The sequence below is a fragment of the Methanothrix harundinacea 6Ac genome, assembly GCF_000235565.1.
In the GTDB taxonomy this organism is placed as follows: domain Archaea; phylum Halobacteriota; class Methanosarcinia; order Methanotrichales; family Methanotrichaceae; genus Methanocrinis; species Methanocrinis harundinaceus.
In genome coordinates, this window is record NC_017527.1 from 558033 (window position 1) to 615394 (window position 57362).

Below are 57362 nucleotides of genomic sequence, written 5' to 3' on the forward strand. Positions count from 1 at the left end.
GATCCTCAGGGTGATAAACGCGGCGGAGAAGCCGATCGGCGCGAGGGCCATCTCCGACGAGCTATCCAGCAGGGGCTACGAGGTCGGGGAGCGGGCCGTCCGGTACAACCTGAAGATCATGGATGAGCTGGGGTTCACGAAGAAGGAGGGTTACAGCGGCCGAGTCCTCACCCCCCTGGGGCGCCGGGAGCTCTCCGATGCCCTCGTCGACGACAGGGTCGGCTTCGTAAACGCCAGGATCGAGGAGTACATGTACCGGTCGAGCTTCGATCCCGGCTCTGAGAACAACAGGGTGGTCGTCAACACCAGCCTGCTGGATAAGAGGGACTCGGAGAGGGCCCTGGCAGCGATGAAGGCGGTCTTCGATGCGGGCTTTGCCGTCAGCAGGAGGGTTCTGATCCAGGACGAGGGGGAGGAGATGGGGGGGGCGGCGGTCCCCCGAGGTTTCCTGGGGATCTCGACCGTCTGCAGCATCACCGTCGACGGGATGCTCCTCCGGGGAGGGATCCCGGTGAATACCACCTTTGCGGGGGTCGTGGATGTGAGGGAGGGTTCCCTCTACCAGTTCACCGACCTCCTCGCCTATGCCGGGTCGTCCCTCGATCCCATCAGGGTTCTGATGTCCAGGAAGGCCGCCCGGATCACCGGGGCAGTCAAGACAGGGAACGGCGGCCTTTTGGCCAACCTGAGGGAGATCCCGGTCGCCGCCATCGGACAGGCCCGGGAGTTGCTGGAGATGGCGAAGGGGGCCGGCATCGACGGGGTGATGAGGATCAGCGAGCCGGGGGAGCCGAACATGGGGTGTCCCGTAGGGGCCGGGAAGGTGGGGATCGCCCTATGCGCCGGGGTCAACGCCGTCCTGGCGGCGGAGGAGCTGGGGGCTGAGATCAGGACGACGCCCATCTCCTCCATCCAGGAGTACGGCAGGATGAAAGAGCTCCGCTGAGGCTGACCACAGGGTATAAGATCTGCGGTGACGAGGGGTCTCTTGTGGGGATTTTGATTCGCGAAGCCCGAATTCTGATGGCTCCGCTCCTGATCTCGGCGGCCCTCGTCGCCACTTTTATGGCCGTCGCCACAGGCGACCCGTCCGAAAGCTCCGACGTAGTCCACCTTGGATCAGGCCCCCGTCCCATCTACAGGATCGGATACTCTGGGGATGGCTCCGTCGGCATCGACGAGCTGATCGAGCAGGCCCATATCAGCGTCGCGAAGGGGGCGGGCGATACGGCCCCCTCAGGCCTCTCCTCAGATTCGTTGTCACTTTCGCCGTCCTCACCTCTGGAGGCTCCGGAGTTCGACCCTCCATCAGAGGTGGGCGGAGCAAGTCCGCCGCAGCTCGCATCCGACGGAGGATCTGGCACCACCACCTCCACAGCTGCGGCCAGGATCGGCGATGAGAAGCCCCCCTATGTGAGGGTTCCCGTCGTCTCCGACCCCTCCGGCGCGGAGGTCTACATCGACGGGATCTATAGCGGCATCACCCCCTTCATCGCGACGGTGGAGCCGGAGAGCCACCTGGTGGAGGCCTACCGCGAAGGCTATTGGAACTGGTTCAACGTCATCGAGTTCACCCCCTCTACGGGGACTGTTCCCATCACCCTCACCCCCCGGGAGCCGGCGTCCAAAGGGACGGCGGAGGTGGAGGCGGCCCAAAACCTCTCGTCCCTCGAGGCGGCGAACCCCGCGGCAGGGGAGAACGGCTCCCTGGAGTTGAGGCCGCTGCTCCCCGATGAGGCGGACTTTCTGGAGGCGAACTACAGGAAGCTCCTGATAGTCGTGGCCCTCCTCTCCTTCCTGATCGGATCGGGGAGCATAGCCAGCTGGGCGAGGTCGAGGCTCACCACCTCCATCAGGATCAGCTTCCCCCGCGACGGCGAGGACCGGTGGGCAGGCCTGGTGGAGGGTCAGGCGAGCCGGATCCGCGGCTCCAAGAGGCAGGTCTACGTCCTGGTCAGGTACGACGACGAGCACCTCCAGGTGAGGAGGAGGGTGGAGCCGAACCGCGACGGTCGCTGGTCCACCCGGTGCGACGTCGAGGAGGGGACGGTCTACAGGATATACGCGGTGGTGGTGGACAGGCCCCTCCCCGAGGGGGCTTACCTGGAGGAGATCCCGCCCCACCGGGCCATCTCGGAGGTCGGGCCGGTGACGGGGAAGGGGAAGCCCCAGAAGCCCCCCGATGGTAAAAACCCCTCTCCGGATTCGGACCCCGGATAAGGTTTTATATGTGGATGGGGCGTAGTGGTGGCCTGTTCAGTTGCGAGGAGAAAAAAATGGACTTCAGAGTCGTTATCTGTGATCCCCAGAGCGGGAAAGCTTACCAGGTGGAGGCGAAGGACGCCGCCGCCAACAAGTTTCTCGGCCGAAAGGTCGGCGACGTGATCGATGGAGACGCCGTGGGGATGCCCGGCTATTCGATAGAGATCACCGGCGGAAGCGATCGTGAGGGGTTCCCCCTCCGTCGCGACCTTCCCGGCTCCAAGAGGAGAAAGGTCCTGATCGCCGGCGGCACAGGATACAATCCCTCGGAGAAGGGGCGGAGGAGGAGGAAGTCCGTCCACGGCCGCGACATCTCGGCGGACGTAGGCCAGATCAACGTCAAGATCGCCGAACGGGGCGCAAAGCCGGTGGAAGAGCTCCTGGGCGTCTCCCCCTCGGAATGAGCCGACGAGGCCCTGAAAAGATGCCTTTCTTCCAAAGGACCCCCGGTCCGGTAAGCTGGCGGCCGCGGGGCGATCGGCATCCTTTTGGGGCCGGGGTAACGGCCCACCACGAAGCTAAAGGCTCCCTTTACGGCTTCAGATGGGGATGATGGAGGACTTGATTATGGCAGAAGAGGCCCATCAGCCAGAACCCCCGCCTAAACCTCTGCGAGGTTCGACTCATGGTCGAGGTCGAGGCGAAGGAGGAGGGGTCGCTCCTCTCCAGGGCAGCTCTGGAGAGTTCGGTTTTAGTGGCCATGCCGTCGGATCTGGGGGTCGGCGGCGGCTTGGTTCCGGCCCTGGGTAGGATCTCCAAGATCGTAAAGCAGAGCTTCTTCGCCCTCGTCATCTGCTCCGTCACCTCCATGGTGGCAGGCTTCTCCCTCGCCAAGATGTCCCCTCTTTTGGCCCTCTACCCCGGCCTGATAATTCTGATCCCCGGAGCCATAGACATGCGGGGGACGATCTTTGGGACCTTCGGGGCGAGGCTCGGGACCAGCCTCCACACCGGCGAGATCTCCCCACCCCTCGCGAGGTCCGAGCCCCTCCGCCAGCAGGTGGGGGGGGTTGCGGTCCAGGTCCTCTCGGTCTCCTTGATCCTCGCCCTGGTGGTGAAGGGGTTGGGCCTCGCCGTCGGCCTCGATACCCTGAGCATCTACGACCTCGTCCTCATATCGGTATTGAGCAGCATCTTCTCCGGCCTGATCCTCCTGGGGTTCACCCTCCTCGTGATAGAGAAGAGCTTCAGGAGGGGTTGGGACCCCGACAACATCTCCGTTCCCTTCATCACCGTCGCGGGGGACGTGATAACGATACCCATCCTCTTCGGGACTGCCATCTTCGTCACCTCCCTCGGCCAGCCCTTCACCGGGGCTGGGACCCTCCTCTTCCTCTTCATCTCTACCGCCGCCGCGGTTTACAGCATCGGCTCAAACCATCAGCTGATGGCGAGGATAGTGAGACAGTCGATGCCGGTCCTCATGATCGCGACCCTCTTCAGCACCGTGGCGGGGCTCTTCATGGGGGTCTACGAGGAGATGCTCCTTGCCTTCTCGACGATACTCTTGCTGATACCGGTCTTCAACGCCGTCGGCGGGAACCTCGGGGGCATCCTCTCCTCCCGGCTCACCTCGGCGTATCATCTGGGTCTGATCAAGATGGATGGGAGGCTCGAGGGGGAGACGAAGATAAACTTCGGCTGCACCCTCGTCCTCTCTGCCTTCCTCTTTCCCACCCTCGGCCTCCTCGCCTTCGTCGTATCCAGGGCCTCCGGGATGGACGCCCTCGGCTTCGGGGACCTCCTGATGATCTGCCTCTTGGCCGGGCTCTTCACCACCCTCCTCGCCATCTTCGTCACCTACTACTTTACTTACTTCTTCGTCAAGATCGGTGTCGATCCCGACAACGTGACGATACCCACCATCACGAGCATGATGGACGTCCTCGGGACAGCGTCTCTAATCCTCGTGACCATGGCCGTCGTCTCGACCTGATGGGTCCCGATGTGGAGGAGAAAAAGGACAAGAAAGGACAAAAAGGGCAAGGAGAGGACGAGGAACGGGCAAGGAAAGGGGGTGGAAAGGGCGCCGGAGTTGGGGAGTCTCATCGGCTCGCCATCAGGTCTCCGACCCTCTCCAGGGCTTTCGGTATCTGTCCCCTCATGATCGCCTTCATCTGGTCGGGGGGAAGGATGCCGAAGAGGGCGTCCATCAGCCGGTCGCTCTTCATCATCCCATCGACGACCTCCCGGATCCTGACGGAGTTGGCCAGCTCCCGCCCCATCTCCTCCGCGATCCATTCCGGGTACTCCTGGAGGGCGGCCTCGCCCCCGATGTAGCGGGCCGCCACCTCTCCCGCCGCCCGCCCCCCCACCATCGCCAGGGGGATGCCTCCGCCGGAGGTGGCCATCACCATCCCCGCGGCGTCCCCCGCCAGGAGGACGTTCCCCCTCTGGATCGCGGGGGGCATCCCCCCGGCGGGGACGAGACCCCGCATCACCGCCGTGACGGACCCCTCCTGGAGCTTCTCTTTCGCTATCGGGTGCTCTGAGATGAAGGAGTCGAGGACTTCGCGAAGCCCCCGCCCCAGGAGGTAGGGGGGCCTCGTCCCGACCCCCACGTTTGCGACGTCCTCTCCCAGAGGTATGATCCAGGCGTACCCTCCGGGGGCGGACGCCGTCCCGAAGTACATCTCGGCGGCGGCAGGGTCGATATCCACCCCCGCCATCTCGTACTCGAGGCAGACCCCCACCTCCCCCCGCGCGGCCAACCCCGCGCCCCGGGCGGTGGCGGAGCCGGGGCCGTCGGCTCCGATCACCACCTCCGCGTCCATCGTTCCGGAGGCCCTACCCGAGAGGTGGAGCCTTCCCTCCTGAAGCTCCGCCCTGACGCCGACGAGGACCCGGGCTCCGGCCCTCGCCGCCCGCCACGCCAGGTGGCGATCGAAGGACCTCCGGTCGATCACCCTCCCGAGGACGGAAAACTCCTTCGACCTCCCCGAGGGGGAGCAGATCCTCTGGACCCGGGTCCGGTGGAGGACGAGCCCCTCGGGGAGGTCGGCGAGGGCCTCGGGGATCTTTGCTTTCGGTAGGAGGCCCTCCAGCTCCTCTATCTCGGGGAGGAAGCCGCCGCACTGGACTGGGGATCCTATCTCCCTCTTTCTCTCGATCAGGACGACCTCGGCCCCCAGCCGCGCCGCCGTCTCCGCGGCGACGGAGCCCGCCGGCCCCGCCCCCACCACCGCCACCTCGACCTCATCCAGGCCGCCAGCCATCTCCATCACCCGACGGGGGTCGCCGAGAGGCCGAGCTCCAGGAGGGTCTTCTGGATCTCCTGGTAGGAGAGGTAGATCTCGTCCTTCTGCCTCTCGATCATCTCCCTCTTCGGCTCCGCCGAGAGCCAGATCGAGAGCCGGTCTCCCCGGACCATCTTCACCGAGGCGAGCATGTCCGGCTGGGTGAGCCTGTAGATGGTGTCCTTGCCGGTGAGCTCATGCCAGGCCTGGTGCTCTGCCTCCAGCCGCCCCAGAAACTCGCTCCAATCGAGCCTCTCCTCGATCCTGCCGCCGTCGGCGAGGATCGGCGTGAGATCTAGGCGGAGGTGGAGGTGGGCCCTCTCCCCCGAGACCTTCTCCTCGATCTTCCTTGCGATCTTTCCGTACTCCGGATCGGTCCGGTCGGCGGCGAGGGCTCCGTCGCCGTAGACTTCCCTCCCGACGTCCTCGAAGAACGGCGCAAGCCTCGCCGCCTCGGGCCTCGCCGTCGCGAGGGAGACCCCGACGAAGACGAGGGCGCTGAGGGAGAGGCCTATGAGGACGCCGTGCTCCGCCAGGAAGCCGCTCGCGGCGATATCGGGGAACGCCGCCTCCAGGGGTGCCTTCAGGACGAGCTTCTCGTAGGATATGAGGGCTATTTGGGTTCCTCCACCGACGATCACCGCCGCCAAGGCCCCCCATCGGGTCGCCCGCTTCCAGAAGAGGCCGCCGATGATCGGAAAGAAGTAGGAGGTGGTCCCGATCACCGTCGCGATGATCACCGCCTCGACGATGCTCTCGACGTGGAGGGCCACGGCTGCGGCGATGGCGATCATGACGATGACGAGGGCCCTGTTGATCACCAGCATCTCCTTCATGCTCGCCTGGGGCCTGATGTGCCTCTGGACGATGTCCCGGGAGATGCAGGAGGCACCGGAGGTGGCGAAGGTGTCGGCGCAGGACATGGAGGCGGCGGCAAACCCTATCGCGAAGAGGGCGACGAGGCCGCCAGGGAGGCTCTCCTGGATGAAGGTGAGGTAGAGCATCTCGGCCTCGATCTCGCCGGCGGGGAGGGGATAGATCCCCCGGAGGGCGACGGCGGCGACGAGGCAGGCGAGGTAGACGACTGCGAGAAGGACGGCCCCCAGGATGAGGCCGCGCCTGGCGGCCCTATCGTCCCGGGAGGCCCAGATCTTCTGCCAGGGGTCCTGCTCCGCGACCCAGCCGGGGAGGAGGGCTAGCTGGAGGACGAGGGCTCCGGTGACCCCCCCCAGGATGAAGAGGTTCCACCAGTCGGACCCGAGGGAGGCGGAGGCGGCGGCGAGGGTGATCCCCCCCGCCACCGAAGCCCTCGTCGCGAGGAAGGCGACGCCGACGGCGACCCCCGCCAGGAATAGGAACTGGACGGCGTCGGTCCAGACGACGGCCCGGAAGCCGCCGAGGCTGACGTATATCGATACCGCGACGGCCATCAGCAGGACCGCGTACAGGGGGGGGACCCCGAAGAAGGTCGCGAGGACGAGCTTGAACCCTATGAAGTCGGTCACCGCGAAGAGGACCATGGTGATGGCTATCGCCACCGCCACCGGGGCCCGGACGATGGGGTGGTACCTGATCTCCAGAAGCTCCGGCTGGGTCATGGCGGGGATCCTCCTGACCCTCTTCGCGATCCCTGCGATGATCAGAAGCCCCGCGACGTTGGGGAAGACCCAGACCCAGACTGACCCAACCCCTATGTAAAGAAAGAGGCCGGTCGCCAGGAGGAGGGCGGACGCCGTCAGCCACGAGGCTGCGGCCGATAGGCCGATGTTGGCAGCCCCGATCTCGCGCCCCGCCAGCCAGAAGTCCTCGACGGACCTCTGCCCTCGGGACGACCGGAGGCCGATCGCGATGAGGGCTGCTATGTACAGCCCCAGAAGGAGGAGGAAGAGGTGGTAGGAATCCATTCTGTCACCCCTCGTCCAGAGGGATCGCGAATATATAAGGGATGAGATCTCCGATTTTTCTAGCCGGATTAGCCCCCCCTGGATCTCATATCTCTGGGCCACGGCCGAAGGCACCTCATCTTGGAGGAGGATGGTCTCGCCCCCTTACCGCCCCTCGGCCCGCGGAAGACTTAAGGATGCGGCGCTCAAGTCTCTCCTGAGGTTCTTCTCATGAGAAGCGATATCACCAAGGTCGGGCCGGAGAGGGCGCCCCACCGGGCCCTCCTCAAGGGCACCGGCCTCATAGACGAGGAGATGGACCGCCCCTTCGTCGCGGTCGTCAACTCCTGGAACGAGTTCATACCGGGCCACATCCACCTCGACAAGATCGCCCAGGCGGTCAAGGCCGGGATCAGGATGGCGGGGGGGGTCCCCTTCGAGTTTCACACCATCGGCATCTGCGACGGCATCGCCATGGGCCACCGGGGCATGAAGTACTCCCTCCCCAGCCGGGAGATCATCGAGGACACCATCGAGGTGATGGTGGAAGCCCACCAGCTCGACGGGATGGTCCTCATCTCCTCCTGCGACAAGATCGTCCCCGGCCATCTGATGGCGGCGGGGAGGCTCGACCTTCCGGCGATAGCCGTCACCGGCGGCCCCATGTACCCCGGCTTCGCCTGCGATCAAGAGCTGGACCTGATCGACGTCTTCGAGGGGTGGCAGAAGGGGGGCGAGGTCCTGGAGGTGCTGGAGAACCTGGCCTGTCCGGGGGCCGGCTCCTGCGCCGGCCTCTTCACCGCGAACACCATGGCATGCCTGACGGAGACCCTCGGCCTGAGCCTCCCTGGCTGCGCGACCGCCCACGCCGCGGACGCCAAGAAGATGAGGATAGCGAAAAAATCGGGGCTCAAGATCGTCGAGCTGATCGAGAGGGGGATCACCGCTAGAGAGGTCGTGACCCGAAAGTCGATCGAGAACGCCATCCGGATGGACATGGCCATCGGCGGGTCCACCAACACCGCCCTCCACATACCGGCGGTCGCCTCCGAGTTTGAGATCGATATCGATCTTGAGGACTTCGATCGGTTGAGCCGGGAGACCCCCCACCTCGTCAACCTCCGCCCCGGGGGCCCCCACCACATCATCGACCTGGAGCGGGCCGGGGGGATCCCCGCCGTCATGAAGCGGCTTCAGTCGAAGCTCCACCGGGACGTCCTGACGGTGACGGGGAGGACCCTCGGCGAGGAGATCGCTGCCTTCAGCCCCGCAAACCCCGAGACCTTCGCGAAGGTCGTCAGGACCCTGGAGAGCCCTGTCCACCCCGAGGGCGGCATCGCCATCCTGAAGGGGTCCCTCGCCCCCGAGGGGTCGGTCGTCAAGCAGACGGCGGTCTCCCAGGAGATGAGAAGGCACACCGGGAAAGCCAAGGTCTACGACTCCGAGGAGGACGCCCTGGCGGGGATCGTCGGCGGCGAGGTGGTCGCAGGAAACGTCGTCGTCATCAGGTACGAGGGGCCCAAGGGCGGCCCCGGAATGAGGGAGACGCTCTCGCCGACCTCGGCGATCCAGGGGATCGGCCTCGGAAACTCCGTCGCCCTGATCACCGACGGCAGGTTCTCCGGCGGCACGAGGGGCCCCTGTATCGGCCACGTATGCCCCGAGGCGGCCGTCGGCGGTCCGATCGCCCTCGTCGAAGACGGCGACGAGATCAGAATCGACATCGACGCCCGGAGGATCGACCTTTTGGTCGACGCCGGGACAATCGAGGGGAGGAGGGGCGCCTGGAGGCCACCGGAGCCGAAGGTGGCGAAGGGGATGCTGGCGAGGTACAGCAGGTCCGTCACCTCCGCGAGCCGGGGCGGAGTTCTCAGGTAGGTGAGAGATGGCTCCTAAGGGCGCAAGGCCTCAGGAGGCGGGGAGCTCCCCGAGGGGGATCCGGTCTTTCGTCGCCGTCGACCTCCCCGGACCGATCCGCGACGGTATGGCCCGGGTCCAGGCGGAGATCGCCCTCCCCGGGGTGAGGCTCGTCAACCCCGGCCTCATCCACATCACCCTCAAGTTCCTGGGGGACGTCCCACCGTCGAAGGTGGGGAGGGTGGACGAGGCCCTCCGAAGGGTGAGGCGCTCCTCCTTCACCGCCCGGGTGCGGGGCGTGGGGGCCTTCCCCGGCCGGTCCATCCGGGTCGTCTGGATCGGCGCCGAGGGCGAGTTCGAGGGGCTCTTCTCCGCCGTAGAGGAGGCCCTGGTCCCCCTCGGTTTTCCCCGGGAGGGGCGGAGGTTCACATCCCACGCCACCATCGCCCGGGTCGCGAGGCCCGGCCCCGAGACGACCGCCCTCCTCGCCGAGAGGCTCGCCCCCTTCAGGGAGATCGACCTCGGCGAGTTCCGAGTCGAGGAGTTTTCCCTCAAGAAGAGCACCCTCACCCCCGGAGGGCCCATCTACGAGGATCTCGGATCCTTTCCTCTCTCCTCTGACTGAGGAGGTCCTCGCCAGGGTGAGGCCCTCCCCTGAGGAGCGGGAGAGGCTGGCGGCCGTCGCGGGGAGGATCATATCCTGGATCGAGGAGCTGATGAGGGCCGCCGGGATCGGGGGCGAGGCGGTCCTGGTGGGGTCCGCGGCTCGGGGGACCTGGCTCTCAGGGGACCACGACCTCGACGTCTTCATCGGCGTCCCCGAGGGGTCCTCCCTCCTCCCGGCCCTGGAGGTGGCGAGGCTCGTCGCCCCGGAGTTCGAGGAGCGGTACGCCGAGCACGCCTACGTCCACGCCCTCTTCGAGGGGTTTGAGGTGGACATCGTGCCGTGCTATCTGGTGGAGGACGCCTCAGAGATCATATCCGCCGTCGACAGGACCCCCTTCCACAGCCGGTACGTCTCGGCGAGGATACGGGGGCTGGAGGACGAGGTCCTCCTCTTGAAGCAGTTCATGAAGGGGGTCGGGGTCTACGGGTCGGAGCTGAGGATCGGCGGCTTCTCCGGATACCTGGCGGAGCTTCTGGTGATCCGGTACGGTTCGTTCGTCGGCGTCCTGGAGGGGTCCTCCCTCTGGCGGCCGGGGGAGGCGATCGATCTGGAGGACCACTCCAGCCGGTCCCACGAGGATCCTCTGGTGGTGGTCGACCCCGTCGACCCCGGAAGGAACGTCGCCGCCGCCCTCACCCTCGACAGGATGTTCGCCTTCGCCGCCGCGTCCCGTCTATTTCTGAGGGAGCCCTCCTTGGAGTTCTTCTTCCCGCCAGACCTTCCGCCCCTCCCTGACGAAGAGCTCCGCGAGGCCCTCGCGGAGCGGAGGAGCACCCTCATCCTCCTGGAGTTCGCCGCCCCGGACCTGGTGGAGGACGTCGTCTTCCCGCAGCTGAGAAAGGCGGAGCAGTCGGTCCGCGCCCTCCTGGAGAGGGGCGGCTTCTCCCTCCTCAGGTCCGACGCCGACTGGCACCGGGCCGTCCCGGTTCGCGATGATGGGGTGGGGGCGACCGGTCCGTCCGATGACGTCGGCGTCCTCCGGATCCTCCTCGAGCTGGAGGTCGCCCTCCTCCCCCGGGTCGAGAGGAGGGTCGGCCCCCCAGCCTGGGAGGCGGAGCACGCGAAGAGGTTCGTCGCAAGCCACCCCGCCCCTCTATCGGGCCCTTACATCGAGGGCGGGAGGGTGGTGGTGGAGGTGGCCCGGAAGTTCCTCAGAGCCGAGGACATCCTCCGGTCCCAGGTGGCGGGCCTCTCCTTGGGGCGCCACCTCGGCCCCTCCCTGAGGCGTGGCTACAAGATATACGTCGGCCAGGAGATCCTGGAGGTGAGGGACCCCGAGTTTCGGATCTTCATCGCCAGGTACTTCTCGGCGCGAGAGAAGGTCGGCTGATGACCATCCGCCCTCATCGGAAGCAGTTCCAGTAGGGGCTCATCGCCCTCTTCACCTCTTCTATCCTCTCCGCCGCCCTCGGGTCCTCCTCGCCGTCGATCCGGCCCGGGTCCTCCCCCGAGAAGCCCCTCAGGACGGCGACGATCGACTCGGCGAGGGCGGAGAGGTTGTAGCCTCCCTCGAGGGCGGCGACGAGCCTGCCGCCGCAGCATCGGTCGGCGACCTCCTTCACCGCCGCCGCCATGTATCCGAAGGCTCCGCAGGTGAGGTTCATGCCGCTGAGGGGGTCTGCCTGGTGGGGGTCCTGCCCCGCCGAGACGAGGACGATGTCGGGGTCGAACTCCAGCGCCAACGGCTTTAAGATCTCCTCGAAGGCGGCGAAGTAGCCCGAGTCCCCCGTTCCCCAGGGGAGGGGGACGTTCACGGTGAACCCCTCGGCGCCGTCCATCCCCAGCTCTTTTACCCGGCCTGTGCCGGGATAGTGGGGGAACTGGTGGGTGGAGAAGTACATCACCGACCTGTCGTCGTAGAAGATGGCGCTCGTCCCGTTCCCGTGGTGGACGTCCCAGTCTACGATCAGGACCCTCTCCATCCCCATCCTCTGGGCGAACCTAGCCCCTATCGCGACGTTGTTGAATATGCAGAACCCCATCCCCCGGTTGGGGAGGGCGTGATGCCCCGGCGGCCTCACCAGGGCGAAGGCGTTCTCCAGGCCGTCGTTCACCCGTTCTATGCCGGTGATCACCCCTCCCGCCGCCATGAGGGCCGCCTCATAAGATCGGCGCGAGACGACAGTGTCCAGGTCCAGGTATCCTCCTCCTCTCTCGGAGATGGTCCTGACCTGATCTATGTATCCGGGGGAGTGGACCGCTCTCACCTCCTCCAGGGTGGCGGGCCTCGGGGTGACGAGCTCCAGCTCCAGCCCCGAGGATCTTATCATCTCGAGGGCGGAGATGAGCCGCTCCTTCCTCTCGGGATGGCCGTCGGTCTCGTGCTCCAGGTAGATGGGGTGGTATATAAGGCCAGTTCGCGCCATAGAGCCACCTTTGTCGTCTCGGACGTAAAAACAATTCTCCCCGATCTTAAGGGGGCGTGGGGTTTCTGAAACTGAAATAATGGGCATATTTCCATTATTGTTCGATTATTACGGGATATTATCACGAATAAAACTATAATGGTGTATTATGGGCTTAAAAAGTACAAAATATAACTTTTTTACGTAAAATAAGCTTCATAATAATGGTATAATGAAAGATCAAGCCTTAAAATAGTTTTTTATGTTGTTTTTTCCATCTAGCCCGTTCATACGGCCAATAATCCCTCGGAACTGCGGCATAAGTGTATTTTATATTTTTCTCTGGCATTAATCTTGGAGAGTCATCGGGTTCCCTCCCGGCCCATCTCTATATAAACCGCCGACCTACGAATCATAATTTCAGGTGCAGGGAGATGGGGTCTCGCTGGAGAGACCACAAAAGATATATGGTGATATCCTCTATCATATCCCCATAGTCCCAAAGGGATCGGGAGGGTGATGCAGCTATACAGTGTCATATTGATGCCAAACAGCAACTGATGGCGCTCTTTGGCCGCGCCACAGAGGCGGGGAGATCAGTGTGGGCAATAGTTTTAAGAATCATCATACTGTATGCTGTATGAACCTTGCCCCATAGGGGATATGTAGGAGGTTATCGAAATAATGACGAAAGTGACCGCGATTACGCTTACCGCTCTTGTATTGCTGCTAGCGTCAGCTATGGCAGTAAGCGCAGTCGATAAGGTGGAGATCCGCGGTCCTGTGGCCACCGTCGAGGACGGGAAAGTTGTAACTTGGGGCCCGCAGGAGTTCGCCGGTTTCTACTATGACATCGACGACAACATCGGAACCGAGAGCATCACCCTGACCGTCACCGGTGACGCCCTCGAGAAGGACACCGGCGTGATCTACGAGACCGCAGCCCAGAATAAGGAGTTCGACTTCGATGACTGGGGCGAGTACAAGACGATCGGCTTCTTGGCCGACGAGTACTTCGCTGCCTATAACGAAGGAACCCACCTGGCGACCGAGTCCACCGACGCCAACCTGATGAAGGACGAGCAGCTCTCCAAGGTCCTGATGGACGACGACGAGGACCGGACCTTCACCTCTGGCACGCCCCTGAAGCTCGCTGAGGACTACGAGCTCGCCATCCAGGCGATCGACCTCGACGGGAACAAGGTCTACGTCCAGCTGATGAAGAGCGGCGCAGTCGTCGACTCCGCAGTGGTTGAGCCCTCCAAGACGGGCGCTACCCTCAAGGACATGACCTACGTCTACAAGAAGGACCTAGGCGACACCAAGAAGATCGTCGTCATCGCTGTCCACTTCAAGAACGCCTTCCGCGGAGCTGAGGTCGACCTGGCCACCATCGACGGCATCTGGCAGATCTCTGACGCCATCACCGACGTCTCTCAGGACACCGAGTACGACAAGATGACGATCCAGTCCGTCAACGCTGCCGCGATGACGATCACGATGAACAACGACGACGAGAAGATCACCCTCACCAAGAAGAAGGACATCCTTCTGATGGAGAACCTCAGGATCAAGACCGCCGACCAGGATGAGATCACCCCAGAGGAGCCCCTCAGGTTCTACCTCTACAAGGAGATCACCGAGCCCGGCACCTACGAGATCAGAGGGAACGTCCAGGACCTCGGCATGGGGACCGTCGAGTGGGACGCCACCACCTTTGCTGGCTTCTACTATGACATCGACGACAACCTCGGCAGAGAGAAGTTGACGATGACCATCACCGGCGACGCCCTCGAGAAGGACACCGGCGTGATCTACGAGACCTCTGCCGAGCTGAACGACTTCGAGCTCGAGGACTGGGGCCAGTACCGCACCATCGGCTTCCTGGCTGACGAGTACTTCGCCGCCTACGCCGAGGGAAGCTTCCTCGCGACTGAGTCCACCGACGCCAACCTGATGAAGGACGAGCAGCTCTCCAAGGTCCTGATGGACGACGACGAGGACATGACCTTCTACTCTGGCACGCCCCTTAAGCTCGCTGAGGACTACGAGCTCGCCATCCAGGCGATCGACCTCGACGGGAACAAGGTCTACGTCCAGCTGATGAAGAATGGCGCAGTCGTCGACTCCGCTGTGGTGGAGCCCTCCAAGGACGGAGCTGTAACCAAGGACAAGACCTACATCTACAAGAAGGACCTGGGCGACACCAAGAAGATCGTCGTCATCGCTGTCCACTTCAAGAACGCCTTCCGCGGCGCTAACCAGGACCTCGCCACCGTCAACGGCATCTGGCAGATCTCGGACACCGTCACCGACGTCTCTCAGGACACTGAGTACGACAAGATGACGATCCAGACCGTCAACGGCGCCACGATGACGATCACGATGAACAACGACGACGAGAAGATCACCCTCTCCAAGGACAAGGACATCCTCCTGATGGAGAAGATCAGGATCAAGACCGCGGACCAGGATGAGATCACCCCAGAGGAGCCCCTCAGGTTCTACATCTACAAGGAGATGACCATCGAGGGCGAAGAGGCTGAGGAGGCCGCACCGGCCCCCGTCGAGGCCCCTGCCCCCGCAGTCGAGGAGCCTGTAGCTGAGGAGCCCGTCGCTGAGGAGCCCGCCGCTGAGGCGCCTGCAGTCGAGGAGCCCGTCGCTGAGGAGCCCGCCGCTGAAGAGCACGCCGAGGAGCCCGCTGCAGAGCCCGCTGGCGGAATCCCCGGATTCGAGGCGGTCTTCGCCCTGACTGGCCTGTTGGCAGTCTCCTACCTCGTCCTGAGGAAGAGAGAGTAATAAAGTATCTGGAAGAGCATAAAGCTCTTCCATCTTTCCTTTTTATATAATCGTTTTTATCCGCTCTCCGCTATTTTGCTACTCCCATTTCGTAGGGTGGAAGCTTTCTCGACCTTGCATCGGGGGCATAGGCGGTCGGTGGTCCGACTCGCGGAGAAGAATAATTATATGGGATTACATCTCATATAATTTGGGGCGATCTTTATCCCGAATATGGATGGTGCTCTTCATGACTGAAGCCCTATTCTACGATAAGCTGGATGGCGGAGCCGTCCGGTGCGGCCTATGCAACCACTTCTGCAGGATTAAGCCGGAGAAGAGGGGGATCTGCGGCGTCAGGGAGAACTATGGCGGCGTCCTCAAGACCCTCGTCTACGGCCGGCTGATCGCCATGCACGTCGACCCTATAGAGAAGAAGCCCCTCTACCACTTCATGCCGGGCCATCTCAGCTACTCCATCGCCACCGTCGGCTGCAACTTCCGGTGCCTCCACTGCCAGAACGCCGACATATCCCAGATCCCCGCCGAGGGGGGGGCCATCCGAGGGGAGCGGGTCGAGCCGGAACGGGTGGTGGCGGAGGCCCTCAGCGCCGGTTGCAGGTCGGTGGCCTATACCTATACTGAGCCGACGATCTTCTTTGAGTACGCCCTGGACGTATCGAGGCTGGCGGCAGATAGGGGGCTCAAAAACGTCTTCGTCAGCAACGGCTACATGAGCGAGGAGGCGACGAGGACGATCGAGCCGTACCTCGACGCGATAAACGTCGACCTGAAGGGAAATGACGGCTTCTACAGGAAGGTCTGCGGCGCGAGGCTCGACCCCGTTAAGAGGACGATAGAGCTGATGTGGGGGCTCGGGATCTGGGTGGAGGTGACGACCCTGGTGATCCCCGGATACAACGACTCCGACGAGGACCTCCGGGAGATCGCGGAGTTCCTATCGTCGGTGAGCCCTGAGATCCCGTGGCACGTCACGGCCTTCTATCCCACCTACAGACTCAAGGATGCCCCGCCCACGCCAGCGAAGACGATCCGGAGGGCGGAGGAGATCGGAAGGGGAGCAGGGCTAAATTTCGTCTACGCCGGAAACATACCCGGCGAGGGCGAGAATACGACCTGTCCGGCTTGCGGCGAGACCCTGGTGGAGCGGTTCGGCTTTCGGGTGGCGAGAAACGGGATCGTCGACGGCAGATGCCCATCATGCGGCGAGGGGATCCCGGGGGTATGGTGATATCCCGTTCTAGGTCGGCCTGGGGGATAAGAATAGATACTTCCCAGAGCGATATTTGGGTGCCATGATCAGGAAAGTCAGGATGACAAAGACATGAGTATTCAGTCGAGGGAGAACCTTCTTCAGGCCGCCATCAGAGGCATAGAGCCTCCGGCCGTCAGGATGGTGGCCGGGGCTGAAGGGTTAAGCCCAGCCGTTCTTCTGAAGCTGGTGGCCGCTGGACGCGCCGTCATAATGCAGAGAGACGGCAAACCGCCCCTGGGGATAGGGGAGGGGCTGAGGACCAAGGTCAACGCCAACGTCGGGACCTCCGCCGATCTCATCGATCCCGATGGGGAGGTAGAGAAGGCGATGGCAGCAGAGAAGTACGGCGCCGACACCGTCACCGACCTCTCCATGGGTGGTCCCATCGACGAGATATTCAGGAGGATAAAAGAGGCGACTAGCGTTCCCCTGACGACGGTGCCCATCTATCAGGCCGTCGCCGAGAAGGGCTCCTTCAGCTCCATAACCGGGGGCGAGATCCTCCGGACCATCAGAAAGCAGATCGGAGCGGGGGCGTCGTCCGTCGTCGTCCATGCGGCCATCACCCTCGAGATGCTGGTGGATCTGAAGAGGTCGAAGAGGATCATGGGGGTCGTCTCCAAGGGCGGCTCCTTCACGTCGGCATGGATGCTCCAGAAGGGCGAGGAGAACCCCTTCCTCTCCCATTTCGACGAGATATGCGGGGTCCTCGCCGAAAGGGACGCGGTCCTATCTCTGGGAAACACCATGAGGAGCGGGTGCATCTCCGACCCCATGGACGCGGTACAGGTGGCGGAGATGGAGATGAACGCGGATCTGGCGAAGAGGGCGAACGATCTGGGGGTCCAGGTCATTGTAGAGGGGATGGGAGGCCACGTCAGGCCTGACAGGATACCCGAGTACGTCGCCCTCTACAAGAGAAGAACGAGCTTCAGGCCTCTATTCGTCGCCGGCCCCCTGCCCATCGATATAGGTGTCGGGTACGACCACATCTCCGGATCCGTCGGGGGCGCCATGGCGGCCGGTGCCGGGGCCGACTACCTCTGCTACATAACCCCCTCCGAGCACCTCGCCCTCCCCGACGTCGGCCAGGTGAGAGAAGGGGTGGTGGCCTTCAAGATCGCGGCCCACATCGGCGACACCATGAAGTACGGACCAAGGCTCGAGGACGAGATGCTGGCCAGGTACAGGAGGGTCCGGGACTGGGAGAATCAGTTCAAGCTCGCCATCGATGCTGATCGGGCGATGGAGATCCGTTCTCGAGGCGGAACGGACGGCTGCACCATGTGCGGGAAGTACTGCGCCATCGCCATCATGGAAGACCATCTCCGGTGATCTTAGGCGATGGATCCGGCTTCCTTTATATAAGATCTAATGGGTCGATTGAAGTGGATAAACTGGGGCGAATGGGAGGTGGGAAACCCCGGACGTCTCGATCCCCCCCCCTCTGCCCCTTCTCCGCATCCTATCCTGTAAGACCCTTCCTGCTCCTGCGGGCTCAGAGGACCGCACCCTTGAACTTCTCGAATCCGATCTCTTCGATGAACTCGCCGAGCCTCTGTTTCTCGGCGTTGGCCTTGTAGTAGCCGATCACCTTCTCCACCAGGGCGAGGGCCTCTTCGTCGGATAACGCTTCAGCCAGGACGACCCCGAGCCGGGGCTTTCTTGCGGCGTTTCCTCCCACCAGGACGGTCCATCCTTTGGCGGTCCCCATAAGGCCCAGGTCCTTGACGGCGGGCTCGGCGCAGGAGTTGGGGCAGCCGGATACCCCGATCTTGAACTTGGAGGGCATCTCCATCCCATGGTACTTTTCATCGAGCTTCAGGCCGACGCCGACGGAATCCTGGAGGCCCCGCTTGCAGAAGGTGGTTCCAGGACAGATCTTGACGCTCCGGACGCAGAGGCCGATGGCGGCACCGGGCTTCATCCCCAGGTCCGCCCAGGCGCCGTCCAGGTCCTCGGGCTTGAGGCCGACGATGGCTATCCTCTGGGCTGAGGTTATCTTCAGGGCTGCAGCCTTGTACTTCTCCGCCACCTCGGCTATCCTCTTGAGGCTCGCCGGGTCGATGATCCCCCCCGCGATGTGGGGGGCTATGGCGTAGGTCTCCTTGTCTCTCTGGAGGATCGCTCCCTTCTCCATCAGGTCTTTTGCCATATTCTTCAGGCTCCTTCCATCTTTTCCTCTCTATTCTCGATCTTTACTATATCAAAACTATCCAATCGACCTCATCTTTCGGCCCTGGGCCTCGCCGCCCCCGAGAAGGTCCCCGAATCCCTCGGCTCCGCCCTCTTTTCCCTCTTTATGGCGTCCTCGACGGCCTCGCGGATGATGTATCCCGCCCTGTGCAGGATGGTGTCTTTCAGCTCTGGGTCCTGCTCCATGCTGGCGGTGCATGGGTATGCGTGGTGGGCCTCGGCTATCCTCTCCCGGAGGTCGGGCTGGTCGGTCTCGAGTCCCGCCATCCTCTTGGCCACGTACCAGGTGGATCCGCACGGGGCGCTGCGGACGACGTTGGCGGCGAGGATCGTCTCCTTTCCCGGCCGGCTCTCCTGAGCTACGATCTCGATCTCGGGCTCGCCGAAGTGGGCCTTCTGCATGAAGGCGTTTATGGCAGGGGTGGCCGGGTCGGGCCTGAGGGCGCAGAAGGGCTTGGCGAAGGCGGCCTCCAGGCCCATCCTTCTCGCCTCCTCGGCCAGCTGGGTCCGGAGGCCCAGGGGCAGGTCCTTGGGCATCTCGGACCCTCCAATGATCCCTTTGTACCCTTTTTCTTTCAGGATGGAGAGGAGGCCGAATATGATGTCGGGGTGGACGTGGACGACGATGGCGATATCCGCCTCGGGGATCTCGGCGGGGATGTAGGGAGATACGTCGTCGATGAAGTCTTCGAGGCCCTCGGGGTCGGGCATCTCGATGACGGATAAGAGGTCCTCGGCGAGGCTGTACTTGCCGGCCTTGCAGAGGGTGCAGCCGTCGCCGCAGGATATGCAGAACCCCGAGAAGTTGATCAGGTTTCCTATCAGGGTTCGCCCGAACTCGCCGTTGTAGAGGACCACGACCTTCATGATTTAGCTCCTGGCAGGGCATCTGGACCCGTTCATGATATACTTAGGATACCAACGTATATAGGCTAGAAGGTTTCTACGAGGATACCATGCAGGAAGGCTGCACCGTCAACAGGACCGTCAGGTACATCGCCCGGAAGTGGACCCTCCTCGTCCTTCTGGAGCTCTACAAGGGCGAGGGGCACGTGAGGAGGTTCAGCGAGCTGAAGAGCTGCCTTTCCGGGATCACCCCGAAGGTCCTGTCGGCGCGGCTGAAGGAGCTGGAGCGGGAGGGGCTCGTGAAGAGGAGGTTCGACGGCCGCTCCTTTCCCGCCAGAGCCGAGTACTCCCTGACGGAGAGCGGCCTTGAGATCGTCGAGATTGTCAAGGAGATGAAGCGGTGGGCCCTCAAGTGGAAGATCACGAACATCGAGTGCAGCTGCCAGGACTGCTCCGAGTGCGTCCTGTGATCCGATGCCTGTCGCATCGATGGCATCTTGCTTGTAAAAGGGCAGGCGATGGGATGATAAATAGAAGAGCGGTGCGTCCCATGGGTTGGGATCAGAAACCGCTCTTGATCCTCAAAAGCTTGAGCCCCTCCCAGTCCTCGCCGCCAAACCCGCCGGTCTGGTCCACCAGCTGAAGCTCATCCTCGGATAAGACCTTGAGGACGGCCGTTCCCATTATGGTGGCGTTCCCCTTCGGCACGTCGGCCCAGTTCACGCTCACCGTGTCGCCCTCGACGGTCCCGAAGGCGACGCTCGTCCAGGTCGGCTCCTCGGCGGAGTTCTCGGCGTACCACCAGACGGTATCGTTCACCTGTCGGATGTAGATATTCGCGCCTTCCGCCCCCCAGTCTCCCGTCAGATCGAACGCCTCCGCGGTGGTCCCGAGAAGGGCCGCCATTGCCACGATCCAAAAAACTCTGTTCATAGTCCGCCTCCTTAGATTTTAGCACAGCTTTCTCGTTTCCTCCTTTAATAGTTAACCTTTTTTTGCCTGTTCAATCCGAAGAAGACCTCAGGCAAATGGTGGTCGAAGCATATCTGGATATCAAATTTGGGTCGGGCTCGTCGAATGGGGGGAAGCTTAGCGACTTTGCCGCAGAAAACCACGGAAAAAGGTTTTAAATAATAATTATAGGGGGGCTAGATGCCCCCAAAAGAGACGCCGTCCCTTCACCTCGACCTTCGTCATCATCTCCTCGGGCTTCTGCTCCCTCTCCGGTATCTTCAGCTCGGTTTCGAGAGGCCCGTCTCCTCCGGCTATCCGGGCCCCTCGCAGGTCATATCGTACGTCATGGGGCTGTACTTGAGCTCCCAGTCCGGGGGCATCCACCCCGCCGGGACCTCCTCAGCCTCCTCGAAGTCTCCGACATCGACGACGGCGGAGATGGATACGATCCCAAGCTCCGTCCCTCCGAGGGTGTACGCCTCGACCTCCGCGACGTTCAGGAACCTTCCCCGGGTCCGGGCCTCGACTAGGTACTCGATCGTCCTCACCTCCCGGGGGTTCAGGTCCGCGATGACCCAGCTTATCCTACCCCGGGACCGGTCGTACTCTGCCGGCATGACTGAAGCCCCGAGGAGGGATAACCCGGAGGGGAGGGTGTCGACGATGTTGGCCACCACCGTCTCGTTCTGGAGGTTCTGGACCGTCAGCCTGTAGGTTATGATGTTCTCGAGGACGGGGTCGACGGACCCGGTCTTGCTCGCGAAGATCTCGGCGGGGCAGCAGGATAGCCACCCCGCCTCCAGGACGGAGAAGTTGCTGGCGGTGAGGTGGGTATCGTTCCCGGCGCTGGCCGTCGCCTTGACGACGTTTACTAGGGATCCGCCGTCCTCTATGACTTCGAGGACGAGCTCGATCTCGAATCTCCCTCCGGCCCCAAGGGGCGAAACGCTCCATACCGCCCTATCGGCGGCTATCTCCGGCCTGAGAGACGAGCTGATGTACGAGGTCCTCGGTGGGAATACGTCCTCGACGGTTATATCCTCGAGGGGAGCGTTCCCGTCGTTGGTCACTGTGATGGCGTACCTGACCTGGCTGGAGTTCTTATCGGCCTCGCCGATCTTGGATATGGATAGGTGGGGGTGGTCGTACTTGGGGACGCCGGAGAGGACGATCTTCCTCGCCACGGAGTAGTCCCCGGAGTAGACCTCGTCGTAATCGATGAGGGGCAGGTCCCCCTCCCCCTCAGAGCCGGCCCCTTTGGACCTGTTGGCCACGACGACCCTGTACCGGGCAGCTCCGGAGAAATCGGCCTCCGATGATAGATCGTTCAGCCCCCGGAAGGTCGCCTCCCGTTCGAGCCGGTCGATGGAGTAGTACTCCTCGCCGATGTAGCTCACCCCCTCCGCCCTGGAGTAGATCCCCTCCTTCCATCTCATGGCGGCGTTGATATTCGTGGAGTTGGTGAGGTTCAGGGACGCAGGGGCGCTGGTGACGTTGATATCCTTGGCGATGTAGTTGGTGCCGGTCTCGATGATCTCCTCGGATTCGTAGGATCCGGCCCCGGCCTCGTAGGACCTCTGAGATGACCCTACTCTTCTATCTCCGACGACGAGGCCCGAGCCCGAAGCTGACTTCTCGTAGGAGACGCCCCGGCCGTACTCGTCGACCCTCTGGAGGACCTTGAAGCTTCCTGCATAACTCTCTTCCATCTCGAAGGTGGGTTTCGATCTCGGGCCGGAGGAGTTGGACGGCATCTTGAAGAAGCCGAACTGGGCCACCCCATCGAACTCGGCGTCTATCTCCATCACCGACTCGTTCCTGTCGAGGAAGATCCTCGACTCCCGGTCGATGGAGGTGGCGTACCGGTAGGATTCGGTCATCGAGGCTCCAGTGACGCGGTTTTTGGCCCTCGCCTCCTGGCTCCATCGGGACGAGTAATCGAGGACCCTCCCGTTGTAGAGGCCGAGGGTGGTGGGGGCGTAGGCGGCGGAGACCTCCTTCTCCATCGAGATGGACTTATTCTCGGTCCTCATCCGGAGGACCTCATCGCTGTCGTATCTCCCGGAGCCGTGCTCCCGGGTGGAGAGCTCCGTACCGGCCTCGGAGACGAGGACGGTCTCTGTATCCGTGTCCGTATTGTTGGTTTTGTTCAAATCCGTGGCCGTGACGACGTTGGTGAGGGTGTACGATGGCGGTTCCGTATTGTAGTCGTTCGCGACCTTGACGAACCCCTCCCCGGAGACCCCCTGCTCCATCTCGAAGGTGAACTCCTTCCTCAGGGTCTTGATGTGGAGGATGATGGTGGCGCAGGTGGTGTTGTTTCCACCAGGTAGTGTCAAATTCCACTCCTGCCACCGATCGCCGATCTTCAACGGCCGGGGCTCGGCACATACGAACTCCACCGGCCGGTCGAATAGGTCTCGAACATTCACCCGCGTCCCCGCCGGGCCGCAGACGGTGATGTTGTACGTCACCTCGTCCCCCGGCCTCACGGCCTTCTGGAGGGCGGTTTTGGTGACGGTGAGGTCTGATGGTGGCTTCGTTTTATTATCCGCCCCGGTTACATTGACCACGGCGGAGTCCTCGGCGGAGACGGGCTGCTCGCTATCGTCCATCTCGCTTACCGCCACCCCCGTCACCGTCGCGTTGTTGACGACCCGAGGAATGTCTTCGGGGAGGATAGTGTAATCGGCGGTCCCGACGGCGATCTCGCCGGGCTTCAGGGCTGTCCTGTTCAGCTCGATGAAGCGGTCGAGCCGATCGTCGTACAGGAGGAGGCCTTCGACGGGGGCGATCCCGACGTTCTGGACGACGAAGGAGTAGGTAACCACCTCCCCCACCGTCACGTTGGTCCTGTCGGGGGTCTTGATGAGGTCGATATCTGCAGCGAAGGCGTAGAGGGGTACGGTGGCGGTATCCTCATCCGCGATCTCGTCCCCCTGGGGGTCGGTGCCGGTCACCGTCGCTTTGTTCTCGATGGGGCCCGGCAGGTCGGCGGTGACGACGGTGTAATCGGCGGTCCCGCCGGCGGCCTCGTCGGGCTTCAGGGTCGTCCTGTTGAGGTCGATGAGCCGGTCGAGGCGGTCGTCGAAGAGGGTGATGTTCGCTATGGTGGTGCCGCCGACGTTCTCGACGGCGTAGGAATAGGTGATGACGGTCCCGACGGCTGCCGGTATCGGTGATGCCACTTTCGTCAGCCTCAGCTCCGAGAGGTAGGCGACGGTCACGTCGGCGTAGTCGGAGTCGGTGACATCACCCCGGTCAGATCTGCCGGCAGCGGTTACGGCGTTTCGGAGCCGGAACTGCTTCTCCTTGGGGATCCCCGGGGTCCTCCGGTAGTCCCTCTGGATCACCTCCCCCGTCGGGTCTACCCTCTCGATGAGGGTGTCTCCGGTCTTGTAGTCCGTCACCGTCCTGGTCCTGTACCCGGGGGCCGGAGTATCGTAGTCTATCCTCAGCCTCTCCAACATCGAGACCGATAGGAGGCTCTCGGCGACGAGGGCGCCGTCGGCCCCGTACTCCGAGGTGAGGACCGAGTCCATCTCCGGGTTGTAGTACTCCGATCTGGTGATATTTCCCGCGGCGTCGACGAAGAGGACGAGCCGCTCATCGGTGGCGGGGCGGGTGTAGTTTTTGACGAGAACTCCCGGAAGGTCCCCCTCCCGCTCGTCGAAGACGACGCCTGTCGATCCTGGATCGAACCTCCTCGATAGCTCGATCATCTTCGCCATCTCCACCTCCAGCCTCACCCTCAGCCAGATCAGCCCCTCGATGGTATCGGCGAGGCCTCCCCGGCCGACCTGCTGGACCCAGAGGACCTCTTCTCCGGCCAGATCAGCACCCGTGCCGAGGTCGGAGGATCCGAGGACCGTCAGCCCCTCCGCCGACGGGGCGGACGTTGGTATATCCTCCCCGATCTCGGCGACGACCAGGATCGTCGTCTCGTTCCCGGGTCCCAGAGCTCCGAGGCCATCCCAGAAGATCTCCGTCGTCCCGTCGGCGTTCTCTATGACCCTGTCGGGGGCTGGGGAGGCGGAGATGTAGCTCATCCCCGCGGGGAGGGTGTCGTTCACCTCGAGGGCCAGGGGGACTTTCCCGGTGTTTCTCACCACGATGGTGAAGGTGACCTCCGTATGCGGAACCCCCGCGGTCGGTGACGCCGTCTTGGTGACCTCCAACCCGGGGTTGAGCTGCTCAGGATCGGTGTATTCGTTGGTGATCATTACCTGCTTTACAGCATCAGTCAGCCCATCTATGATGAAGGGAGACCCCTCGACGGTGACCGTCCAGACGAGGCCGTTCTCCTTCTCGGAGACGTTGTAGACTCCCGGAGCGAGGTCGTTCCAGGCGAGGACCCCGCCATCGGAGCCCACGGTTTTGCAGCTCTTCCAGGACTCGTTCTCGATGCAGATCTCAAAACCGGTATCAACGAGCGCCCTATGGTCAAAGGGATAGCTGCTCCAGTTTACGACCTTGGTGACCTCGACGGAGCCTCCCCTCTTGTTTATGAAGTTCACCGTCGCCGTCTCTCCAGGGCCGAGGTCGACGGTGGCTTTAGATCCCTCGATGGAGGCGGCTCCGTTTACATCCGCGAGGGTCCAGCCTTCGGGGATGATCTCTTCAATGGTGTAGGTTCCAGGCACCAGAAGTCCCGATGCGTTCGTCTCGCCATCCTTTAGGAGGATCTTTTGGTCGGCGTAGCTTGCAGCAAACTCGAAGACCTCGCCAGACCCTTTCTGCTCTGTGACCTTCCCGACCACGATGGATCCGAGCTTAATGTTGGTGAAGTTCACCGTCGCCGTCTCCCCTGGGCCTAGGTTGACGGTGGCTTTTGATCCCTCGATGGAGGCGGCCCCGTTTATATCCGCGAGAGTCCAGCCCTCGGGGATGATCTCTTCAATGGTGTAGGTTCCAGGCACCAGAAGTACCGACGCGTTCGTCTCGCCGTCCTTGAGGAGGATTTTTTGGTCGGCGTAGCTCGCCTCAAACTCGAAGACCTCGCCAGACCCTTTCGGCTCTGTGACCTTCCCGACCACGATGGATCCGAGCTTAATGTTGGTGAAGTTCACCCTCGCCGTCTCTCCAGGGGCGATGGTAACTTTTATGAAACCGTCCCCCGAGGAGAAGTCGTCGTGCCAGCTGGTGGCGTCGGAGCTGTACTGGGCCGATGCCGCCCCCTCCACCCCGATGCTGGATAGGTCCCAGCCCAACGCCTCCTCCTCTCCAATGACGTAGCTTCCCGGAGGGAGGCCTCCGAACGTCTCGGCCTCACCCCCTGCCAGGGTGAACTCGGTCGGGCCGTATGAGAGGCGGAGGTTGAAGGCCTCCGGGTCCCCCAACGGCTCCGTCTCCTTGATGACGGTGATGCTGCAGGTCTGGGGCTGGATGGTTAAGTTGATCAGAGCGAGGCCATTACATGCGGGGTAGGCCTTGACTCCGGCGAGGACCGAAACGGTGACGTTGGTGGGGCAGTTCACATCGGGGGCCGTCCATACGAACTGGTGGCCAGATGCCCCCTCATGGCTGCCGCAGCTTTTTGTCCCACAGCAGCTCGGATCATCACAGCAGGCAGGATCGCTGCAGCAGGAAGCCTCCCAGTCGAAGATGAAAAGATCAGGATCTAAGTCGGTGGTGAACGTATAGGTCTCGCCAGCATAATAAGCGGCCGGAACCTCTGCGTAGACCCCTGGAAAGAGGAGGAATATAATTAGAAGCAATGCGAAGGTGAAAGGAGATATCGCCCCTCTCTTCCCAGAACGGCGAGTTATCCGATCACTTCCCATAAGAAGGGAGTTCGTTTCCATCTCCATCGGTCCTCCTCGGCCCATATCCTCAGAAGGCCACATTTATCGATGCCTCAGGAACTTTCAAGATCGATAGCGTCATATCATCGCTTGTGCTGAAGGTGCCGCAGGGGCCAATCCCGACGGCCGTCAGGGTGATATTAACCCTCCCCGCCTCCCTGTCCCCATCGCTGGGGTGGTAGCGGGTGCTGAGCCCCCCATCCGGCTCAAAGTGGCCTGTGCCCGAAGTCGTCCAGAGGTATGTGGCAGGACCACCCGAATTCGACCCAGCTATCAGGATCTGCTCTTCCGTCTCGCATATGTAGAGGTCCGCCCCCGCCGAGACCGCCGGCCTCCTCTGAACCAGGACCGTCGTCTTCGCTTCGGTCTCGCAGCCTTCTTCATCGACGACCTTCAGCGTATAAGTCCCAGCGTTGGCCAGGGTGGCAGGATAGATGGTGGTGTTCTGCAGGCTGCTCGCGAACCCCTCGGGGCCGGTCCAGGAGTAGCTGATCAGGCCGTCGGGGCCGCCATACAAGTTGATCGTCGATCCCTCACAGACGGGAGAGTTTGATCCTGCCGTCGCTTGAACTGCTGGATTTACGGTGACATCCTTGACTATGAAGCCGGTGCATCCATGCGAGTCCGTTACGGTGAGCCGAACGGGATAGGTCCCCGGGGCCGGGAAGGTGTACTCGGGGCTCTGCATTGAGCTATCTATAGCGCCGCCGCCGTCGAAATCCCAGCTCTGCGCCGTGATCGTCGGCATGACGTCGGCCGTTGGCGTTGCCGTCGAGAGGTCCGAGAACTGAACTTCGAACCCGCACCCCTGGGCGTAGCTGAAGTCTGCAACCGGGGGGGCCCAGACGTAGTAGCTCTGGGATTTCGTCGAGACTACGCCTTTATTGTCCGTCACCCTCAGGGTGACCGTATATCTTCCTGGAGAGGCGTAGGTTTTGGGAGGGGGGTTGCAGGGAGAGGCTGAAGAGCAGCTGTAGGTGGTGGCGTCGCCGAAGGTCCAGACCGACGAGGCGTAGGGCTTGTAGCCCCCGGTGGTCAGGTCGGTGAACTGGATCGATCCTCCAAGGCAGACATTGAAGCCCGAAAAGTTGGCGATGAGCGAAGCTGGGACGACCAGAGGACCTGGGTCCTTATAGCATTTAGAGGACTGATAATTGTTACAGTTATCGCCGCATGTGGACTTGCTCGCAGACCACTGGACGTATATATTTTTTAACACTATAGGCTCATCGGGGGGGCGAGTTATCGTTGCAAGGGGGATCTCCTGGGGGGACGTCCCTCCCGAGAGGGTGGTAAGCCAGGTGACGTGCTTCAATTTTATGGGAGTCACCCCGTCCCCTCGGTATATGTCCACCACGGAGTAGGGGCAATATCTATCGGTGGCCAGATTCAGGCTGAAGGTCCCCATGAGGGTCACCGAACTCGGGGAGTTCTGGGCGAGGTAGACCCTGGTGACGGAAATATCATTGGCAGTACAGGAGCCTCCGGGATAGTTGCACCACGGGTCCCAGCTCGACTGCCCATCCGCCAGCAGGGCCTGAGAGATCCCGAGGATGACTAAGATGTACGCAATCGATCTACTCTTCACGCCGCCTGCCTCCACATCTCTGGTCTCATCTCTTCTGTCCTCTACCATATCCTTCGGAAAAATAGAGTTTTTAGTTTCCTGTATATGATGATAAAAATATTGAAGCTGGCGACCGAATGTCGCGCTAGCTTCGGCGGAGCCTTCAGCTGAAAGCCACCGATACCGTCACCTCGCCCTCCGGATCCCAGTGGAGGTTGAACTCGAGGTCGCACTCGTAAAGCACATACGGATCAGAGTGATGCTTTGCCCCGTACTCCGAACCGGTCAGATCCTGAACGATCTTCATCGTCACCTTCTGGGGCTTGGTGGGGGCCTCTTTTGATGGCAGATCGTATCCATCATTGAGGAAGTCGGGGGAGTAACATGGCTCCGTGCTGACGGGGGTCTCGGCACCGTTGATGTACCACTCAAACCCGATTGATCTGGACGGGGTGAAGGGAGCTGCGGTGCCGCAGGAGTCGTACCAGCACCATGTATCCTTATTGCTGGTACAATAGTCCGTTTCAGCATCTGGGCAGCATTCGTACACCCTCAGACCAAAACAGTTCTGAGCCGAACATGCGGGTGCCATCTGGTTCGTTATGATCACGTCCACCGTGTAATCTCCAGCCGTGGCGGGCGACGTAATCGCTGATTTGGTGTTATCTACTACCCCAGGAGGATCGAGAAACGTCACTCCTGAAGACGCTGACCAATCGTAAAAGTAGGTGGTACTGTCATCGGGATCCGCTTGGAGCTCCACGTGTTGGTTGACGAATACATTCGCCCAGCTGCTGGGCGTACAGCTTGGGACCGCCACACCTGCAGAGGGCGCCGCCAGGGCAATGGCGCCCACTATGACCAGGGCCCAGATCTCTATCCTAAGACGCATCTTCTTCACCTCTCATCCCTCCAGAATCGGATGGTAGAAGCCATCCCTCCGGCTCCTATCCCGCACCTCTCATCTCCGGGCAATATTGCCCACCGACTTTTTAAGAGGCGCTCCTTTCCTAAATAAGGATATCGCTTCGATGAATTATATAGCCATCCCTCGAAGAGTTTTTGTAGTATCGTATCGTATGATGAGGTTAAGATACGTTTGCAGTCATCGACGGATGAGGTGAATGAACTATGGCAGTCCGATTGGCATCCACATTGATAGCCCTTGTATCCATCATCGCAATCTTCGGCTCGGCGCAAGCGTCGGACCAGCCGACGATAGTCAACCTGATGATCACGGCTGGCGTCCCGCCAGAGGCGACGGCGGAGGAGAAGAAAGCTGGGGAGATTGGACTTGTAAATCTTTACACCAATATATCCAGCAGAGACCTCGTCGCCACGATCTTCTCTACCCAAGATTTCATAGACACTAGGGGCCGAATCCGGCTCACCCGCATGGGCCTCGAGTCGGAGTTCGAGTTCGCCATGTCCGGCAAGCACTCCGATGAGAAGCTCAGCGACCTCTCCTATCTGGAGCAGAGCCGGCTGTTAGAGACCTCCAAGAGGTACGTCGAGTCCACCGTCGTCTGCGGGACCAACGTCATAAACGCGAGGGGCTTCATGCCCCAGTCCTTCGATCAGAATGAGGATACGTACGATGCCCTGGACCTCCTAGAGATCGAGTACAGTGCCGGATTCCAGGCAGGGCTTCTCTTCGAGCCCGGCCATGAGAACGATGTCTGGCCCTACCCGGTGGAGGGGCACAACTTCCTCGCCGTCCCGGTGAGCACCCTCGACCTATCGGGGGATCGGGTCGTCCTCCATGACGGCAGCTTCTCCGATGCCGGAATGGATGGAGATGAGTGGTACGCCGCCCTCGTCGGCAAGTTCGATGAGATCGAGGGAAAAGACGAGCCGATGGTGGTGAGCCTGACCAACACCGTCTCCGGCTCCGGAGAGTATCTGGATGCCCTCAATAGGTTCATGGATTACGCCATCTCCCAGAATGCCACCTTCGTCACCACGATCCAGCTGGTGGAGATGGCCAGGTCCGGGGTCCAGGACGCATCAGAGCTGCCAGAAGCGGCCGCCCCGGAGGAGTGTCCCGAATGCGGTGAAGGCGAAGACGGGATCAATGCCACGATCACCGTCATCGACGATATAGAGGCCAATGCCACCGAAGCTGAAGGCACCTGGTCATAATGGTGGCTTTAGAGGGGCGGCGAGGCGACCATCCCCGAGCCGGGGGATGACCTTTTTTCCGCCCTTCGTGGGCATCACATCCTCCTGGTGCGGATCGACTTCTCTCCGCCGTCTCTCCTCCCAAGCCCAAAAATGGCGGCAGAGCATTATGAAGGGGCCCAGCAGAAGGCCTCCCATGAAGCGGTCCGGTGGTGGTGGGCCGGGGCGGCTCACGCCCTCAAATCCATAAGATGCCGGTTTCTTGTGTCACCAGGAATATGAGTAAATTAATAAAGAGTTACTGACCATAAGGGTGAGTGATTATCATGATCCGATGGCAAACTCCGATAATCCTTATCCTGATCCTCGTCGACTTCGGAGCCGGAGCCCTCCAGGTCGACGGCTCTGGCACCAAGGACTTCTCGAAGATCCAGGACGCCATAGACGCCTCCGAGGCGGGCGACGAGATAGTCGTCAAAAATGGCACTTATGCGGAGAGCCTCGTCGTCGATTGGCCCATCACCCTGCGGGGAGAGGGGATGCCCCTCGTCGAGGGCTGCAATGCGACCTCCCCCGTCATAACTATAAATGCGAGCGGCGTCGTCCTGGACGGTTTTATCATCGCCGGATGCACCAACGACTCCTGCGATTCAGCCTCGGTCAGCGTCCTCTCGGACGGCTGCAAGATCCTGAACAACACCATATACGGCTCAATGAGCCACGGCATCTCTCTCCTCAACTCATCGGGTCACCTGATCTCTAAGAACCGGATCCACGACAACTTCAGGGCCGGGATCCAGCTCGCCGGGGCGAACTCGAGCCAGATCTCCGATAACGAGATCCGCGGGAACGGATACGGAATCTACATCGAGGCATCCGAGGGGGCTGTGATCGCATATAACGATATCAGTGCCAACGGTGCCGATGGAATCGCCATCGTCGCCTCTTCAGGCCAGCAGATCACCGGAAACGAGATCCACAACAACTCTGAGAACGGGGTATACCACCTCGATTCGAAGAACAACATAATCGTGGCAAACACCATCCAGGACTGCAGAAATAGCGGGATCGACGTCGTGAGGTCCTTCAGCACTCTGATCGTCTTCAACACCATCGAGAGGTGCGGCGAGATGGGGATCAACCTCGACGAGACGGACAACATCGTCGTCAACCGGAACTTCCTATCAGCCAACGACATCAACGGGGTTTCCATCCTCGGATCTGACCACAGCACCATCTCCAACAACGTCGTCGAGAAGAACCGGGACAACGGCATCTCCCTCCGCCGGGATAGCAGAAACAGCATGATAGCGAACAACACCATATCGGAGAACAAGAGGTACGGCCTGATCTTGGACGAGAGCAACCTGAACTCCGTCCAGGAGAACCAGATCCACCACAACACCAACGGCATCGTCATGAGATACTCCGCCGGGAACTCCGTCGTCGAGAACGTCGTCCGGGATAACGGCTTCGGCTTGAGTCTGGAGATGGTCGATAACGTGGTCGTCTCGAAGAACGAGATCGCGAACAGCTCAAGAGACGGCATCAGCCTCAATAGATGCGACCACAGCAAGATATGGGCGAACAGGATCCTGGACAGCGCCGCCGACGGGATCCACATAATCCGATCGACGGCGACGATCGTATCGGACAACGACATCCTGAGGAGCGGCGAGTACGGCGTCCAGATCCTGGATCAGAGCACCCAGAACCTCCTCTTGGCAAACCTGATCCAGGACTCGGCCCTGGGCGGAATCTACCTCTTCGAGGGGGAGTTCAACCTCGCCTCCTTCAACGCCCTGATCGATAACAAGAAGTTCAACGGCTGGGATAATGGCGGCAACCTGTGGGACGGGAACTACTACAGCGATCATCAGTGCGAGGAGACATTCTGGCAGGTTCTATGCACCGAGCCCTTCGAGGTCCGCGGCCAGAGGGGGGCGGTCACCCTCGACCGGAGGGCCTTCAGCGACCCCAACGTCGCCCTGGGGAGATGAGCCGGGGGGGGGCAGAAGCCCCCCAATCCCCCATCGCCGGAAATCCTAAAAATATAATCTCATATTTGAACTGAAATGAGCAGACTGATAAAGAGCGACTGACCATAAGGGTGAGTGATTCTCATGTACAGATGGCCAACAGCGGTATTGCTGATCCTGATCCTGGTCGGCCCCGGAGCCGGAGCCCTCCAGGTCGACAGCTCTGGCACCAAGGACTTCTGGAAGATCCAGGACGCCATAGACGCTTCCGAGATCGGCGACGAGATAGTCGTCCTGAACGGCACTTACGGGGAGAACCTCGTCGTCGATCGGCCCATCACTCTCCGGGGAGAGGGGATGCCCCTCGTCGAGGGCTGCAATGCGACCTCCCCCATCATAACTATAAATGCGAGCGGCGTCGTCCTGGACGGTTTCATCATCGGCGGATGCACCAACGACTCCTGCAATTCGGGGTCGGTCCTCGTCCTCTCGGACGGCTCCAGGATCATGAACAACACCATATACGGCTCAACGAGCCACGGCATCTGCGTCCTGAACTCCTCGGATCATCTGATCTCTAACAACCGGATCCATGACAACTTCAAGGCGGGGATCCGGCTCGCCGGGGTGAACGAGAGCCGCATCGCAAAGAACAACATCAGCAATAACGGGTACGGAGTCTTCATCGAGAGATCCCATGACAACTGGGTCTCAAACAGCGATATCTGGGGGAACGGCGCCGACGGCGTCACCATAGCCTCCTCCACCGGCAGCGAGCTCACCTCCAACTCGATCCACAGCAACGCCGACAACGGGGTGTACCTGGTGGATTCCAACAACAACATCTTGGTCGGAAATCGGATCCGGGACTGCATGAATAGCGGGATCGACATCTACCGGTCCTTCAGCATCATGATAGCCTCGAACGCCATCGAGGGGTGCGACGGGATGGGGATCAACGTCGATTCAGGCGACAACAACGTCATGGCCTGGAACTCCGTATTGAACAACGACCTCGACGGCATCTCGATCCTCGGGGCGAGCTACAACACCATCTCCCATAACGTCGTCCGGAGCAATCGGGAGAGCGGCATATCCCTCCGGCTGGATAGCAAACGGAACATGGTGATCTACAACAACTTATCGGAGAACAAGAGATACGGCATCGTATTCGACGAGAGCGACTCAAACTTCGTCCAGGCGAACGAGATCGATAACCACTCGACCGCCCTCATCATCCGGTACTCCTCCGACAACTCCATCGTAGAGAACAGGATAATAGACAGCGGCTTCGGCTTGAGTCTGGAGGTGGTCGATAACGTCGTCGTCTCGAAGAACGAGATCGTCAACAGCACGAGGGACGGGATTCGCCTCTTCAGATGCGACAACAGCAACATCTGGTCCAACAGGATCCCGAATAGCGCCGCCGACGGGGTCCACATCATCAGATCGACGGGGACGATCGTCTCAGACAACGACATCCTGGGGAGCGGCGAGTACGGGATCCAGGTTCTGGATCAGAGCGCCCAGAACCTCTTCCTCTCGAACCTGATCCAGAACTCGGGGCTTGGAGGGATATACCTCTTCGATGGGGAGTTCAACCTCGTCATGTCCAACGGCCTGATCGACAACAAGAAGTTCAATGGGCGGGACAACGGCGGCAACCGGTGGGCCGGCAACTACTACAGCGACTTCGAGTGCCGTGAGATGATCGGAACGATGGTCTGCGCGGAGCCCTACGAGATCCGTGGCCATAGGGGTCTGATCACCCTGGACCACAGGCCCTTCGTTGACTACCACGTCATCCTCGGCCGGTAGGATCGGATGGGGGAAGGGCCCCTAAGGCGGGGCCCCCCTCTCACTTTATAGCCTCTATATCCCTCTTCAGCTCTTCGTCCAAGAGGGTCCCCTCCAGATTCGCCTTCGAGAGGGATACTAGGGTGAACTGGTCGACCTTCGCCCGGATGAGGTTCGCCCCCGCGAGGTCCGCCCCCGTCATCTCCACCGACGAGAGGGTGGCGCCCCGGAGGTCGGCCCCCGTCAGGTTGGCGTCGGTGAGGTAGGTCCTGTCGATGGTGGCATCCCTCAGATAAGCCCCCGATAGGTCCACCCCCCGGAGGTCGAGCCCCTGGAGGTAAGCCCGGCCCATCTTGGTGTTGCTTAGGTTCGACTTTATAAGCCGGATGGCGGTGAGGTCGGCGTCGGTCAGGTCGGCCCCCGAGAGGTCGGCGCCGGTCAAGTCCGCGTAGGATAGCTTCGTTCCCCGGAGGGTAGAACGAGATAGCTTCGCCTCCGTCAGGTCGGCGTAGGCGAAGAGGGCCCAGTTAAGGTTCGCGTCGCTGAGGTTTGCCCGCATCAGGTATGCCCTCGAGAAGTCGGAGTCGGAGAGGTCGGAGCCGGAGAGGTCGGTCCCGTAGAACTCGGCCCTGGAGAACTGGCCGCGGTTGAGGTAGCTTCCTCTCATCTCCGCCCAGTTCATGTGGGCTCCGACGAAGTTGCCGCCGATCAGGTAAACTCCGGTCATCGTCGCTCCGGTGAGGTCTGCCCGGAAGAGCCGGGCGTTCGTCATCTCCGCCCCGGTGAGGTCGGCATCGGTGATGTCCGTCCTCGTCAGATCGGCCTTGGTGAGGGTGGCGTCGACGAGGCTCGCCCCCGATATCTTCGCCCCCCAGAGCTTCGCCTCTGAGAGGTCCACCTCCGAGAGGTCCGCCTCCGAGAGGTCTGCGCCGGAGAGGTCCGCCCCGGCTAGGTTGGCCTTCTTGAGGTTTGCGCCGAGGAGCCATGTGGACCTGAGGTATGCGTCCCTGAGGTCTGCTCCCGAGAGGTCGGCGCCGGAGAGATCTGACTGGTTCAGATGGGCCCCCACCAGGTCTCGGCCCGAGAGGTCGGCGGACCTGAGGTCGCACCTATCGGATATCCTGTCGTCCATCGAGCCTTCGCCGCAGAGGGAGAGGATGAGCAATATCGCTAAGATAAAATCGAGCGACCTGATGATCCCGATCCGGATTTCAATCATATCGACATCTCGCTTAATCTGTGGCCCTTTTTGACTGCAGTACTGAGCTTCTGTGGGTAAAGATCATCCCAATCTCCATTCCGGGTTTATCGCGTCGAGGTGCTCAAACCCCTCGAAGCTGTACGGAGCGGTGTAATATTCATAATCCGTCATGACGCCGTAGTAGCTGTCCACGGCTATCCATAAGTCTGGCCGGTCGCCATCTTCGACTAGGATCCAGAGGTGCCCCTGCCAATCCCATTCGCTCGGATCGTACATATATCTTACTCTATAATTGAAACTTTCATAGGTATCGGCCAGCTTCTTCGATCCGTCGTAACACATCCCCAGGGGCGTCACAGGAAAGATCACCTGCCTCGTCACATCTCGAATGAACTTGCTGTTACCGGTCTTCTCAAACGTCGCGTTCCTCTGGATGGCGTCGGGGAGGATCACCCTCACCGGCCCCGTGGGGGTCGGCGGCTCCGACCAGAGGTCAGCGAGCCTGGGAGCTGCGCCGTTGGGGGTGAGGTAGGCCTTTTCGCCGTCGGAGAAGGTCACCGTCACGTAGCTCCTCATGGGGGTGGAGTTGTATCCGTGGGTCGCGAGGAAGAAGGCGAGGTCGTTGACGGTGATCCCGATGTCCTCGTAGCTGGATATGAGGAGCCAGAGGTCGTTCACCTCGGTTCCGCTAGACGTGCCCGAGATGACCACCAGATACAGGATTATAAGGGCCACCTTCAGATCCCATCGAATGAAGCTCAATTCTCTCCAGCCACCGGCATTAGATCATGGAGATATGGATCCGGAGATATAAAATACATCCCCGATGGAGTCCCGCCCCGCTCTTCCTCAGGATCGTACCCCTCCCGCGGCTTTGTCGGGGGGGGATCGCGGGTCAGATCCCGCCGCCGTGGCCGGGAAAGTATATACCCCTCCGAGGCCGATCTGATCAGAGGAGACCGGAGGAGATGGTCAGGATGGAGGACGAGGTATGACCGGCCTCATCGACGGCTCCTTTGAAGCCCTCATGGCGGCCGCCGAGAAGGTAGACGGGCTACTTCAGGGGAGGCGGTCGAGGTGGGGGATCGTGGCGATTCTTTTCTTCCTCCTCCTGGGGTACGCCCTGGCGCCGGCCCCCTCTGAGCCGGGGACCCCCTGCCCCCCGGAGAAGACCGCCGGCATAGGGCTATCCCCCCCTCTCTGGTGGGTCGGGGGGGGTCCGGAGACGCCGGTCCTGTCGTCAATAGGTCTTGACCCCAACTCCCGGATCGATTACCATCTCCTTCTCGGGGCCGCCGGCGAGGATATGACGCCGGTGGGGAGGGCCCGCGGCGGCCGGGAGATGGAGAGCCTATCCATCAACCTGACGGCCCCCCTCGCCCCCGGCACCGCCTACCAATGGCAGGTGGTGGCCGAGAACCGGATCAAAAAGCGGGCCCCGGGAGAGGTATGGACCTTCACCACCCGGCCTCTCCCCGAGATTGAGCTCTTCGAGGCGGATGCCTCCATCCTGGATCTGGGCGAGGAGGTGACCCTCCGATGGTCCGTCGAGAACGCCACGGAGGCCGATATGGGGCCGGGGGTGGGCCCCGTCCCCCTTCGGGGGGAGGTGAGATCGGCGCCTCGGGAGAACGTCACCTACACCCTCACCGGCCGAAACTTTGCAGGTTCTGTCAGCTCCTCTCTGGACGTCACGGTCCTCTCCCCCCTCGCCATCGACTCTATGGCCGGGGGGTGGAGCACCTACGAGGACGGCAGGGGCTCTGCCATCTCGGGGATCAGGGCGGTCCCGGGGGTGGTGGATGACGCCACCAGGATCTCCTTCGACCTCTCCCCTGGAGGGGTGGCTGGAATCGCCAAGGTCTTCTCGTCGACGGCAGGGGAGGGCGGCCTCAACCTCGCCGGAACCGATGGCCTATCCTTCCACTTCCGGGGCGGCGGAGACCCCACCGCCTTCGAGGTGATGATCGTCGACGGAAACGGCAGCCTCTATCGCCGCCTATGGGATGAGGGCGCAGTCCCGGGGGAATGGGCCCGGATGGAGGCTCGATACGAGGAGTTCGGGGGGGCTGGGGCGGAGGGGATCTGCGAGGAGATCGGGAACGTCATAGAATTCCGCTTCCTGGTCTCCGTCGGCGATGGGGATGAGGGGGCCTCGGGCTGGATCGCCATCGACGACCTGGAGGCCTTCCATCGGTGGCGGAAGTAGAAGGGGAACTGAAATGGTTCTTGGGTTTCGGGCCGATCGCCGGAGGGGGGCGCTCCGCGAGGGCTGGGGTCTTTATCCGCTCCTCCGGACCGACCTCTCCGCGAGGTCCTCCGCGAACTTGAAGTAGCCGCAGACCGGCCTTCCCAGGGGGACGATCCTCCCCCGGACTTCCCCCCCCTCCACCTCCAGCACCGCCACCGCCGGCGGCGATAGGCGGGGCTCCGTGGGGCTTCCGGGGCAGATGAGGAGGCGGTCTCCCCCCTCCAGGAGGGGCCTGTGGAGGTGGCCGAAGACGAGGGCGTCCGCCTCCATCTCCCTCGCCAGGAGGTCGGCGCCCAGGAGGTCGGCGGAGAAGGAGGGCCGGTGGACGAGGCCGATCCTCACCTCCTCCACCTCCACCACTCTCCTCTGAGGAAGGAGGGCCGCCACCGCCGGATCGTCGGAGTTGCCCGAGACCGCCTCGAAGGGGACGAGGTCTCGGAAGGCCTCGTACGCCTCGAGGCTGACGAAGTCCCCGGCGTGGAGGACCAGGTCTGCCTCCCCCGAGAGGTCGATGAGGGGCTTGGGCACCCCCGCCCCCTCCTGGAGATGGGTGTCGGAGATCGCCAGGATCTTCTTCATGCGTGGAGCCTTTTCATCCCCGCCTCTTCTATCCCCAGGAACTCGGCGCCGACGGCGACGACGCTGTTGGTGAAGATCGAGGCGTTGATCTCGAATATCGGGTACCTGTGCATGCTGTACTCCGAGACGAGCCAGCTCGTCGTCCTCCTGCTTCCGCAGATCTGGTCGAGGTACTCCTCGGAGACGGGTATGAAGGCGATATCCTCCTCCCTCCCCCTCTCGGCCATCAGCTCCACCAGCTCCGAGGTGGGGTTAGTCGTGATAGGAAGGACGTCCGCCCCCCTCTTGAAGGCGCTCCTCACCCCTTCGAGGCACTCGTAGGTGTTCCCGCTTCCGGTGATGGGGACGTAGACGTCCCCGATCTGAAAGCTGGGGGTGTTGAAGTCCCTCTCCCAGTAGCTGGTCTTGTTGAGGTGGGTGAACCTCATCTCGAAGGCCCGGGCCACCAGCCCCGACCTCCCCACGCCGCCGATGATGTACCTGCCGTTCCGGGGGAAGAGCCTCTCAAACCACCTGGTGAGCCTCCCCTCGTCCACCTTTGAGATGAGATGGCACTGGCCTGCAAAGTCCTTGATGGTGGAGAGATACCTCTGGCAGTCTCCGCTCTCCTCGCCTTCGATCCTGCTTTGGACCTCCTTGAAGACGGCGTTGAGGAAGGCGAGGACCTCCAGCTCGAACTCCGTCCCCATGGGAGAGAGCTTAGAGGTCCTGGTCAGGTCCAGGTCGTACTTCGTCTTCCCCTTGATCACCAGGACCGATCCGTTCTCGTACCTCTCCACCAGCTGATGGGCGGTGCCATCCTCGTTGGCGGTGATCAGGGTGATATCCCCCCCCTGGTTTATTATGTCCTCGATGTACTTGTTCACTGCTGGGGTCTCCCCCGACCCCGAGACCGCGATCCCCAGGTTCTTCCTGGTGCTCCGGAAGTGCTTCTGGACCGGGTCCTCCATGGTGCAGGGGAAGGCGTTGAAGTGGTTGTAGAGGAGCTGGAGGAAGCTGTAGAGGGAGAGGGCGCTCCTCCCCGCCGCGAGGCCGTAGACGAAGTTCTTCTCGTCCTTTGACCTCAAAAACGACGCCAGCGAATCGGCGAAGCCGTTTACGCTCTCCAGGTCCAGCCTCGTCAGCTTCTCGACGAAGGAGCACTGGAGGGCGGTGGCGTCTTTATACGTGTCGAAGAGACCTGCCATATAAGGGAAAAGGTCAGGCGGGGGGAAGATAATAAAACTTTGCCCTCGCCCGCTAGCTTATGATCTCCGAGAGCCTCCCCTGGTCCCTGGCGAGGCTGATCTCCTGGGCTATCCTCTTCCCGTTGGAGAGGTCCCTCTCGATCAGGTCGGAGTAGGGGGAGCCGCTGATGAAGACGTTCGTCCCGGCGACGATCCGGGCTGAGATCTCGAAGACCTTGAACTTCAGGTCGTCGGTGACGATCGTCTCCAGGCAGAAGGGGCCTATCATCCCTCCGAAGAGATCTAAAGACGCCTCGACGACCCTCTCCCCCAGGTCGAAGGCCTTGGGGAGGAGGGACTCCCTCAGGACGAGGGGTATGTTCCCGGTGACGACGAAGCTTGGAAATATCCCCGCCGCCTCCAGCTCGTCCATGGAGCCGATCCTGAAGATCTCGTCGGCGTTGCTCTCGACCCGCCGGTCGATCCCCAGCATCTCCAGGGTCCCCTTGCTCAGGGTGTAGCCGTGGGACCGGATCGGCGAGTAGAAGTAGTGGATGTAGTACCGGGTTCCCAGGATGAACTCCTGGATGGTGTGCCGCTGGGTGGCGTCGACCTTGCTCAGGTATTCGCCCTTGCTCTTGGATATGAAGAAGCCCTTGCCGCCCTTGGCGCCGTGGTACTTGACGATGACGGGCCTGTCGATCTCCTCGGGGGTCGCAAACCTCCGAGGGAGGTCGATCCCCGCCTTGAGGAGCCACTCCCGCTCCATCTCCCGGTCGCTCTCCCAGGCTAGGGACCTCCGGTTGCCGAAGGTCGGGACCGGCATCTCCTCGAACCTCTCCGTCCCCAGGTACTCCACCAGGGAGCCGTGGGGGACGACGATGGCGTTCTCCTCGACGAGCCGGTCGCTCTCCCCCAGGAGGGCCCCGTAGCTATCGAGGCTGAGGAAGGTGTCGGGCTTGGCCAGGGGGAAGGCGTCGTAGAACTTAGGAGGCCTGCCGAGGCATATTCCCAGGGTCCTGAACCCCTTCTGGCGAGCCCCATGAAATATCTGGAGGCTGCTATGAGAGCACACTGTAGCTATAGTTAGCTCTTTTGTGTCATACTCATCCAAAATTTCTTGTATTTTGCTCTTATCTATCATATCGATAACCTTTGGAACGGAACGACATGATCCAGGGGTACATAAGGGCTTCGATCCGTCCCATCCCCCGGGGTAGATCTCGGGCCCCGACATCCACCGAACTTCCGGGTTCCGGGGCGGCTCCTCAGAATAAGTTAAAATATCTTCGGATAGACCCCTCACCATGCGCGCTTCATTCAGGCGAGATACCGCGGAGACGAAGGTCGAGGTCTCCATCGACCTCGAGGGGTCGGGGTCGTCAGAGGTGGAGACGGGGGTCCGCCTCCTCGACGAGATCCTCAGGCTCCTGGCGAGGGGATCGGGGTTCGACCTCCGGGTGAGGGCCTCAGGGGACCTCCCGACAGGAGACCACCACACCGTCGAGGACGTCGCCATCTCCTTCGGCCAGGCCCTGGCCCAGGTGGCGGTGGCGGGGATCGGGAGCTCTTCCGTCCCCTCCGGCGAGGCCCTCGCCTTCGCCGCCGTCAGGTTCGGGGCAACGGGTTACCGGGAGGAGGTCGACATATCTCGGCGATCCCTGGAGGGGATGGACCTTGAGAACCTCGGCCACTTCATGAGAACCCTCGCCTACAACGGCGGGCTCACCCTCCATCTGAGGGCCTCGGGAGGCGACGACTGGCAGAAGGTGGAGGCCCTCGCCACCGCCCTCGGTCGGGCCCTCAGGAGGGCGGTAGAGGACGGGTGCGGCGATCCGGGAAATAAATGAGATCGCATCTCATCACCGCTCCTTCCGAGGCGGACGACAGACGCCTCCGGTCGAAATAAGACGAGGCGAAAGGCCCCTCATCAGGAGGCAGAGGCTCTCCCGCGCAGAAGGGATGCTATAAGAGGAAGACTAGAAGATCCTGCGGCGGCGTCGGGTCTACCGGAAGCCTGACTGCTGGGTCGGCTTGATGACGATCTCGGAGGTCGCGATGGCGTTTCCGCCCCTGGCGGTGTTAATGGATATGACGATGATGTTTCTGACGTCGATGTCCATGTAGTTGACGTCCGTCGGGACCGATCCGAACTCTCCCCGGCCGGTGACGGTCCTTCCCCTTTCGGTGTTGATGGCCACGACGCCCTGGAAGGTCTCATCATCTTCATCATCGTCGAAGATGGAGAAGCCGGTCAGATCCTGGATGGTGGAGGTGCCGATGGTGCTGCCGTTGGTCAAATCGCTCAGGATCGTGGTTCCGAGCTTGGCGGAGGTGCCGCCCCTGGCGAAGTCATCGTGATAATTCCTAACCCGGTTTAAGGAGTCTGGATATTCCCGCTCCGCTATCGAAGCGTCCCAATCTACAGCGGCAGAAGAACCAAAAATGAGAAGCATGCTCATCAGCGCCAGGCTGATGAGCTGCCATTTTATCTCCATTGTATCCTATTGGGCGATGAATGTATCACAGTCGCAGCAATCACAGCCCGCAGCAGCGCCCTGGGTAGCGCAAACGGATATGCTGTTTCTGGCGATCGCTCCACCGGTGGCGGTAGCGAACTGGTTACCAGAGGAGACTCTCTCTATGTTTACGACCCTGGTATCCCATCCCATCTGGTCCGCGGCGGTACAGGTGCCCAAAGTGGAGGCACACGCCGGCTTCGGGAAGCCTTCCTGATACAGCATTCCTGCATTCTGGTCGTTCTCAACCTTCAGATCGTTGAAGGCCTGTCCATTCCAAAAGGCAAAGGCACGCTGCTCTCCTGAGCTGACGAGCTTCACGTTCGCGTTAGCAGGCCAGTCGCCCAAGGAGAAGTCCACAGCCTGGAAGCCACAGAGGCAGTCAGGCCCGGTACAGTCTGCCATGGCTGGGACGGCGAAGAAAGCCGCCACCAAGACTAATAGCGCAGCAAATTTCTTTATGGTCTCACCCCTTCATTGCTTGAAGTAATCATAGTTAGGCGTCGGTCATATTTGTATTTTTTGGTACTCGCCGGCGGAGCGACCGCCCCTCAGATCCCCTGCCGTTCCTCCTTGGTGGCAGAGGACGCCGATCCTCCCCTCTCGGGGAGGTCCGTCGGCCCTCCTCCGGCGCCGATCCGGCGGAGGAGGAGGATGAAGAAGAGATATCCGCCCGCCCTGGAACCCCTCCAGAAAGGGGCTTCTCGGTCGGGCGGCGGATCTACGGCTACTTCAGAGATCCGGCCTGACGCTCATAGCCCCCGCCTCCAGGATCTCCAGGTTGAGGGGTATCAGCTTCGGCTTCTTGGCGAAGGTCCTCTCGAAAGCCCCGCCGAAGGCCTCCCGGGGAAGCCCCAGGTTTCCCCTCTCCATCAGGGCCCCGAACATGGCGGTGTTGGTCGCCTGCTCCACCCCTCGGGAGAGGGCTATCTCCGTCGCCGGGACGGGGATGGCGGTGACCCCCTCCGGAGGCTCGAAGGCTCCGGCGAGGGCGTCGTAGAGGATGAGGCCCCCCTTCGGGACGTCGGCGGCGAACTTCTCCAGGGACGGCCGGTTGAAGGCGACGAGGATGTCGGGCCGGTCGACCACCGGCGAGCCTACCCTCTCGCCGGAGATGACGACGGAGCAGTTCGAGGTCCCCCCCCTCTGCTCCGGGCCGTAGTCGGGGTACCAGGAGACGAAGCGGCCTGATCGGTACGCCGCCTGGGCGAGGGCGAGTCCCATGCTGAGGACCCCCTGGCCTCCGAAGCCCGCGATCTTCACCCCCTTCGTCTCGAAGGCGGGGTCTGGCAGGACCTCCACCTCCACCTCCCCGGCGAGGCCGAAGATCCGGTCGAGGGCGGCTTTGGTGAAGTCGGACTCCCTCCTCTCGATCGGCTCCGTCTCGCTCGATAGGTCCCGGAACCTCTTCAGGGGGAACTCCCGCTCCATCTCCTCGTTGATGAACCGCTCGATCCCCCTAGCGTCCATCCTCAGGATGGTGGGGCAGGGGGAGAGGAACTCGACGAAGGCGTACCCCTTCTTATCCCGCTGGATCTCAAGAGCCCTTCTGACCGCCCGCCGGGCCCTTCTTATGTGATTTATGTTCGAGAGGGAGACCCGCTCGATGAAGACGGGGGCCCGGAGGGTGTCGAGGAGCTCGCAGAGGTGGATCGGATATCCGGAGTCCCGGGGGTCCCTCCCCGCGGGGGTCGTCGCCGTCACCTCCCCCACCAGAGTCGTCGGGGCCATCTGTCCTCCGGTCATCCCGTAGACGGTGTTGTTGACGAAGAAGACCGCCATCTTCTCCCCCCGGTTAGCGGCCTGGACCGTCTCGTTGAGGCCGATGGAGGCTAGGTCCCCGTCCCCCTGGTAGGAGATGAGGATGGCGTCGTCCTCGGCCCTTGACAGCCCTGTAGCGATCGCCGGAGCCCTCCCGTGGGCAGCCTGGACGTGGCCGCAGTCGAGGTAGTAGTAGGCGAAGACCGAGCATCCGACGGGGCTCATGACGACGCACCGGTCCTGGATATCGAGCTCCGCCATGGTGTCGGCTATGATCTTGTGGAGTATCCCGTGGCCGCACCCCGGACAGTAATGGGTGGCGGTGGGGGCGGAGCCCCCCTTCCTCTCAAAGGTGCTGTAGAATCCCAGAGGTCCGATGACCTTCTCCTTCGCGGCCATTCTAGGCCACCTCCCTGATCTTCTCGAGGATCTGATGGCGCTGGATGAGGTTTCCTCCATACCTCGATACGAGGGCTACCTCCCGGCAGCCTGTAGCGAGGCGGATGTCCTCTCGCATCTGACCGTCGCTCATCTCGACGGATATGAATCGAGAGCCTCTATCGGCAAAGGCCCTCAGCTCCCGGGAGGGGAAGGGGAAGAGGGATATGGGCCTGAAGAGGCCGGCTGCTATCCCCTCTCTCCGGGCGGCATCGACGGCGGACTTGGCGATCCGGCTGCTGATCCCGTAGGAGACGAGGACCACCTCGGCGTCCTCGCACCTGTAAAGCTCGTACTCGACCTCCTCCTCCCGGATCCGGTCGTACTTCGCCTGGAGCCGGAGGTTGTGCTCCTCCAGCTCCCTGAAGTCGAGGTCGATGGAGGTGACCAGGTTTCCTCGCGTCTCTTTATTCCCCCGGACGGCCCAGGAGTCGTCGATCACCGGCTCGATCGCCCTCTTCGGAAAGGTGAGGAGCTCCACCATGTGGCCGAGGACCCCGTCGGCGAGGATGACCGCCGGGTTTCGGTACTTGAAGGCGAGGTCGAAGGCCTTGATGGTGAAGTCGCACATCTCCTGGACGGAGTTGGGGGCGAGGACGAGGTTCCTGTAGCATCCGTGCCCCCCGCCCTTCACCGCCTGGTTGTAGTCGGACTGCTCCGGCCCGATGTTCCCCAGCCCCGGACCGGCCCGGGCGATGTCGACGATGACGCAAGGAAGCTCAGCCCCCGCGATGTAGGATATCCCCTCCTGCTTGAGGCTCATCCCGGGGCCGGAGGAGGCGGCGAGGACCCGGTGGCCGGCGGCCGCCGCCCCGTAGACCATGTTTATCGCCGCCTCCTCCGACTCCGCCTGGACAAACTTTCTCCCCACCTTTGGGAAGTACTTTGAGGCCTCGTGGAGGATCTCGCTCGCCGGGGTTATGGGGTAGCCGAAGTAGCAGTCGCATCCCGCATACATCGCCCCGACGATCACGGCGCTGTTTCCATCAACTAGCTGGGCTGGCATCTATCCCTCCTCCTCGAACTTCTCCTTTGACGGTATGTGGACCTCGATGGCGAAGGGCTCCGGGCAGGTGTAGTAGCAGTTCCCGCAGCCGATGCACCCCTCCCCCGAATAGATCGCGTAATGGTATCCCCGAGCGTTCAGCTCCTCTCCCAGGGCGAGGACGTTGGTGGGGCAGGCGATGATGCACCTCTCGCACGCCTTGCACTCCAGGGCGTTGATCACCGGATAAGGCTTGTCCTTCTCCCTGATCTCAACCCTCCTTATCTTGCCGCTGATCGTCTTCGGGAGCTCTTCTGCGAACTCGACGATCCTCGGGTACTTGTAGGGGGCGGTGATAGCTTTGACGTGGTTTTGGAGCTCATTCTTCAGCTCCTCCGACGGCGCAGAGCCTTTCGTCAGGACGACCGTCGCCTTCACCACCTGCCCCCGGAGGGGGTCCGGGACCCCGGTGATAGCGCACTCCAGGACCGCGGGGTGGGTGAGGAGGGCGCTCTCCACCTCGAAGGGGCCGACCCTATAGCCGGAGCTCTTGATGATGTCGTCGGCCCTTCCGACGAACCAGAAGTAGCCGTCCTCGTCCATCCAGGCGGTGTCCCCGGTGTGGTAGTAGTCGTCGTGCCAGGTGTTCCTCATCTTCTCGGGGTCGAGGTGGTAGTCGACGAAGAGGCCGATGGGCTTGCCCTTATCCGTCTTGATGACGATCTCCCCCTCCTCCCCGACCTCGCAGATCCTGTCGTTCTTGTCCACCAGGACGATCTCGTAGCCGGGGGAGGGCTTCCCCATCGACCCGGGCTTCGGGTCCATCCAGGGGTAGTTGGCTATGGCGACGACCGTCTCAGTCTGGCCGAACCCCTCCATCAGCCGCAGCCCCGTCGCAGCGAGGAACTTTTCGTATATCGAGGGGTTGAGGGGCTCGCCGGCGGTGACGGCGTACCGGAGGGTCGAGAAGTCGTACCTGGAGATGTCCTCCTTTATCATGAACCGGTAGATGGTGGGGGGGGCGCAGAAGGTGGTGACTCTGTACTTAGCCGCCATATCCATCATCCTCCCGGCGTCGAACCGGTCGTAGTCGTAGACGAAGACCGCCGATCCCGCGATCCACTGGCCGTAGAGCTTCCCCCAGACTGCCTTCCCCCAGCCGGTGTCGGCGACGGTGTAGTGGAGGCCGCCATCCTCGACGTTCTGCCAGTACCTCGCCGTCAAGATGTGGCCGAGGGAGTAGCTCTGGTCGTGGTTTACCATCTTGGGGTTTCCTGTCGTCCCGGAGGTGAAGTAGGCGAGGAGGATGTCGGAGCTCTTCGTCCCTTCTGGCCTCTCGAACTCCGGGGATGCCGCCTCCAGCTCCTCCCTCAGGTTCAGCCAGCCGTCCCTCGCCCCTTCTCCGACGAAGGCCTTCAGGACCCCGGCATCTCTCAATTCCTTACAGGCTCCGTCCACCTCCTCGGGGACCCCCTCCTCGGCGATGGATATGATCATCTTCAGGTCCGCCCGCCGGATCCTATAGACGATATCCTTCCTCTTCAGCATGTGGGTTGCGGGGATGGCGACGGCCCCGATCTTGTGGAGGCCGATCATAGAGATCCAGAACTCATATCGGCTCTTGAGGGAGAGCATCACGGCGTCTCCCTTCCTTATGCCGTGCCCCTTGAAGAAGTTGGCAGCCCTGTCGCTCTCGCGCTTCATATCCCCGAAGGTCAGGATCTTCTCGTCCCCGGAGTCGTTGCACCAGACGAGGGCCACCTTATGGGGGTCCTCCTCGGCGTAGACGTCGACGACGTCAAAGGCGAAGTTGAACTCCTTGGGGACTATGATCTTGAAGTTCTCTATAAAATCCTCATAAGATTTGAAATCCGTCCTGGGGACGAACCTATCCAGTAGAGACGACATTTTAAGATCCTCTTTCTGCGGTTACATCACCACGACGAGCATCTTCGCGGGCCTGTCGTCTTGGGCCTCCATGGCGTGCAGGAAGGACGAATCGAACAATATCGAGTCCCCCTCGTTGAGGACGATCTCGTGATCGTGGATCGAGAACTTGAGGGACCCCTCCAGGACGTAGTCGAACTCCTGGCCGGGATGGCTGTAGGCTGCCGGCTTCTCCCTCTTCGGCTCGATGGTGACGATGAAGAACTCCCCCCTCTTGGAGAGGAACTTCCCCGCCAGGTTCTGGTACCTGTACTGCCTCCGCCGCTCCACCTCGACCCCCTCGCCCTTCCTAGTCACCGTGAATATCCGCATCCTCGGCTCTTCCCCGGTGAGGAGGAGGTTCATGTCGACCTCGAGCCGCTGGCCGATCTCGATCAGCTTGCTCGCGGGGATCTCCATCTTCCCCTCCTCGTAGCAGTTGTACGTCTCCAGGGGCACCTTCAGGTGCTCTGCCATCTCCTCCGCCGTCACCTTGGACAGCTCTCGCATCTCCCGAATTCGGGTTGCTATCTCCTCAATGGTCTCCGCCATGCCGATTCACCCACTCACCCTCGATATGCCAAAATGGTATAAAGCCTCCGCCTCTCTGCCGGGGGAAAATTCGATAATATGCGGTCGATAAAAATCTATCGGGGGATCTCTTGCCCTTTCCGGGCCTCGAGAGGGGGACCTCAACCTATTAATAAACCCCCCACCCCTTGATCATATCGAGATGGAACCCGTTGAATATCTGGAGCACACCGCCGACGTCAAGTTCCGGGTCCGGGGCCGGAGCCTGGAGGAGCTCTTCGAGAGCGCAGGCCTCGCGCTGATCGGAGCCATGATAGACCCCTCCACCGTCCGGGTCGAGGAGTCCTGGCCGGTGGAGATCGAGGCGGAGTCCCTGGAGGCCCTCCTCTACGAGTGGCTATCGGAGATCCTTTACCTATTCGAGGTGGAGCTGGCGGCGTTCTCGGAGTTCGAGGTCGCCCTCGATGGAGGGCCCGACGGCTGGAGCCTTTCGGGCCGGGTCGGGGGGGAGAGGATCGACCCAGAGAGGCACCTCTTCGAGACGGAGGTGAAGGCGGTCACCCTCCACCAGTTCGAGATCGGTAGGGAAGAGGTGGGGGGGGAGGAGATCTGGACCGCTCAGGTGGTTTTAGACGTTTGAGGAGATCCCATGCTGAACAGGATAGACGATTACATATTTGAGGTGCCGATCGGCCACCAGAAGGGGATGCGCGTCCCGGGACGGATCTTCATCTCCGAGAGGCTCCTCGAGCAGGTGGAGTCCGGAACCCTCGACCAGGTGGCGAACGTCGCCACCCTCCCCGGGATAGTCAACTACTCGATGGCGATGCCCGATGCTCATCTCGGCTACGGCTTTCCCATCGGCGGCGTCGCCGCCTTCCGGGAGGATGGGGGGGTGATAAGCCCCGGGGGCGTCGGCTTCGACATAAACTGCGGCGTCCGGATGCTGAGGACGGACCTTCTGGCGGAGGATGTGGCGCCGATGATGACGAACCTCGTCGAGGACCTCTTCCACGACGTCCCCTCCGGCGTCGGGGCGAAGGGGAGGCTCCGGGTCTCGGAGCACGAGCTCGACGAGGCCTTCACCCGGGGGGCGGCCTGGGCGGTGGAGGCGGGGTTCGGCGTTCCTGAGGATCTCGAGCACTGCGAGGAGGGGGGCCGGATGGAGGGGGCGAAGCCCGACCAGGTGAGCCTGAAGGCGAGGAAGAGGGGGCGTCCCCAGCTCGGGACCCTGGGGAGCGGAAACCACTTCCTGGAGATCCAGAGGGTCGACGAGATCTTCGATGACGACCTCGCCAAAAGGTTCGGCCTCTTCCGGGGCCAGATCACCGTCATGATCCACTGCGGATCGAGGGGGGCAGGCCACCAGATCTGCACCGACCACCTCCAGGTCCTCAGCCGGGCGGTAAAAAAGTACGGTATAGAGCTCCCCGACAAGCAGCTCGCCTGCGCGCCGTTGGGGACGCCGGAGGCGGAGAACTACTTCGGGGCGATGGCGGCGGCGGCAAACTACGCCTGGGCGAACCGTCAGATCATCTCCGCCTGGACGAGGGAGGTCTTCGAGAGGTACTTCCCCGACGCTCGGCTGGACCTCGTCTACGACGTCGCCCACAACGTCGCCAAGGTGGAGGAGCACGAGGTCGACGGCTCGAGGGAAAGGCTCTACGTCCACCGGAAGGGGGCGACGAGGGCCTTCGGCCCCGGGAGGCCCGAGATCCCAATGGCGTACAGGGAGGCGGGCCAGCCGGTGATCATACCCGGGTCGATGGGGACCCCCTCCTACGTCCTCTGCGGGAGCGCCGGGGCGATGCGGCTCACCTTCGGCTCCGCCTGCCACGGGGCCGGAAGGATCATGAGCAGGACCCAGGCGAAGAAGACCTACGCCGGGGCGGAGGTGAAGGATGTCCTGACGAGGCGCGGGATCAAGGTGATGGCGACTCACCCGAAGATGCTCGCCGAGGAGGCCCCCGAGGTCTACAAGCCGAGCTTCGAGGTCGTCGACGTCGTCCACCACCTGGATATAGCGAGGAAGGTGGCGAAGGTCGTCCCCCTGGGAGTCTCCAAGGGATGAGGATCCGGGTCGTCCTGGTGGAGCCTCTCTACGAGGGGAACGTCGGCTCCGTGGCGAGGGCGATGAAGAACTTCGGCTTCTCCGACCTCGTCCTCGTCCGCCCCTGCGAGATCGAGGATTTCGGCCTCGCCATGGCGTCCCATGCGAGGGAGGTGATCGAGGGGGCGAGGGTCGTCGATGGTCTTGGGGAAGCGATCTCGGCCGCAAACCTCGTCGTCGGGACGACGGGGGTGAGGGGTCGGACCACCGACCGCCACCTGAGGGTTCCAAGCCTCTCCCCGAAGGAATTGGCAGAGAGGCTCCAGGGCGGAAGGGGGGAGGTGGCCCTCCTCCTGGGGAGGGAGGACGACGGCCTCTCCTGCGAGGAGCTCGCAGCCTGCGATGTCGTCGTCTCGATACCCACAAGCCCCGAGTACCCCATAATGAACCTCTCCCACGCTGCCGCCGTCCTCCTCTACGAGCTCTCCCGGGTCGAGGGGGGGGAGGTGGAGCTGGCTCGGCCCGAGAACCTCGCCCGCCTCCTAGACCACTTCCGGGCCGCCCTGGTGGAGTCGGAGTACCACCAGCACAAGCTCGAGAAGACGATGCTGATGCTGAAGAGGATCTTCGGGAGGGCGAGGCTCACCGACCGGGAGGTCCAGACCCTCCGCGGCGTCGTCCGGAACCTCCGGTGGGGGGCTGTCCACCGCGGAGGCGGCTCTGAAGAATGGTGTTTTGGGGCGGGCACCGAGGTCCGGGAAGATGGCCAGGACGAGGGGGAGGGGGCTGCCGGGTCCGACAGGAGCGGGGTTCAGGAGTAGGGCGATGGGTCCTGACCGGAGCTTCTTGAACCGGCTTGCGGCATGTGGCCGCCGAAAAAAAAGCATTATGGGGGGCGAGGCTCTGCCCCCCCAGTTAGGTATCAGACGGCCTTATTGAGATCAGGCGTTGACTACATAGGTTCCCGCGATCTTGTCGTGCCAACCCTGCTTCTTCTTGTCGATGAGGATCCAGAGGTATCCGAGGAGGATCACCGCGGTCGATATGCCCATCCCGATCCACCGGAGGAAGCCCTTTCCGTATCCTATCGGATAGGTCCCGTCGGTCCCTACCAGCTTGATCTTCATCGCCATCATCCCCGGAGTCTGGCCGTTTCCGAAGAAGTAGGTGTAGTACCCGACCGATACCAGAAAGCCCAGGAAGGCGTTTATGCCGCCCAGGGTCTCGCCGACGTTCATCGAGGCGTAGCTGAGGATCGATCCGATCACCCCGACGATGACGCTGTCGATCAGGTAGCCTATGAACCTCGACCCGACGCTCGCCAGGTCGAGGGGCGGCTCCCCCCTCTCTCCGGCAGTTTCCGTCTCCATCTTCCAGCACCTCCATGAAATTTCTTCGGTACCTCTTTACATAACACTCATATAAATAATTTCTCTTAATTTGGTCTTAGCTGTCGTTTGATCGTCTCATCTCTCCATTAAACTGGGCGTGGACGAGGATATCGCCGGAGATGGCCCGCGGATCGGCGCCCCCGTCGAAGGGAGGCGCCGGGATTTCCTGGAGACCCTCCGTCACTCCTTGACGACGTAGGTCCCAGCGATCTTGTCGTGCCAACCCTGCCTCCTCCTGTCGATGAGGATCCAGAGGTATCCGAGGAAGAGGACGACGCCAGATATCTCCATCCCGACCCACCGGAGAAAGCCCCGGCGGAGGCCTATAGGCTCGATTCCGTCGGCCCGGACCAGCTTGATCTCCAGGAGCCTCATCCCCGGCGTCTGCCCCGCCCCGAAGAAGTAGGTGTAGTATCCTATGCCGATCGCCGCCATCAGGAGGTATATCGGGGGATAATCCGATGGGAGGCCGCTCCAGGCCAAAGACCAATCCTCCGCCGGGAGGTCGAAGAGGAAGACGAGGGCGATGTAGATGATGCTCAGGACGACCAGGTCCATCAGGTATGACGCCATCCTCTGGCCGATGCCTGCCAGGTTTGGCACCACCCCTTCCTTCTTATCGTATGGTTCATTCATTCTTCTAACCCCTTCCTTCGGGATCAAACTCCAGCAATGTATTTCATGCAGGTATAAATATTCGACTTGCTGAGAAATAAGAGGTCACGCCGATTCAAATCATGCATATGAGAAAGAAAGGGAAGAAGGAAGGTGGACGGAATGGATTTGAAAGGTGAGGGAAAAGGCGATATATACGCACCGGGAGGTCATACCTCCCAGGCGGCGATCACCTTCTCGATGTTCACGTAGTCTCTTCTTCCTCCGTTCTCCAGGACCAGGACGCCGTCGGCGGAGCCCACCACCCTCCCGCGAAGCCGCTGGTCGCCGTCCCCGCCGAAGTAGACCTCAATATCTTTGTTGTACAGGTGCTCGGATATGAATTTGTCCATCATCGATTCACCACCTTAAAGGATCTATTTAGCAATAATAAGGCTTTAAACTAGATATAACTTGTGGTTAAGCCAAAAATTCGACCAGAAATCCCAAAAAACACGCCAAAATTTAAATCAACTTGATTAAATGATTTTAACTCGGATCAACCGGGGTTGATGATCCGAAGATCTTTCCTCAAGTCAAGTCGAGTTTAAATGGAAGGCCCAGTTCGAAAAGTGCTAAAAGGAGAGATGCACGGTTGAGGGCAAAAATCTGATCAGCGCCCTCGCATTTTCCCGTGAACTTGATGGAGGTATCATCCGGATACCTTGGGCCTCGCCGCCCCCGAGAAGGTCCCCGAATCCCTCGGCTCCGCCCTCTTTCCCCTCTTTATGGCGTCCTCGACGGCCTCGCGGATGATGTATCCCGCCCTGTGTAGGATGGTGTCTTTCAGCTCTGGGTCCTGGTCCATGCTGGCGGTGCATGGGTATGCGTGGTGGGCCTCGGATATCCTCTCCCGGAGGTCGGGCTGGTCGGTATCGAGTCCCGTCATCCTCTTTGCCACGTACCAGGTTGATCCGCACGGGGCGCTGCGGACGACGTTGGCGGCGAGGATCGTCTCCTTTCCCGGCCGGCTCTCCTGAGCTACGATCTCGATCTCGGGCTCGCCGAAGTGGGCCTTCTGCATGAAGGCGTTTATGGCAGGGGTGGCCGGGTCGGGCCTGAGGGCGCAGAAGGGCTTGGCGAAGGCGGCCTCCAGGCCCATCCTTCTCGCCTCCTCGGCCAGCTGGGTCCGGAGGCCCAGGGGGAGGTCCTTCGGCATTTCAGACCCTCCAATGATCCCTTTGTACCCTTTTTCTTTCAGGATGGAGAGGAGGCCGAATATGATGTCGGGGTGGACGTGGACGACGATGGCGATATCCGCCTCGGGGATCTCGGCGGGGATGTAGGGAGATACGTCGTCGATGAAGTCTTCGAGGCCCTCGGGGTCGGGCATCTCGATGACGGATACCAGGTCCTCAGCGAGGCTGTACTTGCCGGCCTTGCAGAGGGTGCAGCCGTCGCCGCAGGATATGCAGAACCCCGAGAAGTTGATCAGGTTTCCTATCAGGGTTCGCCCGAACTCGCCGTTGTAGAATACCGCGACCTTCATGCTCCTCCCTTTTTGTTGTCTTTGGTATCTATCCCTTCCGCCTCCCGACGAGCCCCGGCCACCAGCTCCTCCAGCCCCGGGACCTCTGCAAGAAGCTCGTCGAGGGGCGCCTCCTCCCCGGAGATGTCCAGGGCGATGGCCCCCCAGGGTCCCAGGGCGACGACGGCCGCTGCCCTCTTCCTCCCTGCGAAAGAGCCCGTCCCGCCCCGGAGGTACGAGAGGGATTGGACCTCCGCCACGGGGATGATGGTCACCTCGCCCACCCTGAGGGGGAGGTCGGCGGCGAGGGACCTCCGATTCATCATGCCACCAACTCCATCCGATCACCATATATCTATAGTCGCTTTTTCGTACAAAAATGGTGAGGGTGAGCGGATGGAAGAAGACCTCAGCGGCATAGAGCCCCGCCTCCTATGGAGGCATTTCGACGAGCTCCGGAAGATACCGCGGTGTTCGAAGCGAGAGGAGCGGGCGGCAGAGTACGTCCTCGCCGTCGGAAGGCGGATGGGGCTGGACTGCGGGATGGACGGGGCTGGAAACGTCCTATTGAGGAAGGGGGCGACCCCCGGCAGGGAGGGGTCTCGGGCCGTCCTCCTCCAGGCCCACCTGGACATGGTCTGCGAGAAGGATCGGGGGTCGGATCACGACTTCTCCAGAGATCCGATCCTAGTCCAAGTCGAGGACGGCTTCGTCTCGGCCGTAGGGACGACCCTGGGCGCCGACAACGGGATAGGTGTCGCCGCCGCCCTGGCCGTCCTCGCAGACCCCGGAGCGGTCCACGGTCCCCTGGAGCTCCTCTTCACCGTCGACGAGGAGGAGGGGATGTCGGGGGCCGGGGCCGTCCAGGAGGGGCAGATCGCGGCGAGGATGATGATCAACCTGGACACCGACGACCCCCACGCCGTCTACGTCGGCTGCGCCGGAGGCGAGACCTCCAACCTGCGGCTTCCCATGAGGTGGGACCGCCCCGACCCGGCCGGGGCCTCGGCCTTCGAGGTCGTCGTGGGGGGGCTCTCAGGGGGCCACTCCGGCGTCGACATCCACCTTCAGCGGGGAAACGCCATCAAGCTCCTCGGCCTCCTCCTCTGGGCCGCCGGGGAGAGGGTCTTTCCGGGCCTCTCCTCCCTCAGGGGCGGGGAGAAGCACAACGCCATCCCCCGGGAGGCGGAGGCGGTCGTCGTCGTCCCCCGGGAAGAGGCGGAGGCCTTCTCCTCTTTGGTGGAGGCGGAGGCCCGCGCCCTTCGGGAGGAGTACCGGGCCGTCGATCCGGGGCTCTGGGTGGAGGTCTCGGCCGTGGAGATGCCGGCGAGGGTTGCGTCCCCGGAGGGGTCGAGGCGGGCGATCGGCCTCGTCGCCGCCCTCCCGAACGGGGTCCTCCGGTGGAGCCCCGAGATCCCAGACCTCGTCGAGACCTCGACGAACCTCTCCGTCGCCTTCACCGAGGAGGAGGACCTCTACCTCCAAACGGCCTCCCGATCGTCGTCGAAGGTCGGTCTCGAGGCGACGACCGCCACCATCCGGGCGGCGGCGGCCCTCGCCGGCGCCCGGGTCGAGAGGGGGGACCGCTATCCCGGGCGGCTCCCAGACCTCGACTCTGAGCTCCTTTCGGCCTGCAGGGCGGCCCATCGGAACCTCTTCGGCCGGGATCCGGAGGTGAAGTCGATCCACGCCGGCCTCGAGATGGGGATCATCGGGGAGAAGTTTCCGGATATGGATATGGTCTCTTTGGGAACGTTGATCGAGCACCCCCACTCCCCGGCGGAGAGGGTGAAGATCTCAGCGGTGGCGGAGTTCTATCGGTTCATCCTGGCGGCGCTGGAGCGGATATCGGAGATGTAGGGGACGGGAGGGTGAGGGGGAAGTGGTGAGGATCGGAGGTTGGGGGCTTCGATCCGGATCGGACAGCGGACGCGCTCCCTGGAGCAGTGCTGGAGAGGAGCTTCCGGGGCGAGGCTGAGCGAGGTGCCGAAGAAGATGGAGGTGGGAATGAAAAGGGGTATCCGAGATCGACGAAAATCTCTATATGATGTCGAGCGTATTAGAATGTGGAGGTTCTATAATGGGCGCGAAGATATCAATTTTGTTCGTAATCAGCATTTTGGCATCGATCCTGCCCGTCTGCGGTGGGCCGTTGTTGGCGCAGTGGTCCTTAGAAGACCTGGTTGGCGGCATCGCCATCGGCCCCGGTGGCGAGGTATATGTGACCATCAACAACAGCCACAAGGTGGTGAAGTACTCCCCCGAGGGCGAGAGGCTGGCAGAATGGGACGTCGACGGCGTGATTGAGACAAACGGCATCGCCGTCGGACCTGGGGGCGAGGTATACGTGACCATCAACAACAACCATAAGGTGGTGAAGTATTCGTCCGAGGGCGAGAAGCTGGACGAGTGGGCCGTGGATGGAATGATGAACGGCATCGCAGCGGGGCCGAACGGCCTCATTTACATCTCCTTCACGAACCGTATGATTCAGGTATTTTGGGCCTGATCAGTGTCGATCCTATTTTTTTGCAGATCGACCAGAAGACACTCACGGCTACATGCGCCGCAGCTAAAAGAAGAAACATACTGATCGGCAGTGAACGGGCCCCGCTCCACGGATACCAGGCCCGGACGGCGGAGGAGCTGGCCGCCCTCCTCCCGGCGGTGCTGGAGAGGGCCTTCCGGGGGGAGCTCTGATCCCGCGCCGCCGGGGGTATTCGAGCTATTTTATTATGACGGTGTTTGCTAGGGTGATGAGGAACAACAGGAAGAACAAGGTCCCCAGGAACCTCTCCAAGACCGCCCGATCCTTGTACTTCTTTTCCAGCTTAGAAAATTCGAGCAAGTCGGTGCTGAAGGGCTTTGTGCCGGAGAGGAAGGCTTTGACGCTGAATTTGAGGGCCCGTTTTAAAGGACAATCTCGATATACTGATGCCCAAAACCAGAGTGCGAAAGAGAGAACGACTACAAACGACCAGATTATCGGACGAAGCGGCTTCACGCCATACCCATAAAAGGCCAGCAAAGGCAAGTCGAGGAGCTTATGGCTCCATGACAGATTGGATCGTCGCAATACTCTATGGCTATAGTAACAGTTATCTGCGTCAGCGAACGACCCAATATTCTTGTAATTTTCCACAAGGCGAAGATAAACTTCATCGTCGTGGGCTAGCTTACCGTCGATATCTTCCCATCTAATGTATAACCGACCAAACTTTGATCCCTTCAAGTAGAGCATTTGATCGAATATGGCATCGATGAATGATGCGTCCCCATTGAAAAGGGTGTAATTGAATTGAGCATCTCCGTTAAATTCGGCATTTCTGAAGTTGGCCACTCCAGAAAATTTCGCACTATTGAAATTGGCATCGTGCAATCCAAAATTCGCATAATTAAATAGGGCATCTTTCTCGAAACAGCTATTTTGAAAAATTGTGGATGCATTTGAGAATATAACGCCCGTGAAGAAGGCTATATCCTTGAACTGAGCATCATCGAAATCAGCACCGTTGCTAAATTTTGCATAGTTAAATAGAGCTTTTCCGTCGAAACTGATGCGGTCAAAGGAATTTCCCCCATCGAACTGAACATATTTGAAATCTGCATCTTTAATGAAATGTGTATCTACTAAATGTACTTTCTTTTCGAATATAGTATATAATGGCTTGTTATCGTTTTTTTGTGTATCGAACAGCGTCACTTCATCATTAAATGTCGTGCCGCTGAAGTCAACTTGACCTTCGAAAGTCTTTCCCGCGAAGTTTACAGGTCCGTTGATGATCGAGTTTGTTATCTTTATATCTCCTCTGATCGGATCTTTCAGATTCCTAAGATCGAGGCTTCCATTTATGATAGCACCATCTATTGGTTCGAGATTTCCTGAACGAATATCTTTCAGGATATCGTGAGCGCTAATCGTCTCCATCTCTCCCGCATTCGGCTCACTGGAGCCTGCTGCCTGAATACAGAGGATCGCGAAAGATAAAATCATGAGTAATTTGATTTTGCTGAGCGTAATTCATCACCTGGAGACGATTACACCCCAATATATTTAATAATATCTCATAAGTTCGAAGGCAGAAGATCCTCGTTATTCCAAATTTCCTGGGATACGAAGCTGGCGACGCAGGCCAAACCTATCCGATCGATCGATTCCTTGAGACCTGGATTGATGTCCGATTCTGCATCCCATAGAGAAAGGGCCTTCCGGGGCCGTCCCTGATACCGCGCCGCCGGGTGCATTCGAGCTATTTTATATTATATCTCATCTAAAGCTCTGCCTACACCGCCCGGCATGTGAAGATGCTGTAGTGGAGCCACGCAGTGAACCCCTCCCTCGTCTCGACGAAGACCCCCGCCCTCTCGCCGAACTCGCGCCCCACCTCCACCCGGATCGAGGCGACCTGTGGAGCGCTCAGAACGTACCTCTCGGCGAGGTCGGAGGAGTCGAGGCGGAGGGGCGGCGCCGCCCGGACCTCGCGGAGGAGAAAGCCCGCTTCTTCGAGGGCCGCCTCCAGCTCGTCGATGGTAGAATACCACTTCTCGGTCCCCATCATCCCGTAGATCCGGTTTAGGCAGGCGGCGTCCCCCTCGTCGGCGAAGCAGGCCGACTGGTGGATGAACGCTTCGCCGGCTTGGAGCTGGCCACGGAGGTGGCGGAGGAGGGGCTGGAGCCCCGCCCTTCCGAAGTAGTGGAGGAGGGATCGGGCGACGAGAAGGAGGCTCCGGCCTTCCGCCCCGAGGTCCCGGCGGGTGAGGGTGGCGGCCGAGGCCGCGAGCCTCTCGATCCTCCCGTCGTCGCAGGCCGAAAGCTGCGCCTCGGATATGTCGACATCCACCAGCCGGACGCCTTCGAGGGGACGCCGCCTCAG

General features: G+C 61.5%; 49 protein-coding genes (2 of these 49 cut by a window edge). 22 read left to right on the forward strand and 27 right to left on the reverse strand.

The features are described from left to right. From MHAR_RS02850 to MHAR_RS02865, 4 genes are all read left to right on the forward strand, one after another. Positions 1-946, forward strand: the 3' portion of a protein-coding gene (locus tag MHAR_RS02850) for a DUF128 domain-containing protein (protein ID WP_014586115.1). 47 nt of this gene lie to the left of the window's left edge; only the last 946 of its 993 coding nucleotides appear in the window; its start codon lies off the left edge, out of view; its stop codon occupies positions 944-946. A 77-nt stretch (positions 947-1023) separates the two neighbouring features. Continuing rightward, positions 1024-2220 (forward strand): PEGA domain-containing protein, encoded by a 1197-nt coding sequence (locus MHAR_RS02855; protein WP_048144294.1) that lies wholly within the window; start codon positions 1024-1026, stop codon positions 2218-2220. Positions 2221-2276: 56 nt separating this feature from the next. Then, positions 2277-2666 (forward strand): 30S ribosomal protein S6e, encoded by a 390-nt coding sequence (locus MHAR_RS02860; RefSeq protein ID WP_014586117.1) that lies wholly within the window; start codon positions 2277-2279, stop codon positions 2664-2666. Between the two features lie 221 nt (positions 2667-2887). Beyond that, a complete protein-coding gene (locus tag MHAR_RS02865) occupies positions 2888-4198 on the forward strand; it encodes a magnesium transporter (protein ID WP_014586118.1) in 1311 nt (436 codons plus the stop codon). 109 nt (positions 4199-4307) lie between these two features. On the opposite strand, the gene MHAR_RS02870 is transcribed toward MHAR_RS02865, so the two are convergent. Continuing rightward, a complete protein-coding gene (locus tag MHAR_RS02870; protein WP_014586119.1) occupies positions 4308-5477 on the reverse strand; it encodes a geranylgeranyl reductase family protein in 1170 nt (389 codons plus the stop codon). A gap of 5 nt (positions 5478-5482) precedes the next feature. After that, entirely contained in the window at positions 5483-7402 is a 1920-nt protein-coding gene (locus tag MHAR_RS02875) for a sodium:solute symporter family protein (protein WP_048144780.1), read from the reverse strand. Between the two features lie 210 nt (positions 7403-7612). On the opposite strand from MHAR_RS02875, the gene ilvD reads away from it, so the two are divergent. Genes ilvD through cca form a run of 3 tightly spaced genes read left to right on the forward strand, consistent with a single transcriptional unit; the run spans position 7613 to position 11235 of the window. Beyond that, positions 7613-9259, forward strand: a complete 1647-nt coding sequence (gene ilvD / locus MHAR_RS02880) for a dihydroxy-acid dehydratase (protein ID WP_014586121.1) — start codon at positions 7613-7615, stop codon at positions 9257-9259. A 7-nt stretch (positions 9260-9266) separates the two neighbouring features. Continuing rightward, positions 9267-9863, forward strand: coding sequence for an RNA 2',3'-cyclic phosphodiesterase (thpR, locus tag MHAR_RS02885; protein WP_014586122.1), 597 nt, complete (start codon positions 9267-9269; stop codon positions 9861-9863). A 16-nt stretch (positions 9864-9879) separates the two neighbouring features. Next, positions 9880-11235 carry a CCA tRNA nucleotidyltransferase gene (gene cca, locus MHAR_RS02890; protein ID WP_014586123.1) on the forward strand — a complete coding sequence of 452 codons (1356 nt, stop codon included), beginning with the start codon at positions 9880-9882 and terminating at the stop codon, positions 11233-11235. 13 nt (positions 11236-11248) lie between these two features. Here cca and MHAR_RS02895 read toward each other — a convergent pair whose 3' ends face one another. Then, positions 11249-12271 (reverse strand): histone deacetylase family protein, encoded by a 1023-nt coding sequence (locus MHAR_RS02895; protein ID WP_014586124.1) that lies wholly within the window; start codon positions 12269-12271, stop codon positions 11249-11251. A 720-nt stretch (positions 12272-12991) separates the two neighbouring features. Here MHAR_RS02895 and MHAR_RS02900 point away from each other — a divergent pair. The 3 genes from MHAR_RS02900 (at position 12992) to thiC (ending at position 17639) form a co-directional block, all read left to right on the forward strand. After that, positions 12992-15049: an S-layer protein domain-containing protein gene (locus MHAR_RS02900; RefSeq protein WP_228369599.1), complete on the forward strand. Its 2058-nt coding sequence runs from the start codon at positions 12992-12994 to the stop codon at positions 15047-15049. Positions 15050-15278: 229 nt separating this feature from the next. Then, entirely contained in the window at positions 15279-16280 is a 1002-nt protein-coding gene (gene amrS, locus MHAR_RS02905; RefSeq protein WP_048144781.1) for an AmmeMemoRadiSam system radical SAM enzyme, read from the forward strand. A 93-nt stretch (positions 16281-16373) separates the two neighbouring features. After that, entirely contained in the window at positions 16374-17639 is a 1266-nt protein-coding gene (gene thiC / locus MHAR_RS02910; RefSeq protein WP_014586127.1) for a phosphomethylpyrimidine synthase ThiC, read from the forward strand. A 163-nt stretch (positions 17640-17802) separates the two neighbouring features. Here thiC and MHAR_RS02915 read toward each other — a convergent pair whose 3' ends face one another. Further along, positions 17803-18459: an NAD(P)/FAD-dependent oxidoreductase gene (locus MHAR_RS02915; RefSeq protein WP_014586128.1), complete on the reverse strand. Its 657-nt coding sequence runs from the start codon at positions 18457-18459 to the stop codon at positions 17803-17805. A 71-nt stretch (positions 18460-18530) separates the two neighbouring features. Next, positions 18531-19367, reverse strand: coding sequence for a DUF166 domain-containing protein (locus tag MHAR_RS02920; protein ID WP_014586129.1), 837 nt, complete (start codon positions 19365-19367; stop codon positions 18531-18533). Positions 19368-19456: 89 nt separating this feature from the next. Here MHAR_RS02920 and MHAR_RS02925 point away from each other — a divergent pair, with 89 nt between their 5' ends. Next, positions 19457-19816: a winged helix-turn-helix transcriptional regulator gene (locus MHAR_RS02925; protein WP_014586130.1), complete on the forward strand. Its 360-nt coding sequence runs from the start codon at positions 19457-19459 to the stop codon at positions 19814-19816. Between the two features lie 91 nt (positions 19817-19907). On the opposite strand, the gene MHAR_RS02930 is transcribed toward MHAR_RS02925, so the two are convergent. The 4 genes from MHAR_RS02930 to MHAR_RS13200 all read right to left on the reverse strand — a co-directional run bounded on the left by MHAR_RS02930 (position 19908) and on the right by MHAR_RS13200 (position 28287). After that, positions 19908-20279, reverse strand: coding sequence for a hypothetical protein (locus MHAR_RS02930; RefSeq protein ID WP_143763247.1), 372 nt, complete (start codon positions 20277-20279; stop codon positions 19908-19910). 332 nt (positions 20280-20611) lie between these two features. Further along, positions 20612-26110 (reverse strand): DUF7507 domain-containing protein, encoded by a 5499-nt coding sequence (locus MHAR_RS02935; protein WP_014586132.1) that lies wholly within the window; start codon positions 26108-26110, stop codon positions 20612-20614. Between the two features lie 22 nt (positions 26111-26132). Then, positions 26133-27692: a PKD domain-containing protein gene (locus MHAR_RS02940; RefSeq protein ID WP_187287844.1), complete on the reverse strand. Its 1560-nt coding sequence runs from the start codon at positions 27690-27692 to the stop codon at positions 26133-26135. 142 nt (positions 27693-27834) lie between these two features. Further along, positions 27835-28287: a hypothetical protein gene (locus MHAR_RS13200; protein ID WP_014586134.1), complete on the reverse strand. Its 453-nt coding sequence runs from the start codon at positions 28285-28287 to the stop codon at positions 27835-27837. A 515-nt stretch (positions 28288-28802) separates the two neighbouring features. On the opposite strand from MHAR_RS13200, the gene MHAR_RS02950 reads away from it, so the two are divergent. The 3 genes from MHAR_RS02950 to MHAR_RS02960 all read left to right on the forward strand — a co-directional run bounded on the left by MHAR_RS02950 (position 28803) and on the right by MHAR_RS02960 (position 33589). Beyond that, positions 28803-29813, forward strand: coding sequence for a hypothetical protein (locus tag MHAR_RS02950; protein WP_014586135.1), 1011 nt, complete (start codon positions 28803-28805; stop codon positions 29811-29813). A gap of 305 nt (positions 29814-30118) precedes the next feature. Then, complete coding sequence (locus MHAR_RS02955; protein ID WP_014586136.1) at positions 30119-31792, forward strand: right-handed parallel beta-helix repeat-containing protein; 1674 nt, start codon at positions 30119-30121, stop codon at positions 31790-31792. Between the two features lie 123 nt (positions 31793-31915). Beyond that, positions 31916-33589, forward strand: a complete 1674-nt coding sequence (locus MHAR_RS02960) for a right-handed parallel beta-helix repeat-containing protein (protein ID WP_081472249.1) — start codon at positions 31916-31918, stop codon at positions 33587-33589. Positions 33590-33629: 40 nt separating this feature from the next. Here MHAR_RS02960 and MHAR_RS02965 read toward each other — a convergent pair whose 3' ends face one another. Together MHAR_RS02965 and MHAR_RS02970 are read right to left on the reverse strand one after the other, a co-directional pair. Continuing rightward, the gene (locus MHAR_RS02965) at positions 33630-34787 is read right to left on the reverse strand and encodes a pentapeptide repeat-containing protein (protein ID WP_014586138.1); all 1158 of its coding nucleotides are present in this window, start codon (positions 34785-34787) and stop codon (positions 33630-33632) included. Positions 34788-34850: 63 nt separating this feature from the next. Beyond that, positions 34851-35531, reverse strand: a complete 681-nt coding sequence (locus MHAR_RS02970; RefSeq protein ID WP_014586139.1) for a hypothetical protein — start codon at positions 35529-35531, stop codon at positions 34851-34853. 229 nt (positions 35532-35760) lie between these two features. Here MHAR_RS02970 and MHAR_RS02975 point away from each other — a divergent pair, with 229 nt between their 5' ends. Further along, complete coding sequence (locus MHAR_RS02975) at positions 35761-36978, forward strand: hypothetical protein (protein ID WP_014586140.1); 1218 nt, start codon at positions 35761-35763, stop codon at positions 36976-36978. A 72-nt stretch (positions 36979-37050) separates the two neighbouring features. On the opposite strand, the gene MHAR_RS02980 is transcribed toward MHAR_RS02975, so the two are convergent. Genes MHAR_RS02980 through MHAR_RS02990 form a run of 3 tightly spaced genes read right to left on the reverse strand, consistent with a single transcriptional unit; the run spans position 37051 to position 39909 of the window. Next, complete coding sequence (locus MHAR_RS02980; RefSeq protein ID WP_014586141.1) at positions 37051-37599, reverse strand: YfcE family phosphodiesterase; 549 nt, start codon at positions 37597-37599, stop codon at positions 37051-37053. Next, positions 37596-38786 (reverse strand): sugar phosphate isomerase, encoded by a 1191-nt coding sequence (locus MHAR_RS02985; protein ID WP_014586142.1) that lies wholly within the window; start codon positions 38784-38786, stop codon positions 37596-37598. The genes MHAR_RS02980 and MHAR_RS02985 overlap by 4 nt, the downstream gene beginning before the upstream one ends. Before the next feature lie 52 nt (positions 38787-38838). Beyond that, on the reverse strand, positions 38839-39909 hold the full coding sequence (locus MHAR_RS02990) for a formate--phosphoribosylaminoimidazolecarboxamide ligase (protein WP_048144299.1): 1071 nt from the start codon (positions 39907-39909) through the stop codon (positions 38839-38841). A gap of 163 nt (positions 39910-40072) precedes the next feature. Here MHAR_RS02990 and MHAR_RS02995 point away from each other — a divergent pair, with 163 nt between their 5' ends. Continuing rightward, on the forward strand, positions 40073-40615 hold the full coding sequence (locus MHAR_RS02995; RefSeq protein WP_014586144.1) for an imidazoleglycerol-phosphate dehydratase: 543 nt from the start codon (positions 40073-40075) through the stop codon (positions 40613-40615). A 156-nt stretch (positions 40616-40771) separates the two neighbouring features. Here MHAR_RS02995 and MHAR_RS03000 read toward each other — a convergent pair whose 3' ends face one another. The 6 genes from MHAR_RS03000 to MHAR_RS03025 form a co-directional block, all read right to left on the reverse strand. Next, positions 40772-41263, reverse strand: a complete 492-nt coding sequence (locus MHAR_RS03000; RefSeq protein WP_014586145.1) for a hypothetical protein — start codon at positions 41261-41263, stop codon at positions 40772-40774. 6 nt (positions 41264-41269) lie between these two features. Next, positions 41270-41716: a hypothetical protein gene (locus tag MHAR_RS03005; protein ID WP_143763248.1), complete on the reverse strand. Its 447-nt coding sequence runs from the start codon at positions 41714-41716 to the stop codon at positions 41270-41272. Between the two features lie 300 nt (positions 41717-42016). Beyond that, complete coding sequence (locus tag MHAR_RS03010) at positions 42017-43444, reverse strand: 2-oxoacid:acceptor oxidoreductase family protein (RefSeq protein WP_014586146.1); 1428 nt, start codon at positions 43442-43444, stop codon at positions 42017-42019. Position 43445: 1 nt separating this feature from the next. Then, positions 43446-44489 (reverse strand): 3-methyl-2-oxobutanoate dehydrogenase subunit VorB, encoded by a 1044-nt coding sequence (locus MHAR_RS03015; RefSeq protein WP_014586147.1) that lies wholly within the window; start codon positions 44487-44489, stop codon positions 43446-43448. Further along, positions 44490-46376 carry an AMP-binding protein gene (locus tag MHAR_RS03020; protein WP_014586148.1) on the reverse strand — a complete coding sequence of 629 codons (1887 nt, stop codon included), beginning with the start codon at positions 46374-46376 and terminating at the stop codon, positions 44490-44492. Positions 46377-46397: 21 nt separating this feature from the next. Further along, positions 46398-46946 carry a helix-turn-helix domain-containing protein gene (locus MHAR_RS03025; protein WP_014586149.1) on the reverse strand — a complete coding sequence of 183 codons (549 nt, stop codon included), beginning with the start codon at positions 46944-46946 and terminating at the stop codon, positions 46398-46400. Between the two features lie 181 nt (positions 46947-47127). On the opposite strand from MHAR_RS03025, the gene MHAR_RS03030 reads away from it, so the two are divergent. Genes MHAR_RS03030 through MHAR_RS03040 form a run of 3 tightly spaced genes read left to right on the forward strand, consistent with a single transcriptional unit; the run spans position 47128 to position 49796 of the window. Then, positions 47128-47565, forward strand: coding sequence for an archease (locus MHAR_RS03030; protein ID WP_014586150.1), 438 nt, complete (start codon positions 47128-47130; stop codon positions 47563-47565). Positions 47566-47574: 9 nt separating this feature from the next. Continuing rightward, on the forward strand, positions 47575-48996 hold the full coding sequence (locus tag MHAR_RS03035) for an RtcB family protein (RefSeq protein WP_014586151.1): 1422 nt from the start codon (positions 47575-47577) through the stop codon (positions 48994-48996). Beyond that, positions 48993-49796: an RNA methyltransferase gene (locus MHAR_RS03040; RefSeq protein WP_014586152.1), complete on the forward strand. Its 804-nt coding sequence runs from the start codon at positions 48993-48995 to the stop codon at positions 49794-49796. Before MHAR_RS03035 ends, MHAR_RS03040 begins: the two co-directional genes overlap by 4 nt. 120 nt (positions 49797-49916) lie before the next feature. Here the strand turns inward: MHAR_RS03040 and MHAR_RS12365 are convergent, their stop codons facing one another. The 5 genes from MHAR_RS12365 to MHAR_RS13590 form a co-directional block, all read right to left on the reverse strand. Further along, entirely contained in the window at positions 49917-50345 is a 429-nt protein-coding gene (locus tag MHAR_RS12365; protein WP_014586153.1) for an RDD family protein, read from the reverse strand. Between the two features lie 201 nt (positions 50346-50546). Continuing rightward, complete coding sequence (locus tag MHAR_RS12370) at positions 50547-51002, reverse strand: RDD family protein (RefSeq protein WP_014586154.1); 456 nt, start codon at positions 51000-51002, stop codon at positions 50547-50549. A gap of 188 nt (positions 51003-51190) precedes the next feature. Further along, positions 51191-51376 (reverse strand): MM0924 family protein, encoded by a 186-nt coding sequence (locus MHAR_RS03055; RefSeq protein ID WP_014586155.1) that lies wholly within the window; start codon positions 51374-51376, stop codon positions 51191-51193. Between the two features lie 296 nt (positions 51377-51672). Next, on the reverse strand, positions 51673-52509 hold the full coding sequence (locus MHAR_RS03060; protein ID WP_014586156.1) for a DUF166 domain-containing protein: 837 nt from the start codon (positions 52507-52509) through the stop codon (positions 51673-51675). Further along, a complete protein-coding gene (locus MHAR_RS13590; RefSeq protein WP_048144301.1) occupies positions 52506-52814 on the reverse strand; it encodes a hypothetical protein in 309 nt (102 codons plus the stop codon). The genes MHAR_RS03060 and MHAR_RS13590 overlap by 4 nt, the downstream gene beginning before the upstream one ends. A gap of 70 nt (positions 52815-52884) precedes the next feature. On the opposite strand from MHAR_RS13590, the gene pepD reads away from it, so the two are divergent. The 3 genes from pepD to MHAR_RS13595 all read left to right on the forward strand — a co-directional run bounded on the left by pepD (position 52885) and on the right by MHAR_RS13595 (position 55188). Then, positions 52885-54348, forward strand: a complete 1464-nt coding sequence (gene pepD, locus MHAR_RS03070) for a beta-Ala-His dipeptidase (protein ID WP_014586157.1) — start codon at positions 52885-52887, stop codon at positions 54346-54348. A gap of 220 nt (positions 54349-54568) precedes the next feature. Beyond that, on the forward strand, positions 54569-54997 hold the full coding sequence (locus MHAR_RS03075) for a hypothetical protein (RefSeq protein ID WP_014586158.1): 429 nt from the start codon (positions 54569-54571) through the stop codon (positions 54995-54997). Beyond that, the gene (locus MHAR_RS13595; RefSeq protein ID WP_014586159.1) at positions 54988-55188 is read left to right on the forward strand and encodes a hypothetical protein; all 201 of its coding nucleotides are present in this window, start codon (positions 54988-54990) and stop codon (positions 55186-55188) included. Before MHAR_RS03075 ends, MHAR_RS13595 begins: the two co-directional genes overlap by 10 nt. A gap of 25 nt (positions 55189-55213) precedes the next feature. Here MHAR_RS13595 and MHAR_RS03085 read toward each other — a convergent pair whose 3' ends face one another. Then, positions 55214-56416 (reverse strand): pentapeptide repeat-containing protein, encoded by a 1203-nt coding sequence (locus MHAR_RS03085; protein ID WP_187287845.1) that lies wholly within the window; start codon positions 56414-56416, stop codon positions 55214-55216. A gap of 355 nt (positions 56417-56771) precedes the next feature. Further along, positions 56772-57362, reverse strand: partial view of a class I SAM-dependent methyltransferase gene (locus tag MHAR_RS03090; RefSeq protein ID WP_014586161.1) — the 3' portion only. 198 nt of this gene lie beyond the right edge of the window; 591 of the gene's 789 nt are visible here — the last part of the coding sequence; the start codon falls outside the window, past its right edge; it ends in the stop codon at positions 56772-56774.

Excerpts from the sequence above, each read along its gene's own strand:
- MHAR_RS02960 (WP_081472249.1), top strand. The coding sequence starts at position 31,916 with ATGTACAGATGGCCAACAGCGGTATTGCTGATCCTGATCCTGGTCGGC.
- MHAR_RS02955 (WP_014586136.1), top strand. The coding sequence starts at position 30,119 with ATGATCCGATGGCAAACTCCGATAATCCTTATCCTGATCCTCGTCGAC.
- MHAR_RS02865 (WP_014586118.1), top strand. The coding sequence starts at position 2,888 with ATGGTCGAGGTCGAGGCGAAGGAGGAGGGGTCGCTCCTCTCCAGGGCA.
- thpR (WP_014586122.1), top strand. The coding sequence starts at position 9,267 with ATGGCTCCTAAGGGCGCAAGGCCTCAGGAGGCGGGGAGCTCCCCGAGG.
- MHAR_RS02875 (WP_048144780.1), bottom strand. The coding sequence starts at position 7,402 with ATGGATTCCTACCACCTCTTCCTCCTCCTTCTGGGGCTGTACATAGCA.
- MHAR_RS02980 (WP_014586141.1), bottom strand. The coding sequence starts at position 37,599 with ATGAAGAAGATCCTGGCGATCTCCGACACCCATCTCCAGGAGGGGGCG.
- MHAR_RS03075 (WP_014586158.1), top strand. The coding sequence starts at position 54,569 with ATGGGCGCGAAGATATCAATTTTGTTCGTAATCAGCATTTTGGCATCG.
- MHAR_RS03030 (WP_014586150.1), top strand. The coding sequence starts at position 47,128 with ATGGAACCCGTTGAATATCTGGAGCACACCGCCGACGTCAAGTTCCGG.
- MHAR_RS02935 (WP_014586132.1), bottom strand. The coding sequence starts at position 26,110 with ATGGAGATGGAAACGAACTCCCTTCTTATGGGAAGTGATCGGATAACT.
- MHAR_RS02950 (WP_014586135.1), top strand. The coding sequence starts at position 28,803 with ATGGCAGTCCGATTGGCATCCACATTGATAGCCCTTGTATCCATCATC.
- MHAR_RS03025 (WP_014586149.1), bottom strand. The coding sequence starts at position 46,946 with ATGGCGGAGACCATTGAGGAGATAGCAACCCGAATTCGGGAGATGCGA.
- MHAR_RS02930 (WP_143763247.1), bottom strand. The coding sequence starts at position 20,279 with ATGAACAGAGTTTTTTGGATCGTGGCAATGGCGGCCCTTCTCGGGACC.
- MHAR_RS02855 (WP_048144294.1), top strand. The coding sequence starts at position 1,024 with ATGGCTCCGCTCCTGATCTCGGCGGCCCTCGTCGCCACTTTTATGGCC.
- MHAR_RS13590 (WP_048144301.1), bottom strand. The coding sequence starts at position 52,814 with ATGATGAATCGGAGGTCCCTCGCCGCCGACCTCCCCCTCAGGGTGGGC.
- MHAR_RS02900 (WP_228369599.1), top strand. The coding sequence starts at position 12,992 with ATGGCAGTAAGCGCAGTCGATAAGGTGGAGATCCGCGGTCCTGTGGCC.
- MHAR_RS02925 (WP_014586130.1), top strand. The coding sequence starts at position 19,457 with ATGCAGGAAGGCTGCACCGTCAACAGGACCGTCAGGTACATCGCCCGG.
- MHAR_RS02895 (WP_014586124.1), bottom strand. The coding sequence starts at position 12,271 with ATGGCGCGAACTGGCCTTATATACCACCCCATCTACCTGGAGCACGAG.
- MHAR_RS02975 (WP_014586140.1), top strand. The coding sequence starts at position 35,761 with ATGACCGGCCTCATCGACGGCTCCTTTGAAGCCCTCATGGCGGCCGCC.
- amrS (WP_048144781.1), top strand. The coding sequence starts at position 15,279 with ATGACTGAAGCCCTATTCTACGATAAGCTGGATGGCGGAGCCGTCCGG.
- MHAR_RS02990 (WP_048144299.1), bottom strand. The coding sequence starts at position 39,909 with ATGATAGATAAGAGCAAAATACAAGAAATTTTGGATGAGTATGACACA.
- MHAR_RS12365 (WP_014586153.1), bottom strand. The coding sequence starts at position 50,345 with ATGGAGACGGAAACTGCCGGAGAGAGGGGGGAGCCGCCCCTCGACCTG.
- MHAR_RS03000 (WP_014586145.1), bottom strand. The coding sequence starts at position 41,263 with ATGGAGATAAAATGGCAGCTCATCAGCCTGGCGCTGATGAGCATGCTT.
- MHAR_RS03035 (WP_014586151.1), top strand. The coding sequence starts at position 47,575 with ATGCTGAACAGGATAGACGATTACATATTTGAGGTGCCGATCGGCCAC.
- MHAR_RS02965 (WP_014586138.1), bottom strand. The coding sequence starts at position 34,787 with ATGATTGAAATCCGGATCGGGATCATCAGGTCGCTCGATTTTATCTTA.
- MHAR_RS03085 (WP_187287845.1), bottom strand. The coding sequence starts at position 56,416 with ATGGAGACGATTAGCGCTCACGATATCCTGAAAGATATTCGTTCAGGA.
- MHAR_RS03055 (WP_014586155.1), bottom strand. The coding sequence starts at position 51,376 with ATGATGGACAAATTCATATCCGAGCACCTGTACAACAAAGATATTGAG.
- MHAR_RS03060 (WP_014586156.1), bottom strand. The coding sequence starts at position 52,509 with ATGAAGGTCGCGGTATTCTACAACGGCGAGTTCGGGCGAACCCTGATA.
- pepD (WP_014586157.1), top strand. The coding sequence starts at position 52,885 with ATGGAAGAAGACCTCAGCGGCATAGAGCCCCGCCTCCTATGGAGGCAT.
- thiC (WP_014586127.1), top strand. The coding sequence starts at position 16,374 with ATGAGTATTCAGTCGAGGGAGAACCTTCTTCAGGCCGCCATCAGAGGC.
- MHAR_RS02915 (WP_014586128.1), bottom strand. The coding sequence starts at position 18,459 with ATGGCAAAAGACCTGATGGAGAAGGGAGCGATCCTCCAGAGAGACAAG.
- MHAR_RS03010 (WP_014586146.1), bottom strand. The coding sequence starts at position 43,444 with ATGGCCGCGAAGGAGAAGGTCATCGGACCTCTGGGATTCTACAGCACC.
- MHAR_RS02870 (WP_014586119.1), bottom strand. The coding sequence starts at position 5,477 with ATGGCTGGCGGCCTGGATGAGGTCGAGGTGGCGGTGGTGGGGGCGGGG.
- MHAR_RS03020 (WP_014586148.1), bottom strand. The coding sequence starts at position 46,376 with ATGTCGTCTCTACTGGATAGGTTCGTCCCCAGGACGGATTTCAAATCT.
- MHAR_RS02920 (WP_014586129.1), bottom strand. The coding sequence starts at position 19,367 with ATGAAGGTCGTGGTCCTCTACAACGGCGAGTTCGGGCGAACCCTGATA.
- MHAR_RS03040 (WP_014586152.1), top strand. The coding sequence starts at position 48,993 with ATGAGGATCCGGGTCGTCCTGGTGGAGCCTCTCTACGAGGGGAACGTC.
- MHAR_RS02985 (WP_014586142.1), bottom strand. The coding sequence starts at position 38,786 with ATGGCAGGTCTCTTCGACACGTATAAAGACGCCACCGCCCTCCAGTGC.
- MHAR_RS03015 (WP_014586147.1), bottom strand. The coding sequence starts at position 44,489 with ATGCCAGCCCAGCTAGTTGATGGAAACAGCGCCGTGATCGTCGGGGCG.
- ilvD (WP_014586121.1), top strand. The coding sequence starts at position 7,613 with ATGAGAAGCGATATCACCAAGGTCGGGCCGGAGAGGGCGCCCCACCGG.
- MHAR_RS02995 (WP_014586144.1), top strand. The coding sequence starts at position 40,073 with ATGCGCGCTTCATTCAGGCGAGATACCGCGGAGACGAAGGTCGAGGTC.
- MHAR_RS02860 (WP_014586117.1), top strand. The coding sequence starts at position 2,277 with ATGGACTTCAGAGTCGTTATCTGTGATCCCCAGAGCGGGAAAGCTTAC.
- MHAR_RS12370 (WP_014586154.1), bottom strand. The coding sequence starts at position 51,002 with ATGAATGAACCATACGATAAGAAGGAAGGGGTGGTGCCAAACCTGGCA.